Here is a 57,671-nt window from a genome sequence, read left to right as displayed (position 1 = left end):
CTCGAAACTCGCTGTTAATTCGCACCCGGTCATGCCACAACTGGCGCAACAGGCGCGCACTCATGCCCTTGAGGGCGGGGTTCTGTTGCTTGACCAAAAAACAGCGAAGCATGGCGGATGGGTTTTCACTGAATACCCGATCATGGCGAATATCCAGCAAGCCATCCGCTTCCTGAAACTCATCATCAATGGGGGTAACCTCAGGATTCGCCCCAAAAATCGCAATTTCAATGTTTTGCAGCAAAATGGTGTTCAGCAGGCTCACCGCCTTGGCAGCCAAGTAATAGCGCTGCATCAATTGTTCGCTGGACCGCTTCACCACAGTGGCCGCGTATCCGAGAGACTCCGCCACCTGGGTTTGTACGTCGTAAACCAAACGGTCTTCCCGGCGTTTGGTAACCACGTGAAGTTGATAGCGTATCCGCTTGAGAATACGCTCATTGTTTCGAAGCTTGGCAGCTTCAAAAGGTGTGATCAGGCCTTGAATGGCCATCTCGGCCCAAGTGTTACCCAGTCCAGCGGCTCGGGCCACCCACAAAATCACATGCAAGTCCCGCAAACCACCTGGGCTTTCCTTGCAATTGGGTTCAAGGCTGTATGGCGTTTCTTGATACTTGGCATGGCGCTGGCGCAGCTCCAGTGTCTTTTTTCGAAAGAATGTTTTTACATCAAGCTGCTTTTTAAGTTCAGCTTCTAATGCATTGAATAACTGTAGATTTCCAATTAGAAAGCGCGATTCTACCAACGCAGTCTGAACCGTGATGTCTTTGTGTGCTTCCTCAGCACATTGCGGCAAGGTTCTGACGCTATGCCCGATTTCCAGCCCAATGTCCCAACCTGACCCGCAGAATTCTTCCAGCTTTTCGATGTCTGCCGGTGTAGGCTCCGCATCTAGAAGTACCAGCACATCCACGTCGGAATAGGGAAACAACTCGCCTCGACCATATCCACCCACAGCAACCAAGGCATAGCTCGAGGGCATCTCCAACCCTAGCCACAGTGCTTTCAGCGCAGAATCAACGGCTTGGCTCCTTCTTTTAAGGGCCGCCTCAACATCAGTCAAGCGACTTTCAAAAGTCATGGGGGTCAGCCAGGCTGCGGATTGTACGTTGATGTCCTGCTTGATGCGCAGTCGCAGATCGTTCAGCGTGGCACTCACTGGTCTTCCCTGATTGGTTTTGAATTGTTGTTTAATAGCTCGATTCTAAAGAAAAAGCCCCGAATTCGGGGCTTGGTCAGTCACGCTGCGGCGGTCTTTAGCGCCGGTCGCGCCGGCGAGCCTTCTGACAAGGTCAGCACCTCAAAGCCGTCTTCGGTCACCAGCACAGTGTGCTCCCACTGGGCTGACAGGCTGTGGTCCTTGGTCACAATGGTCCAACCATCCGGCATTTCCTTGATTTCACGACGCCCCGCGTTCAACATGGGCTCAATGGTGAAAATCATGCCGGCCTCTAGGCGAACACCCGTCCCTGGTCGGCCGTAATGCAACACCTGGGGCTCTTCATGGAACTTGGTGCCAATGCCATGCCCGCAAAACTCGCGGACCACGGAATAACCAAAACCTTCGGCAAACTGCTGAATGGCGTGCCCAACATCGCCCAGTGTGGCGCCGGGGCGAACCTGTTCAATACCCAGCCACATGGCTTCATAAGTGATCTGGCACAAACGGCGCGCCGCCACCGAACCCTCGCCGACAATAAACATACGGCTGGTGTCCCCGTGGTAACCATCTTTGATGACTGTGATGTCGATGTTGATGATGTCGCCGTTTTTGAGCTTTTTGGGCCCCGGCACCCCATGGCAAATCTGGTGATTCACCGATGTACAAATGGACTTGGGGTAGGGCGTGTAGCCGGGCGGGCAATAATTCAAGGGGGCGGGTACGGTGCCCTGCACGTTGACCATGTAATCATGGCAAAGCCTGTCCAACTCCTCGGTGGTCACCCCAGCCTGCACATGGGGGCCAATAAAATCGAGTACTTCAGAGGCCAGTCGGCCCGCAACGCGCATCTTGGCGACGTCATCGGCGGTTTTGATCACAATAGTCATACAGCGCTTGCAATTCCTTCTTGAGCTTTCATCACTTTCCTGAGTATAATCTCGGGCTGTCCGCGTTGAAAGCCTTTTTTACCCCGCCAGCTTGGCATGCCGAGCACGAACAAAGGGGGCCAAGAAGGTTGCAGCCGGGCAAATCGGCGACCTGTGCGACAGGGTGCTTCATCCAATCCCGGGTGTGGCCCAGCGCAGGTTGTGAACAAACCCTGTCTACCGGAGATAACCATGGCAGTTTCTATGCGCGAAATGCTGGAAGCGGGTGTGCACTTTGGCCACCAAACACGCTTCTGGAACCCCAAGATGGCCCCCTTCATTTACGGCCATCGCAACAAGATTCACATTATCAACCTGGAAAAAACCGTCACCATGCTGGATGACGCGCTGAAATTCGTTCAGCGTCTGTCCGCCAACCGCGGCAACATCCTGTTTGTGTGCACCAAGCGCCAGGCCAAAGAAATCATCGCTGAAGAAGCGAAGCGTTGTGGCATGCCTTACGTTGACCAGCGCTGGTTGGGCGGCATGCTGACCAACTTCAAGACGGTCAAGACATCGATCAAGCGCCTGAAGGACATGGAAGCCGTGATCGCCGATGGCGGTCTGGAGCGCATGTCCAAAAAAGAAGCCCTGATGTTCGAACGTGAACTGGAAAAGCTGAACCAGTCCATCGGCGGCATCAAAGACATGCCCACATTGCCCGACGCAATTTTCGTGTGTGACGTTGGTTTCCACAAAATTGCCATCACCGAAGCCGACAAGCTGGGTATCCCAGTGGTAGGTATCGTTGACACCAACCACTCACCCGCTGGCGTAAGCTACGTGGTGCCTGGTAACGACGACTCCGCCCGCGCCATCCGCCTGTACGCCCGCTCCGTGGCTGATGCAGTGCTGGCCGGCCGCGACCAGGCTGTGTCTGAGGTGGTTGAATCCATCAAGGCCGGTGAAGAATTCGTTGAAGTGCCCGCGTCCAGCGAAGCCTAAACGACCGCCACACTTGGCCAGGGGCGAGCATTCGCCCCTTTTTTTTGTCAAAAATTGAACACCGAATCAGGAGAACGCAATGGCTGAAATCACAGCAGCAATGGTGAAAGTACTGCGCGAAAAGACCGACGCGCCCATGATGGAATGCAAGAAAGCCCTCACCGAAGCCGATGGGGACATGGAAAAAGCGGAAGAAATCCTGCGCGTCAAGCTGGGCACCAAAGCCAGCAAAGCCGCCGCACGTGTGACTGCCGAAGGCCTGGTGGCCGTGTACATCGAGGCGTCTGGCAAACTGGGCTCCATCGTTGAAGTGAACTGCGAAACCGACTTTGTGGGCAAAAACGAAGACTTCATCGCTTTGGTGAACAACGTGGCCCGTCTGGTTGCTGAACACAACCCTGCCGATGTTGAAGCCCTGAGCGCTTTGCCCCTGGGCGAAGGCACCGTAGACAGCGTGCGCGCTGCCCTGGTTGGCAAAATCGGTGAAAACATGGCCATTCGTCGCTTCAAGCGCGTTGCTGCCGAAGGCCGTCTGGCGTCCTACATCCACGGCGGCAAAATCGGCGTTCTGGTGGATGCCACCAGCAATGACGACACCGTTGGCAAAGACGTGGCCATGCACATCGCAGCCACCAAACCCAAGGCACTGCATGAAAGCGGTGTTCCCCAGGAAGACATCGACCGTGAACGCTCTGTCGCCAAGGCCAAAGCCATCGAATCCGGCAAGCCTGCAGAAATCGCCGAGAAAATGGTTGAAGGTTCTGTGAAGAAGTTCCTGAAGGAAGTGGCCTTGCTGTCACAGCCTTTCGTGAAAGACCCTGACCACACCGTTGAAGCCATGCTCAAAGCCAAGGCCAGCACCGTGCACAGCTTCCAGCTGTTCATCGTGGGTGAAGGCATTGAGAAGAAAGTCAACGACTTCGCAGCCGAAGTGGCCGCTCAAGCTGCCGCCGCCGCTGCCGCCGCATCGGGCAACTGATTCGCCGCACCAGAGCACAAGGGGTGTACTCGCTTGCGAGTACCCCCTTTTTCTTTGCCGGTTTTATTCGTGGTGCTTTTTACGTTATAGAATTCTGACAATGATCCGAAAAGGTGCATGAATGGCTGCATACAAGCGTGTTTTGTTGAAATTGTCAGGTGAAGCCCTGATGGGCGACGATGCCTACGGCATCAACCGGGAAACCATTGAACGAATGGTGGCCGAAGTGGCGGAAGTGTCCCGCATGGGCATTGAATTGGCGGTCGTCATCGGCGGCGGCAATATTTTCAGGGGCATCGCTCCAGGTGCCGCGGGCATGGACCGCGCCACCGCTGACTACATGGGCATGATGGCCACCGTAATGAACGCGCTGGCGCTGCAGGATGCCTTCCGTCGGGCCGGTGTTGTCGCCCGGGTTCAATCCGCACTGAACATCGAACAAGTGGTTGAACCTTACATCCGCCCCAAAGCCATTCGCTATCTGGAAGAGGGCAAAGTGGTGATCTTCGCCGCTGGAACCGGCAACCCATTCTTCACCACGGACACGGCAGCGGCCTTGCGCGGCTCTGAAATCGGTGCACAGGTGGTGCTCAAGGCCACCAAAGTGGACGGCATCTACACCGCAGACCCGAAAAAAGACCCCAGCGCCACTCGCTACGAACAAATCAGCTTCAATGAAGCCATTTCAAAGAACCTGGAAGTCATGGATGCCACAGCGTTCGCCCTGTGTCGCGACCAAAAACTGCCGATCCGGGTGTTTTCCATCAATAAGCCAGGGGCCCTCTATCGCGCTGTTACAGGCGAGAACGAAGGTACACTGGTCCACATGTGATTGATTGAACAGAGATAAATCATGAGTGTTGCAACAATTCGAAAAACCACCGAAGACAAGATGCGCAAGTCCATCGACACCCTGAAAACCGACCTCCAAAAGGTTCGGACAGGGCGGGCACACACTGGCATCCTCGACCATGTTCATGTGGATTATTACGGCTCTCCCGTGCCCATTTCCCAAGTGGCCAACATTCAGTTGGCGGACGCCCGCACCATCACCGTGCAGCCTTGGGAGAAAAACATGGTCAATCCGGTTGAGAAAGCCATCCGTGAATCAGACCTTGGCCTGAACCCCGCCACCATGGGTGAAATCATTCGAGTCCCCATGCCTGCATTGACTGAAGAACGCCGCAAGGAGCTCACCAAGTTCATCAAAGGCGAAGGCGAGCAGAGCAAAGTGGCCATCCGCAACCTGCGTCGTGATGCCAACGAAACCTTGAAACGCTTGGTGAAGGACAAAGAGATTTCTGAAGATGACGAGCGCCGCGCGCAAGACGACATTCAGAAACTGACCGACAAATTTGTGGCTGAAGTCGATCAAGTGTTGCAGGCCAAAGAAGCTGAAATCATGACGGTGTAAACCGAACTCCATGGCCCTTTTCAAAAGCTCAACACAGGAAGTGCCCACCACGGGCGCTATTCCCAAGCACATTGCCATTGTGATGGATGGCAATGGACGTTGGGCCAAAAGCCGGTTGCTGCCCAGGGTGGCTGGCCACAAAAAGGGCGTGGACGCGCTTCGACGCACCGTGCAAGCCTGCGCCGAGGTGGGGGTGGAGTACCTCACCGTGTTTGCATTTTCCTCGGAGAACTGGCGTCGCCCGGCCGAGGAAGTATCCCTGTTGATGAAACTGTTTATCCGGGTGTTGCGGAAAGACTTGGAATCGATGCACAGCGAGGGTATTCGCCTTCGTATCGTCGGTGACTTGTCCGCTTTCGAGCCGGAGTTGCGCGCCGCCATTGACTATGCCCAGGAATTGACGCGAAACAACACCCGGTTCAACTTGAATGTTGCGGCCAATTACGGTGGCCGTTGGGACATTCTGCAGGCAACCCGGCAAATGCTGATACAGAACCCTGAGTTGGCCCAACACCCCGAGCAGATTACCGAAGCCAACCTGCAACCCCACTTGTGCCTGAGTGACTGCCCGGAACCTGACCTGTTCGTTCGCACTGGAGGCGAGCAGCGGGTGTCCAATTTTCTGATTTGGCAACTGGCTTACACCGAGTTTTACTTTACTGACCGCTATTGGCCCGATTTCGGCAAACCCTTGCTGATGGAAGCGATTGCGTCCTATAACCAGAGAGAACGTCGGTTCGGCCGCACCTCCGAGCAGCTTGGCCTGTCAGCGCAAGCCGACCGGGCCTCGGCCAACTGAACGTACTCCACCTCTAGAGACATACCCATGTTGAAAACCCGTGTCATTACGGCAGTGGTTTTGCTGGCAGTACTTGTTGGAATCCTTCTGTCGGGCCATGATCTGGCTTGGGAATTGTTCGTTGCGGCAGTCATGGCGGCAGCCTTGTGGGAATGGGCGCGGCTTGGACGCTTGCAACAGGCGCCCAGCTTGGCGTATGCGCTGCTCACCACTGCGTTGATTGCTGGACTGATTGCCGCAGGGCAGGGTGGCTTGCTAAGTTTTCCCATCATGGCCTTGTCGGGCGTGTTCTGGGTGGTCATGGCACCTTTGTGCCTGCGACAAGTGTCGATCGACCTTATTCGCCCAACTGCGCTTTACCTGCCTTTGGGTTTGCTGTTGGTGGGTGCAGCCTGCCTGGCTCTGCTGCTGGCCAAGGCGCAGGGCGTGGTGTTCTTGCTGAGCGTGTTGGCCATCTGCTTTGCTGCTGATGTGTTTGCCTATTTTTTCGGCAAAACGCTGGGTCGTCGAAAACTGGCCCCACGGGTTTCACCCGGCAAAAGCTGGGAAGGCGCCATAGGCGGGGCCTTCAGTGTGGTGGTTCTTAGTTGGGCGCTGGTGCCCGCGTCACAGCATTGGCCGATTCTTCATGAAACCTGGCAGATGCGGACCATGGCCCATTGGCATCCTATAGTGTTCACACTCTGGCTTGTGGTGTTGAGCGCGTTCAGCGTGGTGGGCGATCTGTTCGAATCATTGCTTAAAAGGGCCTCTGGAATGAAGGACAGCAGCAATTTGCTGCCCGGCCATGGCGGCGTGTTGGACCGAATTGATGCGCAATTGCCGGTAATGCCGCTGGCGATGCTGCTGGCTGGTCAAAGTTTGGTGGTTTAAGGCCGTGACTGTTCAATCGCTGTTGATTTTGGGTTCGACGGGCACCATCGGCGTCAACACGCTGGATGTGGTGGCCAGGCATCCTGACCGCTTCAAGGTGTATGGCTTGGTCGCAGGCCGAAATATTGATCGGCTCTATGAGCAGGCCGAGGCCCACACACCTGAAGTATTGGTCATTGCCGATGATGATGCGTATACCCGCTGGTTGGCCGATGAACGCAGCGCCAAGCTTGCAAAGGCCTTGGGTTACACCCCAACAGTGTTGGGCCAAGCGGACCTCGAGCAACTGTGTGCCTCGCCTGAAGTGGACACTGTGGTGGCGGCCATTGTTGGCGCGGCGGGCCTTCGCCCCACGCTGAAGGCGGTTCAGGCAGGCAAGCGTGTGTTGCTGGCCAACAAGGAATCCTTGGTGCTTGCAGGCCGCTTCATGATTGAGGCGGGTCGGCTCTCTGGGGCTCAACTGCTGCCCGTGGATTCCGAACACAACGCGATCTACCAATGCTTGCCCAGCGACTACAGCGCCGCACGTGCCCAAACCTTTGGTATTGAACGCTTGGTGCTGACTGCCAGTGGTGGCCCATTTCGCACCAAACCATTGAGTGAATTGGGCGTGGTCACCCCGGCACAGGCCGTGGCACACCCGAATTGGGTGATGGGGCCCAAAATCTCCGTGGACAGCGCAACCATGGCCAACAAGGGCCTGGAACTGATTGAAGCACTCTGGTTGTTCGGCTTGGACCACACTCGGTTGTCGGTGCTGATTCACCCGCAATCAATTGTGCATTCGCTGGTTGAATACAAGGATGGCAGCATGCTGGCGCAGCTCAGTTGCCCAGACATGCGCACCCCCATCGCCCATGTGCTCGGGCTGCCCGACCGCATAGCCTCAGGCTCACCTCGCCTAAACCTGGCTCAAATCGCCCGGCTGGATTTCGAGGAACCCGACCTCAACCGATTCCCGATGCTGGGCTTGGCCATGGACAGCCTCCGAAAAGCCGATACATTGGGGCCTGTGTTCAACGCGGCCAATGAAGTGGCTGTGGACCTGTTCTTGAACCGTGGATTGAAGTACCCCGACATCGTGCGCATGGTGGGGCATTGTCTGGAACGATTTGCCGGGGAAACCCTCCAAACACTGGACGAGGCATTTGATCTGGACCAGCGGGTGAGGGCGCATGCCCAAGCCTGGGGTGCCAGTCATGCCTGATCGTCGTGTTTCGCGTGTGAAGGCCTTGCGATGTTGAATTCTGTGTTGTCTTTCTTGGTGGCCCTGGGCATCTTGGTGTTCATCCACGAGTACGGTCACTATGCCGTGGCCCGGTTCTTCGGCGTCCGGGTCATTCGGTTTTCCATCGGTTTTGGTCGGCCCATTCTGCGTTGGACCAGCGCAAAGACCGGTGTTGAATGGGTGGTCTCGTGGATTCCCCTCGGCGGCTACGTGCGTATGCTGGACGAAAACGACCCCGACAGCCTACAAGGCACAGAAGGTGATTTGTCCGGCGCTTTCAACCACAAGCCAGTACTTCACCGCATGGCCATCGTCGTGGCCGGGCCTTTGGCCAATCTCTTGCTGGCCGCGTTGCTTTACTCGGTGCTGTCACTGAATCAAACCTCCGTGGTCTCAACCCGGGTGGCGGCTCCAGAATCGTCCACCCCGGCTGCCATGGCTGGCTTGCAAGGCGGTGATGTCATTCGGCAAGTCAATGGAACACCGGTTCAAGGTTGGGGCGACATTGAATGGTCGGTAATGAAGGCCAAACTGTTTGGTCGCGACCTGAAACTTGACATTGAACGCTCTGGAACACCGGCACATGCGCTGGTCAGCCATCAAGCCTTGGACCCGATTGAATTCGGCCCACAACTCGGGCGCCAAGCGGGCTTTGCCCCCCATGAAACCCGGGTGCTTGTTCGGAATGTGTCGGAAAGCTCGGCCGCGCAGCGGGCCGGGTTGGCCAGCGGGGATGTGTTGCTGGCGCTGGACGGCATCGCAATCAACACCGCTGCACAGGTGACGCGCTACATCCAGTCCAAGCCCGGTCAGCCAGTTGTGCTGGACATTGAGCGGGCCGGTTTACCCTTGCAGATCAAGGCCATACCCGAGGAAGTCAACAACAAGGACGGCTTGGCAACAGGGCGCCTTGGCATGGCACTTGGGGCACAGACTGAAATCATCTCCAAGAGCGTCAGCGTGACCGGCGCGCTTCACGAAGGCGTTGGGCGCATGGTGGAAGTCTCCGTGTTTTCTTTGATGGCCTTGGTGAAAATGGTCACCGGGGGGCTGTCTTGGACCCACTTGAGCGGCCCCGTGAGCATCGCAGCAGCGGCGGGTGAGTCATCCAGTCTCGGTATTCTTCCGTTCATTGCTTTTCTGGCCATGGTTTCTGTTAGCCTTGGCGTGTTGAATCTTTTGCCCGTGCCGCTCTTGGATGGGGGGCACTTGATGTATCATTTTGCCGAGCTTGTGCGTGGGAAGCCGGTCAGCGAGCGAGTGCAACTGGTGGGCCAGAAAATTGGGCTTTCCCTGGTCGCCGGGCTGACCTTTTTGGCGCTATTTAACGATTTACAAAGACTGCTGTAAGGCGGTCAAGAACAGTTCCGACACGGCTGTGTCGGGAGGAACGATCTGAATGACCATTCGAAGTGCATTATTTCCGGCGCGTCTCGTGGTGCCCGTGGTGGCCCTGTGTGCGCTGTCTGCGCCGACTGCCTACGCCCAGGTGAACCAGTTTGTCGTCAAGGACATTCAGGTTGAAGGCTTGCGACGTACTGAAGCCGGGACAGTGTTCAGCTACCTCCCAATCAGGGTTGGCGATACCTTCTCGGATGAAAAGGCACTCGAATCCATTCGCGCCCTGTTCGCCACTGGCTTTTTTGACGACGTCAAGATTTCCTCCAAAGGGGATGTCTTGGTGGTGACCGTGGTTGAGCGGCCTGCGATTGCGTCCGTGGCGTTCAACGGCACCAAAGAATTCGACCAAAACACACTGAAAGACGCGCTGAAGTCAGTCGGTATCGGTGAATCCAAAATTTTTGACCGTGCGCTGCTCGACAAGGCCGAGCAGGAGCTGAAGCGGCAATACCTGTCGCGTAGCCGTTATGGCGCGCAGGTGCAGACCAAAGTTGAAGAGCTGCCGCGCAACCGGGTTGGAATCACGTTCAACGTGGATGAAGGTGATGTTGCGTCCATCAAGCAGATCAAAATCATCGGCGCTCGGGATTTCAAAGAACAGGAATTGCTGCAGGAATTTGAGCTGGGTACAAAAACCTGGTTGTCCTGGTACACAAAGAACGACCAGTACTCCCGCCAAAAGCTCAGCGGCGACCTGGAAAAACTGCGCAGCTTCTACCTGAACCGCGGTTACGCGGACTTCAACATTGAAAGCACCCAGGTTCAGATCGATCCCAACAAACAGGACATGTATGTCACTGTGGTGATCAAGGAAGGGCAGAAGTACACCTTCGGGGACATTGAGCTCAGTGGCGACCTGATTGGCCGAGACAAAGAACTGAAAGGGCTCTTGCAGGTCAAGAAGGGGCAGACCTTCAACGGCGAGCAGCTTAACGAAAGCACAAAGGCCATTCAAGACCGCTTGGGCAACTATGGCTATGCGTTCGCCAACGCCAACGTCATTCCAGAAATGGACCGTGAAACCCGGGTGGTGAACATCAATATCGCCGTGGATACGGGCAAACGGGTGTATGTACGCCGCATGAACGTGGGCGGCAACACCCGAACCAAGGACGAAGTGGTGCGGCGCGAGTTCCGCCAGTTTGAGTCCTCTTGGTACGACTCGCGCAAAATCCAGTTGTCCAAAGAACGTGTGGACCGCTTGGGTTATTTTTCCAACGTGAACATCGAAACCGTTCCCGTGGCCGGTACGTCCGACCAGGTGGACGTGAACATGCAGGTTGAGGAAAAACCCACCGGGAACATCTTGCTGGGTGCGGGCATTTCCAGCACCGACGCCTTGGTGCTGTCCGCCGCAATTCAGCAGCAAAACCTGTTTGGTACGGGCAAGACTGTCGGGCTTGAGCTGAACACATCGCGCATCAACCGCACGATTTCGTTCTCGCAAACCGACCCATACTTCACGATCGACGGCATTTCCCGCAGTTTCGAGTTGTACAACCGCCGCACTGACCCCAGTGTGCTGAACCTGGGTGATTACAAAATCGAAACCACCGGTGCCGGCATGCGTTTCGGTTACCCGATCAGTGAATTCGAACGCATCTCGTTCGGCGCGGGTTATGAAGCCACGGCACTGGACGTGGGCCCATTGAGCCCGGCCCGGTTCCGCCAATATGTAGCTGACTTTGGCGACAGCGCAGACGCTTATCTGCTGAATGCAGGCTATGTGTTTGACAGCCGTGACTCCGCCATTGCCCCCACACGTGGGCGTGTGCGCCGTCTGTCTGGCGAATACGCAACGCCCTTGGGCGACCAGCAGTTCCTGAAAGCCACCTACCAAGAGCAGCTGTACCTGCCCATTGCGAAGAAATACACCTTGGCTTTGAACGGTGAAGTCACCGCCGGTTTCGGCTTGGGCAGCTCCAAATACCCGATCTTCCGCAACGTATATGCGGGCGGTATTGGTACCGTGCGTGGTTTCCGGTCTTCTTCGCTGGGTCCCCGCGACACCGACCGTGTACCCACCGGCGGTTCCAAGCGTGTGGTCGGTAACGCCGAATTCTATTTCCCGGTCCCTGGCATGAACAAAGACCGCACCTTCCGCGCATTCAGCTTCCTGGATGCCGGTAACGTGTTCCAGGCCAGTGAAAAAGTGGATCTGGGCCAGTTGCGCTATTCAACAGGTCTGGGTGTGTCGTGGCTGTCTCCGGTCGGCCCCTTGAAGTTCAGCTTGGGCTTTGCGCTGAACAGAGAACCGACCGATGACCTGCAACGCGTGCAGTTCACGATTGGTACCGGTTTCTAATGACAAATAACAGAACTGAGTTGGAGAAAGTGTGTTGAATACGGCAAAACGTTTGATGGCCACAGCGCTGGTCGCCATGGCTGTGGTTGTTCCTACAATTTCTGAAGCCCAAGCGGGCAAGATTGGCTTTGTCAGTACAGAGCGTATCCTTCGTGATTCCAAGTTTGCTGTGGAATCCCAAAAACGCCTCGAACGCGACTTTTCCAAGCGCCAGAAAGAGCTTGAAGACCTGGCTGGCCGTGTGAAAGCGGAAGCCACCAAATTGGACAAAGACGCCATCACACTGTCTGAAAACGACAAGGTGAAACGTCAGCGTGACCTGGCCGAATTGGACCGAGATTTCCAGCGCAAGCGCCGCGAGTTTGAAGAAGATCTGGCCCAACGCAAGAATCAAGTGGTGGGCGAGTTGATTGAGCGCGCAAACCGCATCATCCGCCAAATTGCGGAGAAAGAAGGTTACGACATCATTTTCCAGGAAGCCGTGTACGCGAACAAGCGCATCGACATCACCGATCAGGTGCTGGGTCAGCTTGACGGCGGCAAGTAAGGCATACACTGGTTGATCAACGTGATTCAGGTGGGCTGACACTTGCAATTTATCCAGACATCACTGGGCAGTTTGATCAACGAGTTTGGTGGCGAGGTTCGGTCATTCGAGGAATCGCCACTGCCCACCCCGCCCGAGGCTTTGTTGCTCAATGGCATACAGACTCTCGAGCGCGGGGGCGCCAACCATCTTGGCTTTTTGGCCAACCCCAAATACCGCGAACAGTTGCTGAACACGCAGGTTGGCGTGGTGTTGGTGCGCGCCGATCAGTTCGATGCGCTGGCTGCCTTCCTGCAGGCCAATCGCCAAACCCCTAGCCCTTTGGCCTGGCTGGTTCCCGACCCTTATCTGGCCTACGCACGAATCCAGCAATGGTGGGTGAAAGTGAGCCAAGTGTTACCGGCACCTGGCATTCACCCCAGCGCAGTGATTGGGGCTGGCGCACAGTTGGCCCCCACTGCCTATGTCGGCCCCAACGTGGTGGTTGGCGCAGGGTGTGTGATCGGTGAACACGTGCGACTGGAGGCGGGTGTCGTGTTGGGTGCCCAGGTGCACATCGGTGAGGAAACACGCGTGTACCCGAATGTGAGCATTTACGACGAATGCCAGATTGGCGCGCGGTGCATCGTGCATTCAGGTGCGGTGATCGGTGCTGACGGATTTGGATTTGCTCCAGAGAAAGGTCACTGGGTGAAAATTCCCCAAGTGGGCCGCGTCATCATCGCCGATGAAGTGGAAATCGGCGCCAATACCACCATTGACCGTGGCGCGCTGGACGACACTGTGATTGGCCATGGCGTCAAGCTGGACAACCAGATCATGATTGCCCACAACGTGCAGGTGGGTGAACGCACGGCCATGGCGGGGTGTGTGGGCGTCGCTGGAAGCACACGGATTGGTGCACGCTGTACCATCGGCGGTGCCGCAATGATTCTTGGGCATCTGAACATTCCGGATGGCACGCACATTTCAGCGGCCACCACCATCATGAGCAGTATCAAAGAACCCGGGGCATACACCGGAATCTTCCCCATGGAAGAGCACAAAAACTGGGAACGCACTGCAGTATCCCTGAAGCAGTTGGTGAAGTTGCGTGGTGATGTGCGCGATCTTCAGAAGAAATAACCATTGACCCCTCAGAAGCTATGACAACCCCTGTACTGGACATCAAGGCCATCCTTGAGCAATTGCCACACCGTTACCCTTTTGTGTTGGTTGACCGTGTTGTAGAACTTGAACCGAAAAAGCGGATTCTGGCCCAGAAGAATGTGAGCTACAACGAGCCGTTCTTCCCCGGCCATTTTCCCATCCACCCGGTCATGCCCGGTGTGTTGATCATTGAAGCGCTGGCCCAGGCTGCTGGCCTGCTGTCCTTCAACTCGATGGACGACAAGCCTTCCGACAACTCGGTGTTCTACTTCGTGGGAATCGACAACTGCCGCTTCAAACGGCCTGTGGTGCCCGGTGACATCCTGATGCTGGATGTCGAAGTGCGCAAAGTGTCGCGCGGTATCTGGATGTATGTGGCCAAAGCCCTGGTCGATGGCAAGGTGGTGGCTGAGGCGGACTTGATGTGCACCGCCCGCGAAGTCTGAACGCGCAAAAACCAGATTGACAGCAAAGGGGCAACCCAAGGCCCCGATAACGAACAGGAGATTCGAGCATGGCCCGCATACACCCCTCTGCAATCATTGACCCTAAGGCTCAATTGCATGAAACCGTCGAGGTGGGTCCATTCTCGGTCATTGGCCCCAATGTCACCATCGGTGCGCGCACCCGAATTGGTCCGCACATGGTCATTGATGGTCACACCACCATTGGCGAAGACAATGTGTTTCACGGCAGCGCCACCATTGGTGGTGCTCCACAAGACAAAAAATACAAAGACGAGCCAACCCGCCTGATCATCGGCAACCGCAACACGGTTCGGGAGTACTGCACCTTCAACACGGGCACAGTACAGGACAGGGGATATACCCAGCTTGGCGACGACAACTGGATCATGGCGTACGTGCACATTGCCCACGATTGCGTGGTCGGCAACAACACCATCATCGCCAACAGTGTTCAGTTGGCAGGGCATGTGATCATCGGCAATTGGGTGATTTTGGGCGGCCTCAGTGGCATTCACCAGTTCATCCGGGTTGGCGACCATGCCATGACCGCCTTCCAAACCAAACTGACACAGGATGTGCCTCCCTTTGTGATGGCCGCTGGCTATCCCGCAGGCCCGGCTGGCATCAACAGCGAAGGCTTGAAGCGCAGGGGGTTTTCAGCGGATGCCATTCTGAACATCAAACGTGCGTACAAGGCCATTTATCGTCAGGGTTTAAGCATTGACGAAGCCAAGGTTGCATTGGATGCCCAATGCCACGAAGCCCCAGCCGATGCTCAACCCCACATTCAAGCCCTGCGCACCTTCCTGGACGAAGCAACCCGCGGCATTATTCGCTGATTGCGGTTGTACGCCCCCATGAGCGGACTATTACACACACCTTCGGCATTGCATTCAGCACACCCTGCCGACTTGGCCATCGCGGTTGGAGAGGCCTCGGGAGACTGGATTGGCGCGCTGGCCCTTGAAGGCTTGAAGGCCAGCCATCCTCATCTCAGTGTGGAAGGCATCGCTGGCCCCAAACTGCGTGCCCAAGGCGTGAAAGCCCTGCACCACAGTGAAGAGTTGTCGGTGCGTGGATATGTTGAGGTGCTGCGCCATCTGCCACGGCTGCTGCGCATGCGCAAAGGCCTGATGAACCGATGGGCAAACAGCGCCAAACCTGGGGTATTGATTGGTGTGGACGCACCCGATTTCAACCTGAAACTCGAGGCGGTTGTGCGTGCAGCAGGGGTTCCCACCGTGCACTTGGTGTGCCCCTCAATTTGGGCCTGGCGACGCGAACGTATTCACACCCTGAAAGCCGCCTGCAGCCATATTCTGTGCATTTTTCCATTTGAAGTGCCCTTGCTGCAGGAGGCAGGCATACCAGCCACGTACATGGGCCACCCCATGGCGCCGATCGTGCCGCTCAATGTCGATGTAAACGCGTTCAGGGCTTCCTTGGGCCTGTCGCCCAACGAGGAAATTCTCGCTGTGCTGCCCGGTAGCCGGGGGTCAGAAGTTCAGCACTTGGGGCCGGCATTCGTTCAAGCAGCGAGGCTTTTGAAACAATCCAAACCCGGTTTAAGGTTTTTGACCCCTTTGCCACCCGGGGGCCTGATGCAGCGTTTCAAGGCCATGCTGCCCCCTGACTTGGTCGACCACTGGACGGTTCTTGAGGGGCGCTCCCATGAATGTCTGGGGGCTTCCAATGCGGTGTTGCTGGCCAGTGGTACAGCCACACTGGAGGCCATGATGTTTAAAAAGCCCATGGTGATTGCTTACAAGATGCCTTGGCTGAGTTATCAGTGGATGAAAGGCAAAGGCTATTTGCCCTGGGTCGGTTTGCCCAATATTTTGATGCGTGAGTTCGCGGTGCCTGAGCTGATTCAGCAGGCAGCCACACCCCAAGCCCTGGCTGAAGCCACCTTGTTCCAGTTGGATGATGATGCCAATCGCCAGCGGCTTGAGTCTTCGTTTCTGGATCAGCATCAGGCCCTGTTGCGCCCATCAGGTGACATTGCAGCCGAAGTCATTCTGAATACCCTGAATCAGGGGCGAGTAGGCCATGGCCAAGCCTGAACGAAAAACGGCGCGATTGAAGACCGACTGGACTTGGGATGAGGTTCGAAGCTTGGCCCAAGAAAGAGGTTTAACCCTCATCGGTGTGGATGAAGCAGGGAGGGGCCCATTGTGCGGGCCCGTTGCAGCCGGTGCTGTGGCGCTGTTGGCTGAGCCTTGGCCAGAGGGCCTGGCCTGTTCGAAAACGCTGAAACCCCAGCAACGCGAGCGGCTGTACGAACAGATCACTCAAGACGAACACGCCTGGGCTGTCGCTGAAAGTTCTGTGGAAGAGATTGATCGCCTGAACATTTTGCAGGCCAGCCTCTTGGCCATGCACAAGGCTGTGGATACGCTGATGGCCAAACTTGGGCTACAGAAGGAATCCGTACTAGTTGCAGTGGATGGCAATCGCTTACCGGCCTGGCCCTATCCAAGTGTCGCCGTGGTTAAAGGAGATGCGAAGATCCCCGCTGTTTCAGCAGCCTCAATTGTGGCCAAAGTTCACCGTGACCGCTGGTGTAAGGCCCAAGCCACCCTTTACCCCCAGTATGGCATCGAGGTGCACATGGGCTACCCAACACCTCTGCATTTGGAAATGCTGGCCCGCCACGGCGCGAGCCCCATTCACCGGCGCAGTTTTGGCCCGGTGCGGCAGGCGCTGGCCACCCAACAAGGAGACCTTTGGTGACACACGGGTTGAATTACCGGCGGATTGAATCGCTGCAGAACGAGTTCCTGAAAAATCTGGGCAAAGTGCTGGGTTCAGTGTCCAGCATGAAGTCTCAAGGTGTTGCAGCCGCAGAAGGCCTACACCTGGCTGAGGCGGTTCTCATGCACCGGCCCAGCTCGGTGGATTTGGTGATTTTGCCCGATGACATTCCCAAGCACCCCGAGTGGCCAAGATTGCTGGCCTTGCTGAACCAAGAGGGTTTGGCACGAGGCAAGCAAGGGCAACACGAATTGAATGTCATCACCGTGCCCGATCATGTCTACCGAAAATTCAGTCGGCTTGAACAGTCGCCCGGCCCCTTGCTGGTGGTGAAGTGGCGCGACTCCCAGGCAGCTTTGGACCTCACCCAAGATGTCGTTGTGCTGGACGGCATTCAGGACCCGGGCAACCTGGGCACCATACTTCGCACTTGTGCAGCGGCTGGTGTGCAACAGGTGGCCTGCACTGACGATTGTGCCTGGGCCTGGGGTGACAAAGCACTGCGTGCTGGCATGGGGGCCCAATGGGCATTGAACCTGCTGGATGCACAGGCCGTTGAGCAGGCATTGGATGACACACCCAAGGGCAGCCGCCCCGAGGTGCGAGTCACCAGCCTTCAAGCACCCAGCGTTGACCTGTACACCAGTGCACTGAAAAGACCGGGCATTTGGGTGTTTGGTCATGAAGGGCAGGGCGTACGGCCCGCGTGGCTGAACAGGGCGAACCTGAGGGTGAATATTCCCCAAAACAGCCACATCGAAAGCTTGAATGTGGCAGGCAGCGTTGCAATCTGTCTGTTTGAACAAATGCGACAGCGCCGATACACTTGAACGACGAGGGGAATGCGCAGAACGCTCCCCCATGTGCTTCAATGCAGTGACGATGATTCGCAGTTCCGCCAAACACACCACTCGAACCGAATTGCATTTGGTCTGGCTCAAGAAGGACTTGAGGCTGAGCGACCACTTGCCGCTGACCCACGCCTTGGCGCGGCAAGCTCAGGAGGGTGGTGCCCTGGCATTGGTGTATGCCTATGAGCCCACCTTGCTGGCATCGCCAGACTGTGCGGCACAGCACACCGGGTTTGCCACCGAGTGCCTTCAAGCACTCAGGCAACAACTGCCGGGTAGGGTGCCGCTTGTTCTCGTGAACGAAGACATTCCACCGTGCCTGCATGCGCTGGCCGAGCAGTTTCACCGGGTGCGCCTCTACAGCCATGAAGAAACCGGCAACTGGGCCAGTTACCAGCGCGACATCGCCGTGGCCCAGGTGTGCAAAGACCGGGGATGGGAATGGCTTGAAGTCCCAAGCAACGGGGTGGTCAGGCGACTCAACAACCGTGACAATTGGTCAGCCCTGTGGGACCAGACCATGCAGAGCCAACCCCTGCCGGTGCCTTCATGGACTGTTCGTTCAGCACTGACTCAAGCCCAAGCCGTCAACCAAATCGAAAGTGCACTGGCGTCCTTGCGCCATCGCGTCCTTTGGGGTTGCGATGGTGAGCCGCCCTCTCAAGACGATTGGCCCGCAGACTGGCTTGCGAAACCGCTGACACAACAAGACTGGCAAGACAAACCGGCTCGGCAGCGAGGGGGCAGAGCAGCGGCCGAGGGGCTGCTTCACGAGTTTTTGACTCAGCGCGGTGAGCATTACCGAAGGGAAATGTCCAGCCCGTTGACTGCAGAATCTGCATGCTCACGTTTGTCCCCTTATCTGGCCTACGGAGTGATGTCCATTCGTGAAGTGGTCCATGCACTGTGGCAGGCCAGGCAGCATTGGTTGGGCTTGTCGGATGTTCGACATCCCTCGGCCAGACATTGGCTGCAATCCATAAAATCGTTCGAAAGCCGCTTGCACTGGCACTGCCATTTCATTCAGAAACTCGAGTCGGAACCCGAGCTGGAGTTTCACGCAGCCCACCGGGGCTTGGACCATTTGCGCAACAGCGGGCCATTAAGCGCTGACGAAAAAGCCAGGCTGGATGCTTGGATCAACGGCTGCACAGGTTTTCCGATGATTGACGCGTGTATGCGCATGCTCAAAGCCACAGGGTGGGTGAACTTTCGCATGCGGGCGATGCTGGTGGCCTTTGCCAGCTATCAGCTTTGGCTGGACTGGCGACACACCGCGCCGCTGCTGGCACGCGAATTTCTGGATTACGAACCCGGCATTCACTACCCGCAGTTTCAGATGCAAAGCGGGGTAACTGGCATCAACACCCTGAGAATTTACAACCCCGTGAAACAGGCCATGGACCATGACCCTCAAGGTGTCTTCATCGCGCGCTGGATTCCTGCGTTGGCCAAACTTCCTGCTGAGTACCGAAGCGCCCCGTGGGCCACGCCTGCATTGATTGCCATGGACTGTGGGTATCAAGCTGGGGTTGATTATCCTCAACCCATTGTCAACCCGGACACTGCAATCGCCGAGGCCAGGGCCCGGCTGACCCAATCACGCCATCAATCAGGGTATGAGGCAGAAGCCAAGCGGGTTTATCAAAAGCATGGGTCCAGAAACCCCAACCGCAACGGCCTTGCGCGCACTCGGCGAAAAACCGGTGATACCCCCGAAGATGGCTTACCAAAAGAAGACCCTCAGGCCAGCCTGTTTTAAGGCCGTTCGCGTTCAGTAGATCGGCGAACCGAGGTTCAACTGCTGAAGGATGGTGGTCGAGATTTCTTCAATGGATTTGCTGGTGGAGCTGAGCCAATGAATGCCTTCACGGCGCATCATGAATTCAGCCGCCTTCACCTCTTTTTTGCAGTTCTCCAGAGAGGCGTAATGGCTGCCGGGGCGGCGTTCATTGCGGATTTCGCTCAAACGCTCCGGGGAAATGGACAGGCCAAAAATCTTGTTTTTGTATTGGGGCAACGCCACGGGCAACTCTCCCCGTTCGAAGTCTTCGGGAATCAAGGGGTAGTTGGCTGCTTTTACGCCATATTGCATCGCCAAGTAAAGGCTGGTGGGCGTTTTTCCGGAACGGGAAACCCCAACCAAAATGACATCAGCCGCCGCCAAGTCCTTGTCGGTCTGACCGTCATCGTGAGCCAGGGTGTAGTTGATGGCCTCAATCCGGTTTTTATACTGCTCGTTGTCAGCAATGGTGTGTGAACGCCCAATTCGGTGGGTGCTCTTTACGCCCAATTCATTTTCCAGCGGCTCAACGAATTTCAGGAACAAGTCCATGAACACGCCGTTGGCCTTGTGAACCACCTCGTTGATCATGGGGTTCACCAAGGTGCTGAACACGATGGGTTTCATGCCGTCGTACACCGCAATGTCGTCAATTCGCTGCTTGGCCGAAATGGCTTTCACTTCAGAATCGATGAAGGGAATACGCACCTGCTTGAACCGTATGCCCTCAAACTGGGACAACACGGAATGGCCTAAAGTTTCGGCTGTAATGCCCGTGCCATCAGACACAAAAACCACTGTTCGTTCCTGAGGAATATTTTCTGACATCAGGCCTCTCCGGGGCAGCACTGCGACAAATGCGGGTTAGAGTTACAATCATAGAGAAAAATAACAGGTGAAATAAGGGATGCGGCGCAGCCCGGGGTCACATGCCTTATTTCATTTGAAGCTCGGGGTATAAAACATGTCAATTGCACAGACCAATCCAGCAGAGGCCTTGGTAATTCCATTCGAACAACTGCGAATGGATGATGTAGAAATTGTCGGCGGTAAAAACTCCTCCTTGGGAGAGATGATTTCCCAACTGGCCGAGACCGGCGTGCGGGTTCCAGGCGGTTTTGCCACCACAGCCCACGCCTTTCGCGAATTCCTGAAATCCAACAACCTGGTCGAGCGCATCAACGCCAAACTAGATGCCCTGAACGTCGATGACGTGCGGGCATTGACCCAGGCTGGCGCAGAAATTCGCCAGTGGGTTGTGCAGGCACCGTTGCCGGCCGACCTTGAACAAGCCATCCGTGACCACTATGCCCAGATGATGGCGCAAAGCGGTGGCGACATTTCCGTGGCTGTTCGCTCATCCGCCACGGCTGAAGACTTGCCTGATGCCTCGTTCGCAGGCCAACAGGAAACCTTCCTCAACGTGAACGGTATTGAGGACGTGCTGGACAAAATCAAGGAGGTGTTTGCCTCCCTGTACAACGACCGCGCCATTTCTTACCGCGTACACAAAGGGTTCGCCCATGCTGACGTGGCCCTGAGCGCCGGTATTCAACGCATGGTACGCAGCGACTTGGGTTCAGCCGGGGTGATGTTCACTTTGGACACCGAAAGCGGCTTTGAGGACGTGGTGTTTATCACCTCCAGCTATGGCCTGGGCGAAACAGTGGTTCAGGGCGCAGTTAACCCAGACGAGTTCTACGTGTTCAAGCCCACCTTGCGCTCGGGCAAATACCCCATTATTCGCCGTCAAATTGGCTCCAAACTCATCAAGATGGAGTTTGACCTGAACAAGGAAACCGGCAAAAGCGTGCGCACTGTGGACGTACCCGCAGAATTGCGCAACCGCTATTCGCTGACCGACCAAGACGTGATTGAACTGGCCAAGTACGCCCTGATTATCGAGAAGCACTATGGCCGCCCCATGGACATCGAGTGGGGTAAAGACGGCGGCGACGGCAAAATCTACATTCTCCAGGCCCGCCCTGAAACCGTGAACAGCCAGAAGAGCAGCGATGTTCAGTTGCGCTACAAGCTCAAAGGCAACTCGTCGGTGCTTAGTTCTGGCCGCGCCATCGGGCAGAAGATTGGTTCAGGCCCAGTGCGCGTGATCAACGACGCAGCGGAAATGGACCGTGTACAAGCTGGCGATGTGCTGGTCACCGACATGACCGACCCCAACTGGGAACCGGTGATGAAACGCGCCGCTGCCATTGTCACCAACCGGGGCGGGCGCACCTGTCACGCCGCCATCATTGCGCGGGAATTGGGTATTCCCGCTGTGGTGGGTTGCGGCGATGCCACCGACAAGCTCAAGGAAGGCATGCTGGTGACGGTGAGTTGTGCTGAGGGCGACACGGGCAACATCTACGAAGGCTTGCTGGAAACGGAGGTGACCGAAGTCAGGCGTGGCGAGCTTCCCGAGATTCCCGTCAAAATCATGATGAACGTGGGCAACCCTCAGTTGGCCTTTGAATTCAGCCAGTTGCCCAACAAAGGCGTTGGTTTGGCCCGCCTTGAATTCATCATCAACAACGCCATCGGTATCCACCCCAAGGCGATTCTCGATTACCCCAATGTGGACGCCGACCTGAAAAAGGCCGTGGAAAGTGTGGCCCGTGGCCATGCCAGCCCAGTGGCATTCTTTGTGGACAAACTGGCCGAAGGCGTGGCCACCATTGCAGCGGCGTTCTACCCCAAGCCGGTGATCGTGCGCATGTCCGATTTCAAGTCCAATGAGTACCGCAAGCTGATTGGTGGCAGCCGTTACGAACCTGAAGAAGAAAACCCGATGTTGGGTTTCAGGGGTGCTGCACGCTACATTTCCGAAGAATTCTCGGAGTGTTTCGAGATGGAATGCCTGGCCTTGAAACGGGTCCGTGAGCAGATGGGCCTGGACAACGTCCAGATCATGATTCCATTCGTGCGGACGCTGAACCAAGCTGCCCGCGTTGTGGACCTGCTCAGCCGCAAAGGGCTTAAGCGTGGCGAAAACGGCCTGAAGCTGATCATGATGTGCGAAGTGCCGTCCAACGCAGTGTTGGCGGACCAGTTCCTGGAATATTTCGACGGCTTCTCCGTTGGGTCCAACGACCTGACCCAGCTCACCCTGGGCTTGGACCGCGATTCTGGTCTGGACCTGTTGGCTGCCGATTTTGATGAACGCGACCCGGCTGTTCGCGCCCTGCTGAGCAAGGCGATTACTGCCTGCAAGAACCAAGGCAAGTACGTGGGCATTTGCGGCCAGGGCCCTTCGGACCACCCTGACTTCGCGTTGTGGCTGGCCGCCGAAGGCATAGAGTCCATTTCGCTGAACCCGGACACCGTGGTGGACACTTGGCAAAAACTGGCTGACCGCCAAAAGCGGGCAGCCCAATCCTGAACCGTCGTACCCGCAATGAAGGAGAACCATGACTGATTATTCACTGTGGCTGGTTCTGGCCGGTGTGTTGCTCATCGCCGAGCTAACCACCGGCACCTTCTATCTGATGTTGGTGGCGGTGGGCGCCTTGCTCGGTTCCGCTGCCGCTTATTTGGGCTACAGCTTTCCCATTCAACTGACTGTATCGGCCGTGTTTGCCTTGTTGGCCACCTGGGCCTTGAAATCGAGCCGGGCAGGGCAGCCTGCCGCCGCCGACCATTCACAGCTCGACCTTGGCAACACGGTGGTGGTTGAGGCGTGGAACGAACAAGGCCACACCAAAGTGAACTATCGCGGGGCACAATGGTCTGCACAAAGCCTGGATGCACAAGCCCAACCCGGCGTTCATGTCATCGAGTCGATCGATCTGAATGTGCTCAAGCTCAAGCGTCAGGCCCAAGCCTGAACCCTCTGCAAACAACCCACACTGAAGGACACTTCGCATGGAAGTCTCACTGGTTATACTCGTTCTGGCCTTGGTGGTCATTGCCCAAGCGGTTCGTATCGTGCCCCAGCAAAGCGCGTGGGTGGTTGAGCGTCTGGGTAAGTATGACCGGACCATGCAGGCCGGTCTGAATTTTCTGGTTCCTTTTGTGGAGCGTGTGTCCTATCGCCACAGCCTGAAGGAAATTCCCCTGGATGTGCCCAGCCAAGTCTGTATCACCAAAGACAACACCCAACTGCAAGTGGACGGCATTCTGTACTTTCAGGTGACTGACCCCATGCGAGCCAGTTACGGCTCCAGCGACTACATCAGCGCAGTAACCCAACTGGCGCAGACCACACTGCGGTCGGTCATCGGCAAACTGGAACTGGACAAAACATTCGAAGAGCGCGACATGATCAACGCGGCCATCGTGAATGCCCTGGATGAAGCGGCCTTGAACTGGGGTGTGAAAGTGCTGCGCTATGAAATCAAAGACCTCACCCCACCGCGTGAAATTCTTCAGGCCATGCAAGCCCAGATTACTGCAGAACGGGAAAAGAGGGCACTGATTGCGGCCTCCGAGGGCCGCAAACAGGAGCAGATCAACATCGCCACCGGTGAGCGGGAATCGTCCATTGCACGCTCCGAAGGTGACCGCATCGCCTCCATCAACAAAGCCCAAGGTGAAGCTGCTGCGATTCTTGAAATCGCCAACGCAACCGCAGACGCCCTGCGCAAGGTGGGCGCAGCCGTCAACGAACCGGGCGGCAACCAGGCCGTGAACCTGAAAGTGGCGGAGCAGTACATTCAAGCCTTTGCCAATGTGGCCAAGCAAGGCAACACCTTGATTTTGCCGGGTGACCTGTCCAACATGGGCACCATGGTTGCCACGGCCATGCAGATTGTTCAACAGGGCAAACCGGGCCAATAAGCCTATTGAATCGGCCTCACCTGCACTGGTGGGGCTGGCCTTTCAGGGAACCTGTTGCAAACAATTGCCACCCACTAACTGCTAGGTTCAGAAGCTTGGGTTATTAGGCAATGTCAGGTCCACAAACACAGTTCAGGTTAAGCATTGACAGCGAATTGCTGGCCCAACTCAAGACGTTGGCCGCCCAGCAAGGCTGTTCAACCAGCGCGTTGATGTGCCGCCAGCTTCAATTGCTGGTAACCCCCCCAGCAGCGGCCGAGGGTGCCCCGCCGGTTAACCCAACCATGGCCAAGCTGTTGGACTGTGCGGTTGGGCGCGCCAGCATTAGCAGCACTGTGCAATCATTGGGTTTGAATGGGGCGGACGACCTTCGCCGGCTCATGCTTGCTGCCCGGCTGCCTTGGCCTGGCTTAACCAGCGAGCGCATCGCGGAAATGACCGATGATTTGCTGGCGCTGTGCCACACACCGGGCCATGCCCTTGACCCCAGCCAAATTCTGACCCTGCTGGAACCGCAGGCTTTGTACGACTTGCTCAATCAGCCTTCGGGGCTGAACGGCCTGAACCAGTTGCCGTGGACACTGGCCATCAGCGACGCCGCGTTCAATGCCATCGCAAAGTCATCGGATGGCCGGGCTGCCCTGATCATGGACTGGATGCGCCAGCACCAACTCACAGTGATTGCAAGCAAAGCCTTTTCGCAAGCGAACGGCTTGCCAGTGCTTGAGCTGAGCGCCCGGGAAATCACCGGGCAGTGGTGTGGGCAGGGCTTGGGTTTCCATTGCCTGCATGTGGTGGACGAGGGCAGCGTGCTAGAAAGCACACCCATTGAATCCATCGGCCAGGTGAAAACCGTGGTGGTTCAGGCCTTGCAGCCCTGGTTGGGGCTTGGCCAAGGCACAGCGGATGTTCAAGAGAAACCAATAACAAAAGCAGTCAAAGCTGACATAAAGCCAGCACGCCAGGCCGTTGGTCAGTTCATCAAGCAACACCCGCGTGGCGCCGCTGCATTGGCCCGGGGGCAAATGGCCGCACAAAAGCTCGAAGGGTGGTTCATTAACGAGGTGCTGCCCGAGGCCATTCGCGCGTGGCGCATGGCTAGCCGCGAGTTAACCGCCCTGGCAAAAAAAGCCTCACAGTGGCGGCCCGGCCGTTCGGGCACCCTAAGGGCTAAACCGGAAACCGAGTTGGCCAACGACTTTTCAACCCGGCTGAACCAAAAGCGCCCGTAAGCGCGCTCTCAGGTTCGGTGAACCTTCATCAACCGTTCCTGCTCACGTTTCCAGTCCTTGTCGCGAAGCGTGTCACGTTTGTCATGCTGCTTCTTGCCCTTGGCCAGTGCCATGCTGCACTTGATACGGCCATTCTTGTAATGGAAATCAAGCGGCACCAAGGCAAAGCCGCGCTGTTCAACCTTGCCAATCAAGCGGTTGATGTCTTGCTTCTTCAGCAGTAGCTTGCGAGTCCGAATGGTGTCGGGGCGAACATGTGTTGACGCGCTATTCAGCGGTGTGATGTGGCTGTTAAGCAGCCACAATTCGCCATTGCGCACAATGATGTGGGCTTCCTTGATTTGCGCCCGACCAGCGCGAATCGCTTTCACCTCCCAGCCCTCCAGCACCACGCCGGCTTCATAAGTTTCTTCGATGAAATAATCGAATCCAGCCTTTTTGTTTTGAACGATACTCATGAGTGTGGGACCGATGCCAAGGCATCGTCTGAAGTGGGTGTACAACGGCCATCGCGCTTCACAGCGGAAAACCGGTTAAAATTGAGAGTTTACCTTGTTCGCAGGCGCCTTAAGCCTTGCAAGAGCCCATGGCCACTGTTGAAAAGTCCGTTTTGGTTACCTATCCCGCCCACTTGATGTACGACTTGGTGCGCAAAGTCGGGGACTACCCTCAGTTTCTGCCTTGGTGCAGTGCAGGCCATGCGGAAGAAACCGAGCCATTGACGGAAAAAGCAGCGGTTGAAATCAACTTCAAGGGGGTCAAGCAGAGTTTTTGCACCCTGAACCGCCTGGAACCCCACCACGCCATTCACATGAGCTTGGTGGACGGCCCTTTTCGGGAATTGCGGGGCGAGTGGCGCTTCCTGGCACTGACAGAAGACGCCTGCAAGGTCGAATTCCGGCTGGACTACGAATTCTCCAGCAAGGTGTTGGAACAACTGGTTGGCCCGGTGTTTCACCTGATCGCCAACAGCTTCGTGGACAGCTTCATCAAGCGCGCCGAGAGCCTTCACGGATGAGCCACCCAGCGAGCATCACCATCCAGTGGGTTGAACTGACCGCCAGTGACGGTGGCCTTTTGCTGTCCAACCCAACCGCGCTGGACGTGCCAGCAGGCAGCACTGTGCTGCACGCTCTACTGGCGCTGGGTTTGAACACTGAACAGGTACAGGCACGGCTGGCCAAGCGGTCGGTTTCGGTGTTTGGTGTGCACGCGCGGGCCGATCAATTGTTGCACCCCGGCGACCGTCTTGAACTGCTGGACACCCTGCAGGTGGACCCCATGGTCAGCCGCCGCCGCAGAGCGGCCCACAAAGCCCGGCTGGAAGCCGCACCGGCAGAATCGAAACGCGCCAGGCGCAGCCAAAAGCAGGGGTAAATTCCGGTATAATCTGCTTTTGCGCCAGGAGAAAATACATGCGTGTCACGCAGAAAGCGCTCACGTTTGATGATGTTCTACTCGTACCGGCATTTTCAGACGTACTACCCAAAGACACCTCGCTGTCCACCCAGCTCACCCGCAACATCCGCCTGAACATTCCTCTGGTGTCCGCCGCCATGGACACAGTGACCGAAGCCCGCCTGGCCATCGCCATTGCGCAGGAAGGGGGCATTGGCATTGTTCACAAGAACATGCCCGCAGCCATGCAGGCCGCCGAGGTGGCCAAGGTCAAGCGCCATGAATCGGGCGTGCTTCGCGACCCAATCACCATCGAGCCCAACCTGACGGTTCGCCAGGTCATTGCGCTGACCCAACATCACAAAATTTCCGGTCTGCCCGTGGTGCAGAACGGCAAAGTCGTGGGTATTGTCACCAACCGCGACCTGCGTTTTGAGACCAACCTTGACCAACCGGTGTCCAATGTCATGACCCCGCGCGAACGTTTGGTCACCGTGTCCGACGATGACAGCCTCGACACCGCCAAGCAATTGATGCACAAGCACCGCCTGGAGCGCGTGTTGGTGATTGATGCCAACCACCAGCTCAAAGGCCTGATTACCGTCAAAGACATCCAGAAAGCCACTGAACACCCCAATGCCTGCAAAGACACGCTGGGCAAACTGCGTGTGGGTGCAGCCGTGGGTGTGGGTGATGGCACCGAAGACCGTGTTGAAAAACTGGTGGTCGCTGGAGTGGACGTGATTGTGGTGGACACCGCACACGGCCACAGCAAAGGCGTGTTGGACCGGGTAAGCTGGGTGAAGAAGAACTTCCCCCACGTGGACGTGATTGGCGGCAACATCGCCACAGGTGCAGCCGCCAAAGCCTTGGTGGATGCCGGTGCAGACGGCGTGAAAGTGGGCATTGGCCCAGGCTCCATTTGCACCACACGGATTGTAGCTGGCGTGGGTGTACCCCAAATCAGCGCCATTGCCAATGTGTCAAAGGCCTTGGAAGGTACAGGCATTCCGGCGATTGCCGACGGCGGTATCCGCTACTCAGGCGACATTTCCAAAGCCCTGGCTGCTGGCGCCAGCAGCGTCATGATGGGCGGCATGTTTGCGGGCACCGAAGAAGCGCCGGGCGAGGTCATCCTGTTCCAGGGGCGCAGCTACAAAGCTTACCGTGGCATGGGCTCTTTGGGCGCCATGACTCAAGGCTCTGCGGACCGTTACTTCCAGGACCCAGCCAACAACGCCGACAAACTGGTGCCCGAGGGCATTGAAGGCCGAGTGCCCTACAAAGGCTCGGTGTTGGCGATTATTTTCCAGTTGGTGGGTGGTGTGCGTTCATCCATGGGTTACGTGGGCTGCAGAAGCATTGCGGAAATGCACGACAAGGCTGAGTTTGTTGAGATTTCGTCAGCGGGCATGCGCGAAAGCCATGTGCATGACGTGCAGATCACCAAAGAAGCCCCGAACTACCACGTAGACTGACACAGGCCTGGGCCATGCTGATACCCGAGACACCCGCCAACGAAGGGGCACGACTTGCTGCCCTCAAGGGCCTCGGGTTGATGTATAGCCCTGCCGAGGCGCGCTTTGACCGGGTCACCCGGCTGGCGCGTCGACATTTCAATGTCGCTGTGTCGCTTGTGTCCTTGGTGCACGAATCCTGCCAATGGTTCAAGTCCAACCAAGGGTTAAGCGCATGTGCAACACCGCGGGAACTCTCATTTTGTGGGCATGCGGTGGCGATGGACAACACGCTGGTGGTGCCCAACGCACTGGAAGATTCGCGTTTTGCAGACAACCCCTTGGTGGTGCTTGACCCCAAAATCCGCTTTTATGCAGGCCATCCCATCCGCGATGACCAAGGGCATGCCCTTGGAACCCTGTGTTTGCTGGACTACGCGCCACGCGGCTTTAGCATGCAGGACAGGCAAGACCTGTCCGACTATGCAGCCTGGGTCAGCCTGCTGATCGCCCAAGCCCCCCCAAACAGCGCCGCCAGGCGCTTGGTGTTCAGCCTGAGTGAAAACGAACGGGCTGCTTTGCTTGAACCCATGTTGGGTGTGTGGAACAAGGGCGGCCTTCGGGCAGTGCTTGACGTGGAAACCGTGGACACAGCCCTTAAAGGCGTGCCCTTGGGGTTGATGACCTTTGAGCTGGCCGACCTTTCCGGCTTGTGTATGCGGTTTGGGTCGGAGCGTGTGGTGGAGTTTCGCCGCTTTACCCATGCGCTGGTGCGTGAACATCTGCCTGACTCCAGCAGCTTGGGCGAGGTGCGCGACGGCCTTGGCTTGGCCGTGTGCCCGGGGCTCAGTGTCAGCGATTTGCGTGAACGGCTGCCCGCCTTGTCGGCCGCGTTCAGGCAGTTCACCGCCGAAAGCAAGGGCATCCAGGTGAACCTGGAATGCAGGATCAATGTGTTGGACAGGGCGATTTTCAATGCAGAAGGCATTGATGCGCTGCTGGACTCTCTGTCCTCAATTTACTGAAATCAACGTGTCATTCTGATCATGAATCATCAAAAAATTCTGGTGCTGGACTTCGGTTCACAGGTCACTCAATTGATCGCCCGCCGTGTCCGCGAGGCCGGTGTATTCTGTGAAATTCTGCCCTGCGACGCTGACCCAGCCCGTATTCAGGCCTATGGGGCCAACGGCATCATTTTGTCCGGCAGCCATCAGTCGGCCTACGAAGAATCCACCGACAAAGCGCCGGAACTGGTGTTCACCTTGGGTGTACCGGTGCTGGGCATTTGCTACGGCATGCAAACCATGGCTCAGCAACTGGGCGGGAAAGTTGAACCGGGCAAGGTGCGTGAGTTCGGCCATGCCCAGGTTCGGGCGCATGGCCACACCCGTTTGCTGGACGGCATTGACGACCACCGCAACGCGGACGGCCATGGCCTGCTTGACGTGTGGATGAGCCACGGTGACAAAGTCACTGAAATGCCCCCGGGCTTTAAGTTGATGGCCTCAACCCCCTCATGCCCAATCGCGGGTATGGCCGATGAAGATCGCCGTTTCTACGCCGTCCAATTCCACCCGGAAGTGACACACACGAAGCAGGGCACCGCCTTGCTGACCCGCTTTGTGCGCGACATCTGCGGCTGCAACGGCGATTGGTCCATGCCCAGCTTCATTGATGAAGCCATTGAACGCATTCGTGCACAGGTGGGCAGCGATGAGGTCATTCTCGGCCTGTCCGGCGGTGTTGACTCTTCCGTGGCTGCGGCCCTGATTCACCGGGCCATCGGTGACCAACTCACCTGCGTGTTTGTTGACCATGGCCTGCTGCGCTACAAAGAAGGCGAGCAGGTGATGGAGACATTCGCCAAACATTTGGGCGTTCGTGTGGTGCACGTGAACGCGACCGAGGAATTCATGGGCCAGTTGACCGGTGTCAGCGACCCTGAAGCCAAACGCAAAATTATCGGCAAAGCCTTCGTGGATGTATTCCAGCGCGAGGCGGGCCTGCGCAAAAACGCCAAATGGCTGGCGCAAGGCACCATTTACCCGGATGTGATTGAATCGGCTGGCGCAAAAACCGGCAAGGCCACCAACATCAAAAGCCACCACAACGTGGGCGGCCTGCCTGATACCTTGAACCTCAAACTGCTGGAGCCATTGCGCGACCTGTTCAAGGACGAGGTGCGCAAGCTGGGCGTGGAACTGGGCCTCGACCCTGAAATGGTTTACCGCCACCCGTTCCCAGGCCCTGGTTTGGGCGTTCGTATTCTGGGCGAAGTGAAAGCAGAGTACGCAGAAATCCTCCAGTTGGCCGATGCGGTGTTCATCGAAGAATTGCGCAACACCAAGGCCACCGAGGCCGATGCTGCAGCGGGCCTGTGCAAAGCCGCTGAAGTGGGTAAAAGCTGGTACGACCTGACCAGCCAAGCCTTCGCAGTCTTCCTGCCAGTGAAATCGGTGGGGGTGATGGGTGATGGCCGCACTTATGAATACGTGGTTGCCATCCGCGCGGTGCAAACGCAGGATTTCATGACCGCCCATTGGGCGCACCTGCCTTACGCCTTGCTGGGCCGGGTGTCTAACCGCATCATCAACGAGGTGAAAGGCGTGAACCGCGTGGTCTACGACGTATCGGGCAAACCGCCAGCAACCATTGAGTGGGAGTGATCCGGCGTCTAGTCGTGGCTGGCACTTAGTAGCACGAGAACACAACTACTCAGGCAGCCGCGGGATTTTTGTAATCGTGTAAGGTATTGGCCGGCAATCTTTGGCACCGCCAATCACTGTTTTGTCATGGCATGATGACAGGCATTGAATGTTTTGGTGCCATGAGATGTTATCGATATCAGGTAGCCATTTTTTGGAAATCGCGGTATTTATAAACCTCAAAAAATTGATTTCATTATGTTTTTATCTCAGGGTAGATTACTCCCAGATCATGGTATTCGGAGCCAATCAGGGGGAATACCATACTGCCCGATACCAAGCTGTGTTACCTGAAGCTGAGAGACAAGCTCTACAAGGAAAAGGACCGTGAAGGTCTCTATATCGCCGACTAGGCTTTCCATTGTGGTGTATCGCGGAAGATCCACAAGCACTGTGGTGTAGTGCCACCGAACATAATAAGCAGGCCATGAGCATCGAAGATAACTACAGCATCAGATTCATCGCAGCGCTTGCGCTGCGCGAGAAGCAGATTCAACAGAATTACCGGCCGATCATCGCTGTACATAAGTGGTTTGCCCGTAGGCCGGGCACGCTTTTTCGCGGCTTGATCCTGTCGGAGTTTGGAAACGAGTACGTCGAGCACACTTACTACAACAATAACCATTTCGAGGGGCGAATCGTCGCGGACCCGTTCATGGGTGGTGGGACGCCGCTGTTGGAGGCGAACCGGCTGGGTTGCAACGTCGTCGGATTGGACATCAATCCGATGTCAGCTTGGGTAGTGCGCGAGGAAATCGACGCGCTCGATCTCGGAGCCTACGCGAAGGCAACCACCCTCTTAGCCCAGCACCTTGAGCAGGCGATTGGCGAGCTCTACAAGACGCGCTGCCCGGTGACTGGCCGTCCAGATGCCGATGTCAAATATTTTCTGTGGGTCAAAACAGGTATCTGTAGCGCCTGCGGCAGTGGCTTCGACCTGTTCCCTGGCTACACAGTGGCCGAGAATTCCCGGCACCCAGCCTATGTTCTTGTGTGCCACTCCTGCGGCGACCTCAACGAGGTTGCTGACCCCAAAAACCCTGGAAAGTGTGGCTGCGGCGTGCAGCTCAAGACAGAAGGCCCGGTGAAGCGCAACAAATGTGTCTGCCCGCACTGTGGGCATGTGAACGCCACACCGTTCCAAGGTGAAGGTCCGCCGACACATCGGCTCTTCGCGATGGAGTACTATAACCCCGACCTTCGAGACCGGCCAGGGCGATTGTTCAAGAAACCCGATGCTGATGACCTGGCGCGCGCTGAAGCAGCAGCGGGGGCATGGAAGCGGATGCACCCATCCTTCGTGCCTGATGACCTTATCCCCGAGGGCGACGAAAGCTCACGCCTGCACCGTTGGGGCTATGAGCGCTTCCGCGAATTGTTCAACTCTCGGCAGCTTCTTGCGCTGGAGACCAGCGCTCGCTTCATCGCAGGCGTGAAAGATCAGCGTGTACGCCGCGCGCTGGCTACCAATTTTTCCGATCTATTGCGCTACCAGAACATGCTGTGCCGATACGACACGATGGCGCTTAAGTCGCTGGACGTGTTCTCGATTCATGGGTTCCCTGTGGGCTATGTACAAGTGGAGTCCAACTTTCTCGGCATTCGCAACGGGGGAGGCAAGCCTGTCGGCTCCGGTGGATGGGTTAATATTACGGAGAAGTACACCAAAGCTAAGGAGTACTGCACCGAGCCGTTTGAGGTAATGTTCAACGGCAAGAAAAAAACCATACACTACATCTCGGGCGAGTGGATTGGGGAAAAGCACCCACACCGGCACGATGCGCCAATGCGATCCATCGACATCCGCTGCTCCTCATCGACAGAGGCCGAACTTGCCCCGCTTAGCCTTGATGCTGTGTTCACTGACCCGCCTTACTTTGGCATGGTTCAGTACGGAGAGCTGATGCAGTTCTGCTATGTGTGGCTGCGCAAGCTGATGGGCGAGGAGTTTCCTGGCTTGGAGCTAGAGACCACGCGGCACCATGACGAGCTAACCGGCAACGAGACGGCGGAGCGCGACATTGAGCACTTTGCTGAAGGCTTGGCTGCTGTTTACAGCCGGATGGCTGCAGCCCTCAAGCCGGGTGCACCGCTAGTATTCACCTACCACCACAACAAGCAGGAGGCTTATCTTGCAGCGGCCATGGGCATCCTAGATGCGGGCCTGACCTGCTCGGCTTCTCTGCCTTGCCCAGCCGAGATGGGCGGTTCGATTCACATTCACGGCACCGGCTCATCCATCGTCGATACGGTATTTGTCTGCCGCGACACCATCGCTGCGCCGCTTCACACTCTGGTCGAAAACGCTGCGCAGCTCGCGGCGCTGATGACGAATGAACTGGCCGAATTGACCGCTGCGGGCATGAAACCGACGGCTGGTGACATCCGATGCATTGCCTTCGGGCATATCTCCCGCATGGCGATTTGGAAGCTGCGGCCGAGCTGGAATTCATCGAGGCCAACAGCCGAGAAGTTGGAGACCATTCGCCTAACCATGGACAGCATCGCTACAGTCGAAGACGTTAGCGTAGTTTTGGATGCAGCGCAGGCGACTGAAACAATCGACATGCAGCGCAATAACAAAATGAACGGGGAGCAAGCCAATGCCATTACGTTTTGAGGCCGACTACGCAGACCCGTCGCTGTCTTTTGATGCGCTGGTCGATGAAGTGTTCGGGGAGCTGCAGTCCAGTTTTCTCGAAATGCCGAGAGGGGAGGGCTTCACCGATTACGCCACCTTCGAGAAGGGTTATCAGACCCTGAAAAAGGCAACAAACGACTTCACCACCGTGAACACGGCTAGCGTTGAAGCTGCAATAGTCGCTGCTCCGATTGCCTTCATCGTCTTCAGGGCCATCCTCGGTTTCACCCCGCCTGAGTGGGCCTACGTAACGACCGAGCGCACCGGTGTGCGAGTTGATCAAGGCGCAGCGCGCACCATGGACCGAAACATCCGACTAAAGCCCCTGACCCCTCGTGTTCTGGGGGCAACGCTGACCGACCAGCGCTTGCGGGCCATGATTAGGGCTGGCGTTGAAACGCTCATGGTAGGTGCTGGCCCTGAGAATCTCGCCGTTTTACATCGACTCGACAAGGTGGACACGAAGGAAGGTATCAAAAGCCTGCAGCCGATTGCAGACCTCGGGGTGCCTTACGCAGTCCTGCTATACGAGCGTTTCCTCGGGCGCCCATTTGCATCGCACCGTGATGCCGTGAGCGAGCGCGTGGGCGAAGTCGTTGAGGGAGCCATCAAGGACGTACTGACCGCGGCGAAAGTGAGCTTCCGTGAGACCAAGCGCGCAGAGCGCATCAACGGCTTTGACCAGGCTCCAGACTTCATCATACCCGACGAGTTCAATCCGGTTGCCTTAATCGAGGCCAAGCTGACCGAGGACGACGGCACTGCCCGCGACAAGGTGGCGCGAGTACAGCGTCTGCGCTCGTTGCGCGACGAGAGTCGGAAAGACTACGACGTTATCGCTTGCATCGCAGGGCGCGGCTTCAAAGTCCGACGCGAGGACATGCGCCGGCTCTTGCAGGCTACCGATGGCAAGGTCTTCACGCTTGCCACGATGCCCCTTCTCACCGAACACACACGTATCCGCGAGTACAAGACACGTTAAAGCATAACTTTCCTGCGTTTCGCATTTGTTCGGTGGCACCGCTCTTTGCCATCCCAATCGATACCTGGGGGCGGGGCTAGGTAGATGAGCGTCAAGAGGAAAGAACATGACTCAGTCGCACCAAGACAACAAAACTGAACCTTTTTTCATCACTACGGAAGGGGAAGCCGGATTAGCAGCCACAGGGTACGATTTCGCTCCACCTGCTCATGTCAGAACAAAGAGCATTAGTGAGCACTATAGATGGCAGCCAGGGGAGATACTATCCGATGCTTTGAGCCGCTATCTAGAGAAGCATGGTACAGATGGTGGACACAGATTGAGAGGCTTGGGTGTATGACGACAGAGGCGGAGGCGCTGGCCAACATCCTTACGTGGTCTTTTGATGGTCCGGGTTGGCAACGCGATGCACTACGCCGACTTGCAACGCAAGCGGCGCTGGGGCCAGCTGAGATCGACGAACTGGCGTCCATCTGCAAGGGTGACAATCCGGCAGTTCCGCTGGAAGCGGAGCACCTTCGCGGCCCGAACCGCGATCAAGGAGAAGTCTATCTGCGACAAGTGCATGGAGTCCGGCATGTCAACGCCTTGGCCCCCGACCAAAAGCTCACGCTCCACCGTGTCGGTTTAACAATCATCTATGGCGACAACGGATCGGGAAAATCTGGTTACGCGCGGATTCTTAAAAAGGTATGCCGCGCCCGAATGAATGGCCGAGGCGAGGAGATCGGCCCCGATATCTATGACGCCGCACCAGGCACGCCCAGCGCCACGATTGAATACGCGGTCGGCGGGCAGAATCGTACATGCGCTTGGCGGCTTGGACAGGCTGCCGACACTGCACTTTCCGGCATCAGTGTCTTCGATTCCCGTACCGCGAACGTCCACGTGGACGATACGAACGACGTGGCTTACACGCCGTTTCCGCTCAAACTGCTAGGTGCGTTGGCGCAGCTTTGTAAGTCCATCAAGGACAAGCTAGCAGCCGAGATTGAGCAGATAAAGGCGCAAACGCCCGAAGCGATCAGAACACCTGCATGCGGGAAGGACACAACGGTCGGTAAGCTCATGGCCAGGCTCACAGCCAACACTGCCCCGGCGACAGTCGAAGCATTGGCCACGCTGACGCAAGCAGAGCAAGACAGATTGGCTCAACTCGCGGCGGACCTGGCGGGTGATCCGGCTCGCGCGGCGCGCCAACTTACGGCGTTGAAGGCCAAGGTTGACGGGTACATTGCGCGCCTGGACCGGCTGTTTGCTTCGATCGGCGACGAGACCGCCGATAACCTGCGCCGCCATGCCATTGATAGCGATGCCGCGCGCCGGGCAGCAGAAGCTGCTTCCAGTGCGCTTTTCCGTGACGAACCGCTGCCGCAAATTGGGTCGGAGGTTTGGCAGACGCTATGGGCCAGTGCCCGGGCATTCTCGGACATGGAAGCCTATCCTGAACGGCGCTTCCCCGTCATAGAACCTGGCTGCGTATGTGTGCTTTGCCAGCAGGAGTTGACGCCCGTCGCTGCCGATCGACTCAATCGCTTCGAGACTTTTGTGCGCGACGATAGCCAGCAACGTGCTGTGGCTGCGCGCCTGGTGTACGACCAGGCACTGGCAACGTTCAAGGGGGAGACTATTTCGTTGGCCGAGCTTGCGGACATTGTGGCGACCGTCCGCGACGATCTGCGTCAGGACGCCTTAGCGCTGGCGATCAAGGGCGCGACCATACGCGCCCTGTGGCGTCATCGCCAGATCAGGCGACGCCACGCGAATCCAAGCGCCGCTATTGACGTGCACGTCACGGAATATTCGCGTCAGGCGCTGATCGATCAAGCAGCGGGCGTTGAGGTTCGGGTGAACGCCCTTACTGCTGAGGCGGGTTCTCCAGCTCGTGCTGCCTTGCTTGTCGAAAAAGGCGAGCTTGCGGATCGGAAATGGCTTGATGGTATCAAAGCCGATGTTCTCGCTGAAATTGAACGTCAGAAGCAAATCGCGCGGCTTGAGGCGGCCCAACGCGACACAACCACTAATCGTACTACCACGAAGAGCACGGAGATCGCACAGGCGCTAGTGACTGATGCACTTCGCGCACAGTTCGCTCGTGAGGTGGCGAGTTTTGAGATCGCTGGCCTTGCCGTGGAGTTTCGCCAGCAAAACAGCGTTCAGGGCATTCCCCGCTTCAAGGTCGCATTTACGAGGAAACCCACTGCCGCAGTGGGGCAGGTCCTGAGCGAAGGTGAATATCGCTGCGTTGCTCTGGCTGCGTTCATGGCTGAACTCGCCACCACGGAAAATAAGTCGAGCATCGTCTTTGATGATCCAGTTTCTTCGCTCGACCACATGCACCGGGAGGCGGTAGCTAAACGCTTGGTTGCTGAAGCCGCTCATCGCCAGGTCATCGTTTTCACTCATGACCTTGCGTTCCTGTTCGAGTTGAATCGCGCGGCTGACGATGCGCAGCCTAAGCCGCCAGTTGCCATTAGCTCCATTAGCCGGGGTGCTGACAAGGCAGGCTTTTGCCGCAGCGAACCGCCATTCAAAGCGCGTCGAGTTAGTGACATCACCACTAGTCTGAGAAATCAGCTTGCGGGTGAACGCTACCATTTCGAGCAAGGCAATCACGACGAATGGCGAAGGTCCGTCAAATCAATTGCCGCGACGTTGCGCGATACGTGGGAGATCGCGGTTGAAGAAGTTGTCGGGCATGTCCTCAGACGATTGCCCAATGAGGTGAAAACGCCTGGCTTGGTCAAGCTGACCGCGATCACGGTTCCCGATTGCGAAGCTATGCGAGACGGATATGGTCGCTGTTCTGAACTGCTGCATAGCGCCGCTGCTGCGTTGAACCGTCCTCTACCGAGGCCAGAAGCATTGACGGCAGAGATTGATTCATTGGCGGCCTGGGCGGACAGCCTTCGGCAGCGTCAGGGAGCAGCAAAGTTGGCCTGAAGCCTTGGGATCAGCCAAGTGTTGAGGAGCTGAATATGGTATTGTTCAAGGCGCTTATTGAGATGCCTTTAGTAAGGCTTTGATTTATATGGTTTGTTTGACTATTTATGATCGAGTGGAATAATCAAGCTCATTTCATGAGCCTGGTCACAAGGCGAGGCAACCGTGAGCAAATTCAGTCTCAGTGAATTTCAGGCTGATGGGCCGAGGTCTTCCGTTGACTTGGCTTGGATGGCGGTAGCACTGGGACAAGCCAAGGAAGCCGCCAAAAGTGGAGAAGTGCCGATAGGCGCGGTGCTGGTCCAAGGCACTGACCGCGTTCTGGCCCATGGAAAAAACACCACCGTGGGCAGCAACAACCCGTGTGGGCATGCGGAAATCAATGCCATCGTGGCGGCCTGTGCCAAGGTGGGCAACAGCCGCCTTGGCGCTGATGTGACCTTGTATGTGACCCTGCAACCCTGTTTGATGTGCCTGGGCGCCATTTTGCATGCTCGAATTGGCAGGGTGGTGATTGGCGCTGAGCAATCGCGCTTCAACACCAATCTGCACGACGCATTGAACCTGCTGGAGCAGTCGGAGGCTTGGCACCCTTGCACCTTTGAATGCGGTTGTATGGCCGATGAAAGCCAGCAACTGCTGCAGGCCTTTTTCAAAGCCCGCCGCAGCGACCGAGAACAAGCCGTCAGCGACATGGCCCGCTTGGCTGACCTGCCGAATGTGAACAAGGGCACACTGGCATTGCTGGAAGGGCTGGGGTTTCACACGCCAGCAGACCTGCTTGAGCTTGGGCTTGAACAGGCGGCGCAACGGATTGAAGCCCTGTTGGAATCGGGCGCTGTGAACACGTGGGAAGATTCCACCCGTCAGGTGGCTGTATTGACGAGTGTGGTGAACTATTGTCGAGGGCAAGCCGTGCGCCCATGGAAGGACTACTTATGAACCAGATTCTGGTGTGCTCGCCCAGCGGTGCGCTGACCGATGCCAGTGCGCTGGACCGTGGCATTGCCGCCTTGCAACAGGCTGGCTTCGAAGTCAGCGAAACACCCCAGACCCGCCTGCGGGTACATCGTTTTGCCGGCAATGACGAGGAACGCCTTGCAGCGCTGGACACCGCCTTTCATCACCCGGGGCCAGCCACCATCATGGCCTCGCGCGGTGGGTACGGCCTAAGCCGACTGTTGGGCCAAATGCCTTTGCAGCGCTGGTGTGAGGCCATGGTTGCGCAGGGGTTGACCTTGTGTGGCCACAGCGATGTGACCGCCTTGCAACTGGCGCTGTTGAATGCCAGCCGAAACCTGCAAGCCAAGCACACTACGGCAGACCCTTTGTTGGCGAGGCTGGGCTTGGCCCAAACATCGGGTGACAGCGCAGCTTTAAGCAGCCTGCGCCTTTTGCATGGCCCCATGGTGTGTTTCGACTTTGGCGATGAGGCAGGTGTGTCGCCCACCACCTACCGTCACTTTGAAGAAGCGGTGTTTGAAGGCCGTGTCGAAGTGCCTTGGACCAGTGGCTTTCACCAAGGCAGGGCGGGCTCGGTACGTCTGGAAGGGCCAGCGTGGGGCGGCAATTTGGTGATGTTGACCAGCCTGTTGGGCACCCCGCATTGGCCAAATATGGAAGGCGGCATTCTGATTCTGGAAGACGTGAATGAGCCGGTGTACAAGATTGAACGAATGCTGATGCAGTTGCTGCATGCCGGTGTATTGCAGCAACAAAAGGCCATCATTCTCGGCCAGTTCAGTGAGCCCAAACCCCATGAGCACGATGGTGGTTATGCCCTGAACGACGCCATTGCATGTGTACACGAGAAGTTAAGCCTCGGCAACAAACCTGCCCCTGCCATACTGAGCAACTTTCCGTTTGGGCACGTGCGGCCAAAGGCCTGTTTTTACCAGGGCGTTAACGCGGTGCTGTCCATTGAACACGATGTGGACGACAACCTGAACCACAGCCTGCGCTGCGTGCTGACCCAAACACTTTGAATTTTCACTTTTGAACCGCTGATTCCCCATGTTAACTGCTGCCAACATCACCATTCAATTTGGTGCCAAACCCCTGTTTGAAAACATCAATGCCAAATTTGGCGATGGTAACCGCTATGGCCTGATTGGGGCCAACGGGTGCGGTAAATCAACATTGATGAAAATTCTCGGGGGCGATTTGGAACCCACTCACGGCACCGTGGTGGTAGACCCAAACGTCCGATTGGGCAAACTGAGCCAAGACCAGTTTGCCTATGAAGACTTTCGCGTGCTGGATGTGGTGATGATGGGCCACAAGGAAATGTGGGGCGCCATGACCGAGCGCGACGCCCTGTATGCCAACCCCGAAGCCACCGACGAAGACTATATGCGCGCCGCCGAGCTTGAGACGGTGTATGCCGAGTACGGTGGCTATGAAGCCGAGGCCAGGGCAGGGCAGTTGTTGTTGGGCGCGGGCATTCCCACTGAACAGCACAACGGCTTGATGAGCGAAATTGCACCGGGCTGGAAGCTGCGTGTTCTGCTGGCGCAGGCCCTGTTTTCGAAACCCGATGTGTTGCTGCTGGACGAACCCACCAACAACCTGGACATCAACACCATTGCCTGGCTGGAAGATGTGCTCAACGATTACGAGAGCACCATGATCATCATTTCCCACGACCGCCACTTTCTGAATGCCGTGTGCACTCACATGGCCGACCTGGACTATGGCACGCTGCAGGTTGTTCCCGGCAACTATGACGACTACATGTTAGCCGCGGCCCAAGCCCGCGAACGCGCCCAGGCCGCCAATGCGCGTGCCAAGGAACGGATTTCAGACCTGCAGGATTTCGTTCGCCGATTTGCAGCCAACAAGTCAAAGGCCCGCCAAGCCACCTCGCGCCAAAAGCAAATTGAAAAGATCAAGGCGGACACGGTGGTGCTTAAGCCATCTTCGCGCCAAAACCCGTTTATCCGGTTTGAGCAAGCCAAGAAAATGCACAGGCTGGCTGTGGAGCTTGAAAACGTGTCCCACGCCTATGGCGACAACTCAGTTATTCGCAAACTCAACCTGATGATTGAAGCGGGCGACAAAGTGGGCATTGTGGGTGGCAACGGTACGGGTAAAACAACCTTGCTCAAGCTGTTGGCTGGTGTGATGGAGCCCACAGGCGGTGAAGTGAAATGGTCCGAAAACGCCAACCGCGGCTACATGGCGCAGGACGTGAGCGATGAATTCCAAGGCAACCACAACCTGACGCAATGGGTTGAGCGTTACGCGCAGGAAGGCGATGACGACCAAGCCATTCGAAGCATTCTGGGCCGCCTGCTGTTTTCTCAGGACGACATCACCAAGCAGGCAAAAGTGTGTTCAGGCGGTGAGAAAAACCGATTGGTGTTTGGCCGCTTGATGCTGGGCCGTCACAACGTGCTGTTGATGGACGAACCCACCAACCACTTGGACATGGAAAGCATTGAAAGCCTGCAGTACGCCCTGGAAAAGTTTGAAGGCACGGTGTTCATCGTGTCCCATGACCGTCAGTTTATTGAGGGTGTGGCCACCCGCATCATTGAAATGCGGGAAGATGGCCTTGTCGATTACCGCGGCACCTACGACGAATACCGACAAAGCCAAGGCCTTCACTAAGCGCTTACGGGCGAACCGGCTTCACGCGGGCTACGGCCCGCTTGGCTTTGGCACGGGCCTCGTTGACATCGGGGTCACGGGCCAAAGCCACACCCATGCGTCGTTTCGCAAACGATTCGGGTTTGCCAAACAACCGCAAATCAGTGCCCGGCTCCTCAAGCGCCTGGGCCACGCCTTCAAAGGCAATGCCTTGGGCTTCCATGCCGCCGTAAATCACCGCGCTGGCACCGGGTGTTTTCAAAGTGACATCCACCGGCAGTCCTAAAATTGCGCGGGCATGCAGTTCAAACTCGTTTTGCCACTGGGTAATCATGGTGACCATGCCAGTGTCGTGAGGGCGAGGGCTGACTTCCGAAAACCACACCTCATCGCCTTTCACAAACATTTCCACGCCGAACAAACCCGTACCACCCAAGGCCGTGGTCACTTTGTCGGCCATGGCTTTTGCAATGCCCAGTGCTGCGGTGGACATGGCCTGCGGCTGCCAGCTTTCCACATAGTCGCCACTGACCTGTACATGGCCCACGGGTTCGCAATAACTGGTGACAATCGCTTGACCACCCGCCTCACGGCTGCGCACCGTGAGCAGCGTGATCTCGTAATCGAAGTGAACCACTGACTCCACAATGACTCTTCCGGCATTCACTCGGCCCGCGCTGCCTGCGTAATCCCAAGCGGCCTGCAGCTCGTCGGCGCTGTCTACTTTGGATTGCCCCTTACCCGACGACGACATCACTGGCTTGATGATGCAGGGGTATCCAATCGCGGGCTTCCCATCCAGCCCCACTTCAACCGCCTTCTTCAAGGTGGCAAAGTCATCGGCAAAGGCATACCGCGAACACGCCAAGCCCAACTCCTCTGCTGCCAAACGGCGAATTCCCTCCCGGTTCATGGTTAGCCAAGCGGCGTTGGCTGTGGGCACTACACGGACGGTGCCTTGGGCTTCGAGTTCTTTCAAGGCGGGGGTGGCAATGGCTTCAATTTCCGGCACCACAATGTGGGGGCGCTCTTGCGCAATCAACTGTTTCAATTGGTGAGCGTCAGTCATGTCGATCACATGGGCCCGATGGGCCACTTGGTGGCCTGGCGCATCCGCATAACGGTCGACAGCAATCACTTCGACACCCAAACGCTGAAACGCGATGATGACTTCTTTGCCCAGCTCGCCGCTGCCCAGCAACATCACCTTGACGGCAGTGGGTGACAAGGGTGTACCGATTCGGTCCGGAAAACGGGGGGTGTTGGCTGCATTCATAGTGCGCTCTCGATGGAATGGATTAAAGCTGGGCAGGAATGTGTCTCAGGCACTCTTGCGGTTCATTTGTCGGCAAGGGTATCACGTGGGGCTGGGTGCGAGGCTTCATCAAAAAACACCACCAGCAACACCAACAGGACCGGGCCGATGATCAGGCCAACCATGCCCATGGTAATCACACCACCAAACACCCCAAATAACACGGCCAGGAAGGGAAGGTGGGTACCGCCTTGAATCAGCAAAGGCCGAATGAGGTAGTCGGCCACCATCACGACCAACATGCCGGTGGTCATCAGCACAATGGCTTCACCACCATTGCCCGACAGAATCAGCACCATACCCAGAATGCCCAACAAAGCCGGGGCAGCCATGGGAATGAACGCGATCAAGGCTGTGGCCGTGCCAAAAATAACCGGGGCAAACACCCCACACACATAAAACAGTGCCGACAAAATAACGGCCTCGGCAAAGCTGACAATCACCAAACCGTTCACCGCGGCCCGCAGGGCAGGGGGCATGTGCGAGACATAGGGCCGCCACCGAGCGCCCAACCATTCCGTACCAATTCGGTTGAGCCGAATGGTGATGGACGAGCCATCGCGAAAACAGAAGAACAAGACCCACAAGGCAAAAAACAGGGTGGCGACACGGCTGAAGAAATCCACAAACAGCAAGGACACTGTGCTTTGCAGCAGGGTGAGTGGCTGCGACAGGCTTTCACGCAACAAGCCGGTGATTTGCCGTGGAACACTCAAATACTTTCTCCACAGCCCAACCAGCACATCACCAAACAGTGGCACTTGGGCCAGCCATTTCGGACGCGTTACCCCCTCGGTGTCGGCGGTTCGCAAGAAATCGAGAATTTCCAGCACATCGAACACCATGAAAGCGAAGAGGGCGATCATCGGGCCGACCAACAGCAGGGCCACCACCAGTGTGCTGGTAAACGCTGGCAGATTTTTACGCCCGGGGAAACGGCCACGGATGTGTTGATGCAAAGGCCAGAACGCGGTGGCAATAATGGCCGCCCACAAAATGGCCAGCAAAAACGGTTTGAGCACCACTGCTGCGCCCAGTACGATGAGTACGGTGAACAGGATACTGACTAGGGTTTTGTATTGTTTTGACGACTCCGCCATGTCAGCACGCCAGTCCGTTTTTGCGTTAAGTTTGAAGTGCGGCCGGTTTAAAACAGCCAAAACTTATTGTAACAACGGGACCAGTGCACCGGGCATGAATGTCCGACAGCACACCCGCACAGGGCATTCGATTGTCTGATTCCCACCACCTTACAGGACCACTTGATGAAACTGAACCCACTCTCCTTGACTGTGCTGCTCGCTTTGGGCGTAAGCACCAACGCCTTGGCCGATCAGTGCGACAAACTGCCGGCAGCCCAACTGACCGCGAGCAGCCAGGAAGAAATCAGCAACGACATGGTTCGCCTGAACTGGCAGATACAAGTTCAGACGCCGCAGGCGGCCGAAGCCATGGGCGCAGTGAACAAGGCCTTGGAGACATCCATCACCAACCTGAGCAAGAACCCAGAGGTCAGCAAGATCCGCAACAACATTCAGACCTTCCCCCAATACACCAACAAGGACAGGACCATCAGCACTTGGCAAGCCATCGGCACATTGTCCTTTGAAATGAAAGTGCAGGCCCTGAAAACCCAGGGCGCACTGAAAGTGGCGGATGGTTTGACCCTGAGCAACCTGGAATACTTTCCCAGCCAGGCAACGCTGGAGGCCAGCAGGGCCAAACTGTTGCAAGAAGCCATGAAGGAATTCCAGACCAAAGCCCAACTGGTGGCGCAGGGCTTTTCGCGCAGCGGTTACACCTTGGCGGAATTGAGCATCAATGATGAACAAGGCGGGCGCCCTGTACCCATGGTGGGGCGCATGTACGCCGCCTCAGCCGACATGATGGCCAAGTCGGGCATGGAAGTGTCGGCGGCTGCAGGCAGCAGCCAGAACAGCGTGTCCGTCAGTGGACGGGTTTGTTTGAAGCCCTGAAAGCCAGGACTTTAGCGCTTGGAACAGCCGGCTGCTGGGTTTCAACCACGGACGATACAGCCGCGCCAGCCATGGTGGTGGTTGAATCGGCCAACTCCGGGGAGTCCGGGTTGATCAAACGCAGCCGGTTGCTGCCGCGTTTCAGCACAGGGGCTTGATGGGCCGTGCTTTCAGCGGTGGCCTCGGTCAATTGCTCCAACTGCTGACGCAACACACCAAACGATTCCCACATCAGTTTGTTGGCCTGCATGGCAGATTGGAGTGGGCTTTTGGCACGTTCCTGATTCATGCGTATGCGGAACAAGGCCTGTTCCATGCCGAGACGGTTTTCAGGCGCAGTGCGTTCAACCAATTGGGCCAACACGGCGTCTTTGCGGGCGTCGAAGGCCTCAGGGTCTACAGCATGCAGATTGGCCCATTCGTTGAAATCAAAATCTGCCATTCAAACCTCCCGGCTCAACTGCATGAGCAAAGCGGTGGACCCCTCGTCGTCGGACTGCATCAAAAAGGCGTGTACGGCTTTTTGAAGTGTCCTTAATCGTTGCGTTTTTATTGTAAGCTCATGCCTGAGCGCCTGATTCTCCTCAATTAGTCTATCAACCACGGCCAAAGTTTCAAACTTCTGGCCGAGATTTTCAACAGGGTTGAGCGGTGAGGTAGGGCTGGACATGATTAACGATCGTGCATTCACATGTCATTTGTACTGCCCATGGCGTCAAATGGTTTTAGTCGCGGCGCTCAAATACAACAACGAGATCTGATCACTGGACGAGTCTGAATGCCCCAATCCTTCATCACGCAGGCCAACACGGCTGCGCGTTTTTCGACCCTGACAGCGCGTGTGCTTTGGCCCGCAGCCTTGGCAGGTGCCATGGTGTTGGCCCACCCATCGGCCATGGCCCAAAGTGGGACATCCACCACGGTCAGCCGTTGTGAGTCGAGTTTTTCAGAACAAAGCCTGAGCGCTACGGTTGACACCTGTCGCAACGAGCTGACTGTCCCCATCACTCGTCAAAGGCGTCTGTCGGTGCTTGAAACGCTGGGCAAGGCCTATCTGGCCCAGAACGAACCCCGACTGGCGCTGAACACCTGGAATGAAGCGGCCCAGTACATTACCCCCGGAAAAGCTGACCCAGTGGGCAGCGAGCAGTGGGCGAGGCTGCAAGTGTTGATGGCACAAACCTTGGTTCAGCTTGAGCAACCGAAAGAAGCGCAAAATTTGCTGGACAGCACCATACGCCGCATTGAACGCGACAATGGCCGATTCAGCATGCCTGCGGGGGTGTTGCAGGATGCCCTTGGGACGTTCTACGCGCTTCAGAACCAACCCGAGAAGGCGCTTGCAGCCTTTCAGCGCTCCAGAATCATTCATGAGATCCGTTTGGGCAGGGTGCATCCGCGCACCATCGAAACCCGGATGAATCAAGCGGTCGGTTTGCTGGACATGAACAAGGAAGCGGACGCCAAAGCGGGCTTTTTGGCCCTGGCCGAGATTGTAGGCACCACAGATAACCTGAAGCGGGAATCGGTGTCGGCCGAAGTGCTGACTTTTCTCGGCACACTGCAAATGCGTGACGATGAATTGAAGAACGCGGCTGTGAATTACCAAACGGCGTTCGAAATCAGGCAGGCCGTGTTCGGCCCGAATGACATTCGCACCAGCCAGTCGTTGAACAACCTGGGTGTTGTTCTTTACAGGGCAGGGGACCTTCAGCGGGCCGAGAAAGCACTAAGCCGTGCTTACGTGATCCGCAAAGACGCGCTCGGGGACAAAGATTCCCTCACGCTGAGCACCCAGAAGAACTTGCAGGCCGTGATTGCAGCCCAACAGTCCTCAAAAATTCCGGACAACCCTGCATCAACTTTGCCGAAAACCATTCAGAAAAGCACACCAAACCGCTGAATAAAGCCAAACAGGCCGTGCAAACGGCCTGCTTGAACCCTCTACAGCCCCAAGTTATGACTTGGAGGAAGGCAGGCTTTTGTGGCGGTCGCGGTAGTTACGAAACTCGTAAACGCCCACCAAAACCATGGCAGAAATCAGGCAACTGAACGCGCCCAATACGCTGGCGCTGGCCATTTCGTAGTTAATGTAATCAACCAGTCCGTTGATAAACAGACCTGCAGCCACCAGCAACAGGGTAAGTACGCCGGGGTACGAAGTGAGTGATTTCATGATCAACCTCATCAGTTACAACAAAATTACTAACCTGTAGGTCAGCAATTAAACTTTACCATTGACTGATGTAATGAATTGGTGGATCACTTCTACTGTTGTTTTAATTCAAAAACAAGCAGTTAGCCATATTGTTGACTTAAACAACACGCCTGCGCTTCAACATTGCAAGCCCCAAGGCCAAGCCCAACAAGCCCAAGACACCCAAATGGCCACCCCCGCCACCTGAACCCCCACCACCGGCCGGTGAAGAACCGGAATCCGTGACTGGACCCGAAGCACCGCCGCCGCCCACAATATTGGGATCGAACACGGTAGACGCATTCAAGAGCGGGGAGAGCAGGGCGGTCAGCAGGGTGGTTGAGGTGTTTCCAGGGTTTTCAACCACAATGGACACGATACTGGTTCGGCCACCTTCGACTTTGGCCACCAAATCAAACGCTTGAACACCCGACGGGGCTGTGACGTCCACCGATGTGCCTGAGATTGCCAAACCAGGTTGCGCTGAGGAACCAGCGGCCACTTGCACGTTGCTCACGCTGAAAGAGACTGCAGTTTGTTCCACACCCGCAGCGTTGATGCTGCCCGCGGCGGAAAAGGTGCGTGTTTGACCGGGAGGAATGACCGAACCCGTGTTGGAGAAGAGGTTGGTTAAACCGCCAGAGCGCTGGGTGTTGATGAGATTGGCCACGTCCAGCATGCCAGCGCCGCAAAACGACGCATTGCACACGCAACTACCCGTCACCAACGCGGAGGTGCATTGAGCGCGCCCGGACACGCTGATGAATGGACGGGCAGTGGACTTCAACAAGGATTCAACCGCCGAGACGCTCAACCCACCGTTCAAGGACAGCAACATGCCCGCAGCGCCAGACACCATGGGCGCTGCAAAGCTGGTGCCAATTTTGGTGGCGTAGGTGTTTGTCAACGCCGTGGTTGGGCCTGTGTTTGACGCACTCCAGATGGGGAAAGCGGCGTCACCCCCGGGGGCAACCAATTGAACAAACGAATCTGCATTGCTGTAACCGGCCTTCAAACCTTCTTGGTCCACCGCTGCCACGGCAAAAGCACCGGGGCAGTTGGCGGGGGAATCAGACGTACCGCTTTGATTGCCTGTGGCCACCACAACCAGGGAGCCCGCCGCCCTGGCTGCGCTCACCGCGGCACCTTCAATGCCAGCATTGCACACACCATCAGTGCCCAGGCTTAAGTTAATCACCTTGGCTGGGAAGGGGTTGGCTGGCACACCCGCCACGGGCAAACCTGCGGCCCAACGTATACCGTCGGCCAAGTCGGTGGAAAACCCACCGCATTTGCCCAACACACGAATAGGCAACACGACTGCATTCCAATTCACCGAAAAAATACCTTCGGATACAGCGGGGTTGCCGGCCAATAAGGCGGACACAAACGTGCCATGCCAGGTGGATGAACTAACCGGCCCGCAGGCCGTGTCGGTGGATACATCCGTCAAAGAACGGGCATCACCCGGGTCTGTCGGGTCTGCATCCCGGCTATTGGTGCCAGCCGTGCCGTCATTGGCAATGAAGGGGTCGGTTACGAAGTCATAACCGGGCAGCAAATGGCCTTTCAAGGCAGGGTGTGAAGGCAACACGCCTGTGTCCACAACCGCAATCACGGTTGGGCTGGTGCCATGGAAGTTGGCCCAAATGGCGCCTGTATTGATGGAAGCACGCTGAGAAGCCAAGTCCTGATGAAACCACGAGCGAGAACGCAGCGAAGGATCGAGGCTGTTCAACACACCAACCAAGGGCGACTGTGCATGCAGGCGAATACGCCTGTCGACCTGTACATCAAGCACATTGGGGTCTGAACGGAGACGTTGAAGCACCTGTTGAACATTTTCGGTGCCGGGTACGACGGCCACAGCGCTGTTGTTCTCAAACGGGCGAAGAAACCGCACATCCATGCGATTACCGCGAGCCAGGCTTTCAACGCGGCTTTTGGCGCGCGCCTGAATATAGTCGTACGACTGACTGGCCGACAGCCGACCGGTATCCGCGTCTTTAAAACGTACAACCAAACGATGGTCAGCCGACCAAGCAGAGGATGCAAAAACGCTGAGCAACGCAGCAATCGTACTCAGTAGCGATACACGATTCATAGGGATTAACGACACGCGGTATATGACACACCGCTATGGTACTTGTGAAGCAGGCAAGGTGGATTAAAAACTGGCACCGTGAGAACAAAAGGGGCCGGGCAGGCGCAGGGCTATGCAAAGGTGCTTTAGGCCTATACCCAATATAAGTTTACATAATACAAATTATGCGAATTATTGAGGGCAGATGAAAACAGGGTACCCACACCCATTCATGTCATCCCGCAGACACGTCAAGGTGCCGTTAAACCTGTTCAAGGCTGATGGTCTGCGCGAGGTTTCAAGTGCACAAACTCATGTTCTATCTTCTTTGCATGTCCGCCGTTTACCCTGAGTGGGCACAAGCTGCAGTGCATGCATTCTTTGATTTCAGGGACGCAGTCGAGCTGTTGGTGGTTCTGTTGGCCTGACGCTTATTCAGAGCCTTTGTTGGTTTGCAGGCGTTGGCGACGCAGCTCCCGGTCACGCCTCATAATCTCAAAGGCCAACTCCTTTTTTTGGGCTTTCAAGGCATAGCCAGCCGCGTTGTAACCCGCGTCGTTGACGACACTGGTGTCCGCACCACGTTTGATCAGCAGCCTAACCATGTCTTCCTGCCCACTGCGGGCCGCCATCATGATGGGCGTGGTGCTGTTTGGCGAGCGAATATCAATCGCCGCACCGCCTATCAACAAAGCCTCGACCACACTCAGGTAGCCTTTGCTGGCCGCGTAATGCAAGGCGGTCCACTGGCCGTCTTCTCCAAGGTTGGCACCCCGTTTAAGCAGCGCCTGAACCCAATCCAGCCGATTGGCATTGGCAGCCAACATCAGTGGCGTTTCGCCTTTGAGGTCAGCCAAGTTGGGGTCGAGTTTTCCCACAGTCAACAACAGGTTGACTACCTCGACTGACTCGTTCTGCATGGCCAGCATCAGAATTGGAGTGCCATCGTCGGCGAGGGTGTTGGGGTCGACGCCCCTCAATAACAAGGGTTTCAGACGGTTGGCCTGGTCCATCTTGGTGTAGGTAATGACATCGTCCCAAGTGCCTGCCCATGCCGGCGCAGCCAGAACACACAGGGCTGAACAAAGCACATAGGTTGGAATGAAAGGCCGTGTCATCAGGGCAATCACGCTTGCGGCGCCAAACGGAACAGTGTGTTGAAGTTTTGGGTGGTTTGAACACCGACTTCTTCCACACTCAAGCCCTTTTCCCGGGCCAGCGACTCGGCCACATGAGGGACAAAGCTGGGCTCATTGGTTTTCCCGCGATGAGGCACCGGGGCCAAGTAAGGCGAATCGGTTTCAATCAGAATTCGATCCATGGGCGTGTAACGCGCCACTTCGCGCAGGTCAGCCGCGTTCTTGAAGGTCACGATGCCAGAGAAGGACAGGTAAAAGCCCAGGTCGAGCGCCGCCTTGGCAAAATCCAGCGTTTCGGTGAAGCAGTGAATGATGCCGCCACACGCTTGAGCGCCCTCTTCTTTCAAAATCGCCAAGGTGTCTTCACCGGCATTGCGGGTGTGAACAATCAATGGCTTATTGCAACGTTTTGCGGCGCGAATGTGGGTGCGAAAACGGTTACGCTGCCAGGTCAAATCACCTTTGAGTCGGTAATAGTCCAAGCCGGTTTCACCAATACCGATGACTTTGGGTTTGCTGGCCAAGTCCAGAAGAATCTCTTCGGTGGGCTCGGCGATGTCCTCGTAATCGGGGTGCACGCCCGCTGTGGCCCACAACGATTCATGGGCCAAGGCAAGTTCATGCACTTTGGGAAAGTCTTCCAGTTGGACCGAGATGCACAGGGCGCGGGTGACCTTGGCCTGGCGCATGCGCTCAAGCAAGTCAGGGAGTTGTTCGATCAGTCCGGGAAAGTCGAGATGGCAATGGGAGTCGGTAAACACTACAGGGTGGCCGTTTTCTTCAGCGAAGCCTGCATTTTACCAATCATTTGTTCAATCGCCAGTTTTGCGCCTTCACCGCTGTCATCTTTGGGAAACTGCACACCAATCCCCTGGGGTTTGTCGCCCCGCGCGTTGGGGCCGCACACCCAGACGACGCGTCCATTGACTGGGAACTTCCGCCCCTCATCGCCGATGGTCAGCAACACGAACACCGGGTCACCCAGTTCATAGGCTTTGTCGGTTTCAACAAAAACCCCTCCTCCTTTGACATGCGGCATGTAGAGCTGAGCCGCGGTGACTTTGTCCGTCAAGCTCAGAGACAACATCCACGGGCGCGCAGATTCTTTGGGGGTGCTGGTTGAGTTCATGTGTGGGTACGCTCAAAGCGGTTTACTTGACCAGAGTGTGCCATTGCTGGGCAATGAATTCCAGCGCCAATCGGGGGTTGATGGGGTGATGGGCAAGCCTGAACTCGCCCTGAATCGCGGTGTAAACACGCGACAGTTGAAGCAAGTTACTTTGCTTGGCCCACAACAGCTTGGGGGCAAGCCAAGGGAAATGCATCGCCTTCCCGCCTTGGTTGACCGAAGCGCAATCGTGATTCAACAACATGGCCAGTTCCATCGCCACCCACAAGGGCAGTTTGTCCAGGCCTGCCGGCAGGGAGCCCAAGGATTGTGGTTGGGCCAACCACTCCAGCCACTGCTTGCGCAAGGCCAGAGCGTCGGGCTCGTCGCGGCTAAGCTTCAAGGCTGAAAAAGGGTCACCCGCAGCCAGGCTTAGGGCCACATCGGCTTGGCTGACACCCTGCCCCTCCAGCCATTTCACACGCTCTGTCTCTGATGGCAACGCCGCATCCAGCAACTGGCAACGTGAACGGATGGTGGGCAACAGGTTTTCGATCCGTTGCCCAACCAGTACAAAACGCAGGCCATGCGGCGGTTCTTCAAGCACTTTGAGCAAGGCGTTGGCGGTGTTCAGGTTCAGTGCATCGAATGGGTAGACCAAGAGGTAACGCTCCTGGCCACGCGTTGAGCTGGTAGAAAAAAACCCCTGCAGTTCGCGCACGTCATCAATCCGCAATTCCTGGCTGGGTTTGGTTCCGCTTTTGATGTCCCGTTCAAGCCCCATACCCAGCGCCACTGCGTCGGGCAGCAACACCCGGCAATCGGGGTGATGATGGGCCAAACGCATGGCACAGGCGTGGCAAGTGCCGCAGGCCTGCTGTCCAACTCGGGCCTCGCACAGCAGGGCTGCAATGCGCTCTTGGGCCAGTTCAAACAAACCAAAGGCCTGTTGCCCATGCAGCACCACGGGCGCAGTGGTACTGGCCAACAGCGTGTCCAGTTGCTTGCCCGCCCTTTCAAGCCATGGCGCACTCATGCCTTGGCCTTAACTTGATGGGTGGTCATGAAATGATCCAATTCGGCCAGCACCCGCTCCCCTACCCGCTCTTCCGGCTCTTGGGCGTTGATCACGCGGATACGACGTGGGTTCAACTGCGCCCGCTTCAGGAAACCGGCGCGCACATCTTCGAAATAGGCGTCTGGCTTGGCTTCAAACTTGTCTGAATCGGCACCTCGGGCCTGAACCCGCGCTTTGGATACCTCAACGGGTAAGTCAAACAGGAAAGTCAGGTCAGGCTCAAAGCCCTGAAGGGCCCATTTGCTCAGCGCCACGCATTGCTCCCACACTGCGCCGCCCGCGCTGGATTGATAGGCAAAACTGCTGTCCTCAAAACGGTCAGTAATGACCCAGGCACCTCGGCTCAAAGCAGGTTCGATCAGTTCGGCCACGTGTTGACGACGGGCCGCATACATCAACAACAATTCAGTGTTGATGTCCATGTCGTGATGAAGCACGAGGGCACGAATGGCCTCTCCCACGGGGGTGCCACCCGGTTCGCGGGTTTGCACACAAGTCAGGCCCAAGCTTTCCAGATGAGCCTTGACCCGGGCCATGTGGCTGGATTTGCCCGCCCCATCAACCCCCTCAAAACTGATCAAACGCCCACGGTTCTGGTTGTTCAACACGTCATCGCCCCAATTGGTATTTACGCACTGCGTTGTTGTGTTCGTTCAAATCTTTGCTGAAATGGCTGGACCCATCGCCCTTCGCCACGAAGTACAAGTATCGGGTTTCCTCGGGCCGAACGGTTGCAAACAAGGCGGCCTTGCCTGGATTGGCTATCGGCGTGGGCGGCAAACCAGTGCGTGTGTAGCTGTTGTAGGGCGTGTCGGTTTGCAAGTGCTTGCGGGTGAGGTTGCCATCGAACTCGGGACCTACACCATAAATGACTGTTGGGTCTGTCTGAAGCATCATGCCCAGCCTTAAGCGGTTGACAAAAACACTGGCCACTTTGGGCCTGTCCTGCGCACGTCCGGTTTCTTTTTCAACAATGGACGCCAACACAAGCGCTTCGTAAGGGCTGTTCAGCGGAAGCCCCTGCACGCGTTGTGACCAGGCCTGCGTCAAAACCTGCTGCTGCAACCGTGTGGCTCTGGCCAAAAAGGACGACAGCTTTGAACCCGGTGAAAACCGATAGGTGTCAGGGTATATCCAGCCCTCCAGGCTGCCCCCCTCCAGGTTCAAGCGCTGGGCAATGGCGCGCTCGTCCAATCCTTCATAGTCATCCACCAAATCGGGATGGGCGCGCAGTTTCGCCAACAGCTCACGGGCATTGAACCCCTCAACCAATGCAATGCTGCTTAACTTGGCACTGCCTTTGCTCAGCAGGTTGGCCAAATCAAGCGTGGACAACCCCGGCGGAATTTCATAGCGCCCGGCCTTCAGTTGCGAGGCCACGCCACTGAAGCGGGCCACCAGCACGAACAAGTTTGGATTCACCATCAAACCCTGGGCCCGCAACTCCTCGGCGATCGCGCGCGCGCCTTGGCCGGTGCTGACATGGACATCCAAGTCGCCGGGGCTGCGGTCCAGTGGCAATGTCAACCAGCCCCAGACCGCCAAGCCCGTGAACAGCACAGCCAGGGCGGCGTAGCGCAGCATCCGTCTGGACAGGGTTTGAATGGCACGGTTGTTTTGGCGCACTTTGGAACGTTTTTTGGCCACCGGTGTGGTCTCTCTGCAAATGAATGGGCCGGTGATGCATGTCAAATTTCAGGCCAGCGGCCTGTTGTCCGTGTCACCGATTGCCGGAAGGACCTATGATAACGGGATTGACCAGACCTGCCTTGACGCGAACCCTGAATCAAGGCCTTGGTTTGGCGCAGCACCCCTGTTTATTTGAAGGATCAAGACATGGATCAAATCGGTCTATTGCACCGTTGGGGCACCATCGCAGTGGAGGGCCCAGACGCCGCCCAGTTCCTGCACGCCCAACTGACCAATGACATTGTGAATCTTCAGGCCAATCAAGTTCGCTTGGCTGGGTTATGCACGGCCAAGGGCCGCCTGTTAGGCACCTTCTTCGCAGTGCGTCAGGGCGAGACTGTGCTGCTGTTCACCCGCGCCGACGTGTTGCCCGCTTTGGTCAAGCGGTTGTCCATGTTTGTGTTGCGCAGCAAGTGCAAGGTTCGAGACGCCAGTACGGAATTCAGCCTTGAGTTTTGCCGAGAATCAGCAGCCGAATCGGGCCTTCAACCGATGGGTGCGACTTGGTCGGAAGACGGCTCTGTAGTCATGCACCTGCGGCCACAAAGCACTGGATCGGTGCCAGTGATTCGCGCCCGAAAATCGGCAGCAAATGCCGCTGTACAAGGGCCTTACGCGGATGACGCCTTTGAGCAAGCCTTGAATGAATTGGGTTTGGCCTACGTCAGCCAGGCCACCGTGGAACTGTTTGTACCCCAAGCAGTGAACTGGGATTTGGTGGGTGGCGTGTCGTTCAGCAAAGGGTGCTACCCAGGCCAAGAGGTGGTTGCCCGAAGCCATTACCTGGGCAAGGTGAAACGCCGCAGCCTTCGCGCACAGGCGCCAAGCGCCGTGCCTGCGGGTGCTGATGTGTGGTTGGTGGGCAAAGACAACGAACCCGTCGGGCAAGTCGTCACAGCCGTGTTTGCAGGCGCCCAGTCTGAACTGTTGGTGGAATTGCCCTTGGATGAGGCCACCGCCCGCGAGGCGCGGTTTGAAGTTCGAGGCGAGCAAGAGTCGGTACCGCTGACGGTGTTAGGCATGCATTACGATGTACAGGCCAAGGGCAATCTGTTCGAAGGCCAATAAGGGGTAAACCAGTGGGTATTCAGGTGTACGTGTACTTCAAGGTGCATGGGGCAGAAAGCCAAATGGCAAAAAACGCCAGCAAGGCCCTGTTCGATGCCCTGCGCCTGAGTTCTGCGAATGCCCCTGACTGCCAACTCTGCGAAAGGCTGGACAACACACCGGGTATGCTGACCTTGATGGAAACCTACAGCCTGCCCGATGGCACCGAGGTGAAGCCTTTTTTGGATGAACTCAGCAACCTGACCGCGGAAGTCTTCCTGCAGCACTGGCCCGCACCGGAAAGTCGACCCGCCCGCCACGTCGAGGTGTTTCAGGCATGTGCATAGCCGCATGGGCCATTCGCCCCGAGGAAGAATACCCGGTGGTTTGCGTGGCCAACCGAGATGAATTCCACCACCGCCCCACCCTGCCCCTGCAACGCTGGGCCGGCAGCCATGGCCTTCAAATTTACGCGGGCTTGGACGAACAATCGGGCGGCACCTGGATGGGTGTGAATTCAAGGGGCCTGCTGGCCTTGCTGACCAATGTGCGCAACCCCTCGCTGAACAAGCCAGACAGCGCACCCACCCGAGGAAAACTGGTGTGGGATGCTCTGAACAATGAGCCCGTACCCGCATCGCGATACAAGGAATTCTCGGGGTTTAACTTACTCACCTTGAACCTGCATTCACTACACGGTTTGGTGAGCAGCAACCAAGATGACACCCCGCCACAGCCTGTGAAAGCGGGCATTCAGGTGCTGTCCAATGGGTCGCTGAACAGCACGTGGCCAAAAATGCTGCGCTTGAATCAGGCGCTGGACGCCGCACTGGGCCACAGCGGTAACGCATCCACGATCGATCACCTGTTCGCAGTGCTTGAAGACACCACCTTGGCCGATGACGACGCTTTACCATCCACCGGCATTCCGCTGGAATGGGAGCGGCGCCTGTCCAGCATCAAGATTGTGTCGCCGAGCTACGGCACACGGTCAAGCACGGTGGTTCGTTTCAGACGCGACGGTCAACTCGAACTGCAAGAACGTTCTTACGCCGCGGATGGCACGGTGCAAAGCACCGCACGTTTTGAGTTGACGCTTCAGACTTCGTAATCCATACACTGGCGGGCGCTGCGAACTTCGCCAATGAATGCTTTGATGGCCTCGTGTGTTGGATGCACGGCATAAGCGTCCAACGCTGCTTTATCGGCAAACACGGAATACAACACCACGTCATAGGTGCATTCCAAATCGCCACCGCCCAAACCCACTTCAAACTCAAGAATACCGGGCACGATGGATGCACAGGTCATGAGCTTTTCTTTCACCAACTGCTTGTTCACTTCACGGCTGTTGCCAGCGGCTTCATCCTTCAACTGCCAAAAAACAATGTGCTTGATCACGAGACTAATCCGTCATGGTTTCTAATTAATCGGATTCAAACGCCCCGGCTGCATCAGGCAGCCGAGGCCGAATTGGGTGAACTGCGTGTTGAATGCATTAAGCAGGCAACACATGGTCCTTGAACTGCTCACGCAGTTTCAACTTCTGAATTTTACCGGTGGCGGTGTGCGGCAATTCATCCACAAACGCCACATCATCCGGAATACTCCACTTGGCCACCTTGCCTTGGTAGAAGGCCAGCAAATCCTCCCGGCTTACCTGTGCATCAGGCTTTTTCACAACCACCAGCAACGGGCGCTCATCCCATTTGGGGTGGCGCGCGGAAATCACAGCCGCCTCATGCACAGCAGGGTGGGACATCGCCACGTTTTCCAGGTCGATGGAGCTGATCCACTCGCCTCCGGACTTGATCACATCCTTGCTGCGGTCTGTGATCTGCATGAAACCGTCGGCGTCAATCTTGGACACATCGCCAGTCCGGAACCACAAACGCCCCTGCTTGTCGCGGCTGAAGGCGTTTTGACCATCGCCACCGTAATACCCGGAAACCACCCAGTGCCCACGCACCAGCAAGTCACCGAAGGCCTCGCCATTCCAAGGCAGTTCTTCCTCTTCGTCATTGACAATCTTGATGTCCACGCCGTAGATAGCCACACCCTGCTTTTCGAGAACCTTTTGCTGCGCCTCACGGGGCAAATCGGCATGCTTGGCTTTCAAGCGGCACACCGTACCCAATGGGGACAACTCGGTCATACCCCACGCATGAATCACCTCAACACCCAAGTCGTTGAGGGTTCGAATCATCGCGGGGGGTGCAGCTGACCCACCAATCACCGTGCGGTTGAAAGTAGAGAACTTCAGCTTGTTTTGCTGCACATAGTTAAGCAGGCCCAGCCACACCGTGGGCACACCTGCAGAAATGTTCACCTTCTCTTCTTCCATCAGGGTGTAGATGGACGCACCATCCAGCGCGCCGCCTGGCATCACCATTTTTGCACCCACCATGGCGCCAATGTAGGGCAAGCCCCAGGCGTTCACATGGAACATCGGCACGACCGGCAGCACGGTGTCCCGGCTGCTGATGCCCAAGGCGTCAGGCGTACAGGCTGCCATCGCGTGCAGCACTGTGGAGCGGTGAGAATACAAAGCGCCCTTGGGGTTACCTGTCGTGCCCGAGGTGTAACACAGGCCACAGGCACTGTTCTCATCCAGCACAGGCCATGCGTAGTCGGCTGAACCGCCCGCCAGAAACTGTTCGTAATTCAGGCAGCCAGCCACGGCTGGCTCTGCAGGCATGGCTTGCTCATCACACATCTGGATCCA

Annotated in this window: 54 protein-coding genes and 1 pseudogene (2 of these 55 only partly in view); 37 read left to right on the top strand and 18 right to left on the bottom strand. The window is 56.8% G+C overall.

The features are described from left to right. Together ACK4FF_RS04745 and map are read right to left on the bottom strand one after the other, a co-directional pair. Nucleotides 1–1,081 carry the beginning of a [protein-PII] uridylyltransferase gene (locus ACK4FF_RS04745; protein WP_409706563.1) on the bottom strand. It extends 1,415 nt beyond the left edge of the window, so only the first 1,081 of its 2,496 coding nucleotides appear in the window; the start codon lies at nt 1,079–1,081; the stop codon falls past the left edge of the window. A gap of 158 nt (nt 1,082–1,239) precedes the next feature. Then, nucleotides 1,240–2,082, bottom strand: a pseudogene (gene map, locus ACK4FF_RS04740) (type I methionyl aminopeptidase); the annotation flags it as partial. Nucleotides 2,083–2,280: 198 nt separating this feature from the next. Here map and rpsB point away from each other — a divergent pair. The 17 genes from rpsB to ACK4FF_RS04655 all read left to right on the top strand — a co-directional run bounded on the left by rpsB (nt 2,281) and on the right by ACK4FF_RS04655 (nt 19,562). Then, nucleotides 2,281–3,033 (top strand): 30S ribosomal protein S2, encoded by a 753-nt coding sequence (gene rpsB, locus ACK4FF_RS04735; RefSeq protein ID WP_409705212.1) that lies wholly within the window; start codon nt 2,281–2,283, stop codon nt 3,031–3,033. Between the two features lie 79 nt (nt 3,034–3,112). Continuing rightward, entirely contained in the window at nt 3,113–4,012 is a 900-nt protein-coding gene (tsf, locus tag ACK4FF_RS04730) for a translation elongation factor Ts (RefSeq protein ID WP_409705209.1), read from the top strand. Nucleotides 4,013–4,133: 121 nt separating this feature from the next. Then, nucleotides 4,134–4,844 carry a UMP kinase gene (pyrH, locus tag ACK4FF_RS04725; protein WP_409705206.1) on the top strand — a complete coding sequence of 237 codons (711 nt, stop codon included), beginning with the start codon at nt 4,134–4,136 and terminating at the stop codon, nt 4,842–4,844. Nucleotides 4,845–4,865: 21 nt separating this feature from the next. Beyond that, the gene (gene frr / locus ACK4FF_RS04720) at nt 4,866–5,426 is read left to right on the top strand and encodes a ribosome recycling factor (RefSeq protein ID WP_409705203.1); all 561 of its coding nucleotides are present in this window, start codon (nt 4,866–4,868) and stop codon (nt 5,424–5,426) included. Between the two features lie 10 nt (nt 5,427–5,436). Continuing rightward, the gene (gene uppS / locus ACK4FF_RS04715) at nt 5,437–6,225 is read left to right on the top strand and encodes a polyprenyl diphosphate synthase (protein WP_409705200.1); all 789 of its coding nucleotides are present in this window, start codon (nt 5,437–5,439) and stop codon (nt 6,223–6,225) included. A gap of 27 nt (nt 6,226–6,252) precedes the next feature. After that, a complete protein-coding gene (locus ACK4FF_RS04710) occupies nt 6,253–7,098 on the top strand; it encodes a phosphatidate cytidylyltransferase (protein ID WP_409705197.1) in 846 nt (281 codons plus the stop codon). A gap of 4 nt (nt 7,099–7,102) precedes the next feature. After that, nucleotides 7,103–8,305: a 1-deoxy-D-xylulose-5-phosphate reductoisomerase gene (dxr, locus tag ACK4FF_RS04705; protein ID WP_409705194.1), complete on the top strand. Its 1,203-nt coding sequence runs from the start codon at nt 7,103–7,105 to the stop codon at nt 8,303–8,305. A gap of 30 nt (nt 8,306–8,335) precedes the next feature. Then, a complete protein-coding gene (rseP, locus tag ACK4FF_RS04700) occupies nt 8,336–9,676 on the top strand; it encodes an RIP metalloprotease RseP (RefSeq protein WP_409705191.1) in 1,341 nt (446 codons plus the stop codon). Between the two features lie 49 nt (nt 9,677–9,725). Then, entirely contained in the window at nt 9,726–12,032 is a 2,307-nt protein-coding gene (gene bamA, locus ACK4FF_RS04695) for an outer membrane protein assembly factor BamA (protein ID WP_409705187.1), read from the top strand. Nucleotides 12,033–12,087: 55 nt separating this feature from the next. Beyond that, nucleotides 12,088–12,579 (top strand): OmpH family outer membrane protein, encoded by a 492-nt coding sequence (locus ACK4FF_RS04690; protein WP_409706560.1) that lies wholly within the window; start codon nt 12,088–12,090, stop codon nt 12,577–12,579. A gap of 42 nt (nt 12,580–12,621) precedes the next feature. Beyond that, entirely contained in the window at nt 12,622–13,704 is a 1,083-nt protein-coding gene (gene lpxD / locus ACK4FF_RS04685) for a UDP-3-O-(3-hydroxymyristoyl)glucosamine N-acyltransferase (RefSeq protein WP_409705184.1), read from the top strand. 20 nt (nt 13,705–13,724) lie between these two features. Continuing rightward, a complete protein-coding gene (gene fabZ, locus ACK4FF_RS04680; protein WP_409705181.1) occupies nt 13,725–14,174 on the top strand; it encodes a 3-hydroxyacyl-ACP dehydratase FabZ in 450 nt (149 codons plus the stop codon). A gap of 68 nt (nt 14,175–14,242) precedes the next feature. Further along, a complete protein-coding gene (gene lpxA, locus ACK4FF_RS04675) occupies nt 14,243–15,034 on the top strand; it encodes an acyl-ACP--UDP-N-acetylglucosamine O-acyltransferase (protein WP_409705178.1) in 792 nt (263 codons plus the stop codon). 18 nt (nt 15,035–15,052) lie between these two features. Next, complete coding sequence (gene lpxB / locus ACK4FF_RS04670) at nt 15,053–16,258, top strand: lipid-A-disaccharide synthase (protein WP_409705175.1); 1,206 nt, start codon at nt 15,053–15,055, stop codon at nt 16,256–16,258. Next, the gene (locus tag ACK4FF_RS04665; protein ID WP_409705172.1) at nt 16,245–16,928 is read left to right on the top strand and encodes a ribonuclease HII; all 684 of its coding nucleotides are present in this window, start codon (nt 16,245–16,247) and stop codon (nt 16,926–16,928) included. Before lpxB ends, ACK4FF_RS04665 begins: the two co-directional genes overlap by 14 nt. After that, complete coding sequence (locus tag ACK4FF_RS04660; RefSeq protein WP_409705169.1) at nt 16,925–17,779, top strand: TrmH family RNA methyltransferase; 855 nt, start codon at nt 16,925–16,927, stop codon at nt 17,777–17,779. Before ACK4FF_RS04665 ends, ACK4FF_RS04660 begins: the two co-directional genes overlap by 4 nt. 52 nt (nt 17,780–17,831) lie before the next feature. After that, the gene (locus ACK4FF_RS04655) at nt 17,832–19,562 is read left to right on the top strand and encodes a deoxyribodipyrimidine photo-lyase/cryptochrome family protein (RefSeq protein WP_409705166.1); all 1,731 of its coding nucleotides are present in this window, start codon (nt 17,832–17,834) and stop codon (nt 19,560–19,562) included. Between the two features lie 12 nt (nt 19,563–19,574). Here ACK4FF_RS04655 and ACK4FF_RS04650 read toward each other — a convergent pair whose 3' ends face one another. After that, nucleotides 19,575–20,411, bottom strand: a complete 837-nt coding sequence (locus tag ACK4FF_RS04650; RefSeq protein WP_409705163.1) for a pyruvate, water dikinase regulatory protein — start codon at nt 20,409–20,411, stop codon at nt 19,575–19,577. A 136-nt stretch (nt 20,412–20,547) separates the two neighbouring features. On the opposite strand from ACK4FF_RS04650, the gene ppsA reads away from it, so the two are divergent. The 4 genes from ppsA (at nt 20,548) to ACK4FF_RS04630 (ending at nt 25,594) form a co-directional block, all read left to right on the top strand. Beyond that, a complete protein-coding gene (ppsA, locus tag ACK4FF_RS04645; protein ID WP_409705159.1) occupies nt 20,548–22,965 on the top strand; it encodes a phosphoenolpyruvate synthase in 2,418 nt (805 codons plus the stop codon). A 28-nt stretch (nt 22,966–22,993) separates the two neighbouring features. After that, entirely contained in the window at nt 22,994–23,410 is a 417-nt protein-coding gene (locus tag ACK4FF_RS04640; RefSeq protein WP_409705156.1) for an NfeD family protein, read from the top strand. Between the two features lie 37 nt (nt 23,411–23,447). Beyond that, entirely contained in the window at nt 23,448–24,362 is a 915-nt protein-coding gene (locus ACK4FF_RS04635) for an SPFH domain-containing protein (protein WP_409705153.1), read from the top strand. A gap of 110 nt (nt 24,363–24,472) precedes the next feature. After that, nucleotides 24,473–25,594, top strand: a complete 1,122-nt coding sequence (locus ACK4FF_RS04630) for a hypothetical protein (RefSeq protein WP_409705150.1) — start codon at nt 24,473–24,475, stop codon at nt 25,592–25,594. 8 nt (nt 25,595–25,602) lie between these two features. Here the strand turns inward: ACK4FF_RS04630 and smpB are convergent, their stop codons facing one another. Beyond that, complete coding sequence (gene smpB / locus ACK4FF_RS04625) at nt 25,603–26,052, bottom strand: SsrA-binding protein SmpB (RefSeq protein WP_409705147.1); 450 nt, start codon at nt 26,050–26,052, stop codon at nt 25,603–25,605. Between the two features lie 128 nt (nt 26,053–26,180). Here smpB and ACK4FF_RS04620 point away from each other — a divergent pair, with 128 nt between their 5' ends. From ACK4FF_RS04620 to ACK4FF_RS04570, 11 genes are all read left to right on the top strand, one after another. Beyond that, complete coding sequence (locus ACK4FF_RS04620; protein ID WP_409705144.1) at nt 26,181–26,612, top strand: type II toxin-antitoxin system RatA family toxin; 432 nt, start codon at nt 26,181–26,183, stop codon at nt 26,610–26,612. Further along, on the top strand, nt 26,609–26,971 hold the full coding sequence (locus ACK4FF_RS04615; RefSeq protein ID WP_409705141.1) for an RnfH family protein: 363 nt from the start codon (nt 26,609–26,611) through the stop codon (nt 26,969–26,971). Before ACK4FF_RS04620 ends, ACK4FF_RS04615 begins: the two co-directional genes overlap by 4 nt. A 38-nt stretch (nt 26,972–27,009) precedes the next feature. Then, on the top strand, nt 27,010–28,470 hold the full coding sequence (gene guaB, locus ACK4FF_RS04610) for an IMP dehydrogenase (protein ID WP_409705138.1): 1,461 nt from the start codon (nt 27,010–27,012) through the stop codon (nt 28,468–28,470). A gap of 14 nt (nt 28,471–28,484) precedes the next feature. Continuing rightward, entirely contained in the window at nt 28,485–29,474 is a 990-nt protein-coding gene (locus tag ACK4FF_RS04605) for a GAF domain-containing protein (RefSeq protein WP_409705133.1), read from the top strand. A gap of 21 nt (nt 29,475–29,495) precedes the next feature. Beyond that, a complete protein-coding gene (gene guaA / locus ACK4FF_RS04600) occupies nt 29,496–31,118 on the top strand; it encodes a glutamine-hydrolyzing GMP synthase (protein WP_409705130.1) in 1,623 nt (540 codons plus the stop codon). A gap of 466 nt (nt 31,119–31,584) precedes the next feature. Next, nucleotides 31,585–33,777: a DUF1156 domain-containing protein gene (locus ACK4FF_RS04595; protein WP_409705127.1), complete on the top strand. Its 2,193-nt coding sequence runs from the start codon at nt 31,585–31,587 to the stop codon at nt 33,775–33,777. After that, nucleotides 33,761–34,780: a hypothetical protein gene (locus ACK4FF_RS04590; protein ID WP_409705125.1), complete on the top strand. Its 1,020-nt coding sequence runs from the start codon at nt 33,761–33,763 to the stop codon at nt 34,778–34,780. The genes ACK4FF_RS04595 and ACK4FF_RS04590 overlap by 17 nt, the downstream gene beginning before the upstream one ends. 336 nt (nt 34,781–35,116) lie before the next feature. After that, nucleotides 35,117–37,723, top strand: coding sequence for an AAA family ATPase (locus ACK4FF_RS04585; RefSeq protein WP_409705122.1), 2,607 nt, complete (start codon nt 35,117–35,119; stop codon nt 37,721–37,723). A gap of 165 nt (nt 37,724–37,888) precedes the next feature. Further along, nucleotides 37,889–38,665 (top strand): deaminase, encoded by a 777-nt coding sequence (locus tag ACK4FF_RS04580; protein ID WP_409705119.1) that lies wholly within the window; start codon nt 37,889–37,891, stop codon nt 38,663–38,665. Next, nucleotides 38,647–39,708: an LD-carboxypeptidase gene (locus ACK4FF_RS04575; protein WP_409705116.1), complete on the top strand. Its 1,062-nt coding sequence runs from the start codon at nt 38,647–38,649 to the stop codon at nt 39,706–39,708. Before ACK4FF_RS04580 ends, ACK4FF_RS04575 begins: the two co-directional genes overlap by 19 nt. A gap of 28 nt (nt 39,709–39,736) precedes the next feature. Then, nucleotides 39,737–41,335, top strand: coding sequence for an ABC-F family ATPase (locus ACK4FF_RS04570; protein WP_409705113.1), 1,599 nt, complete (start codon nt 39,737–39,739; stop codon nt 41,333–41,335). A gap of 4 nt (nt 41,336–41,339) precedes the next feature. On the opposite strand, the gene purT is transcribed toward ACK4FF_RS04570, so the two are convergent. Further along, a complete protein-coding gene (purT, locus tag ACK4FF_RS04565; protein ID WP_409705110.1) occupies nt 41,340–42,590 on the bottom strand; it encodes a formate-dependent phosphoribosylglycinamide formyltransferase in 1,251 nt (416 codons plus the stop codon). Nucleotides 42,591–42,652: 62 nt separating this feature from the next. Next, nucleotides 42,653–43,729: an AI-2E family transporter gene (locus ACK4FF_RS04560; protein ID WP_409705107.1), complete on the bottom strand. Its 1,077-nt coding sequence runs from the start codon at nt 43,727–43,729 to the stop codon at nt 42,653–42,655. A gap of 165 nt (nt 43,730–43,894) precedes the next feature. Here ACK4FF_RS04560 and ACK4FF_RS04555 point away from each other — a divergent pair, with 165 nt between their 5' ends. Continuing rightward, complete coding sequence (locus ACK4FF_RS04555; RefSeq protein WP_409705104.1) at nt 43,895–44,605, top strand: SIMPL domain-containing protein; 711 nt, start codon at nt 43,895–43,897, stop codon at nt 44,603–44,605. Here ACK4FF_RS04555 and ACK4FF_RS04550 read toward each other — a convergent pair. Together ACK4FF_RS04550 and ACK4FF_RS04545 are read right to left on the bottom strand one after the other, a co-directional pair. Beyond that, complete coding sequence (locus ACK4FF_RS04550) at nt 44,577–45,047, bottom strand: DUF3135 domain-containing protein (RefSeq protein WP_409705101.1); 471 nt, start codon at nt 45,045–45,047, stop codon at nt 44,577–44,579. The two genes, ACK4FF_RS04555 and ACK4FF_RS04550, sit on opposite strands and share 29 nt — an antisense overlap. Beyond that, complete coding sequence (locus ACK4FF_RS04545; RefSeq protein ID WP_409705098.1) at nt 45,048–45,275, bottom strand: hypothetical protein; 228 nt, start codon at nt 45,273–45,275, stop codon at nt 45,048–45,050. It abuts the gene before it with no gap. Between the two features lie 108 nt (nt 45,276–45,383). On the opposite strand from ACK4FF_RS04545, the gene ACK4FF_RS04540 reads away from it, so the two are divergent. After that, complete coding sequence (locus ACK4FF_RS04540; RefSeq protein WP_409705095.1) at nt 45,384–46,508, top strand: tetratricopeptide repeat protein; 1,125 nt, start codon at nt 45,384–45,386, stop codon at nt 46,506–46,508. Between the two features lie 54 nt (nt 46,509–46,562). On the opposite strand, the gene ACK4FF_RS04535 is transcribed toward ACK4FF_RS04540, so the two are convergent. The 8 genes from ACK4FF_RS04535 to mltG all read right to left on the bottom strand — a co-directional run bounded on the left by ACK4FF_RS04535 (nt 46,563) and on the right by mltG (nt 53,857). Next, nucleotides 46,563–46,781 carry a hypothetical protein gene (locus ACK4FF_RS04535; protein ID WP_409705092.1) on the bottom strand — a complete coding sequence of 73 codons (219 nt, stop codon included), beginning with the start codon at nt 46,779–46,781 and terminating at the stop codon, nt 46,563–46,565. 139 nt (nt 46,782–46,920) lie between these two features. Beyond that, entirely contained in the window at nt 46,921–48,825 is a 1,905-nt protein-coding gene (locus tag ACK4FF_RS04530; protein WP_409705089.1) for a S8 family peptidase, read from the bottom strand. A 491-nt stretch (nt 48,826–49,316) separates the two neighbouring features. Then, on the bottom strand, nt 49,317–50,015 hold the full coding sequence (locus ACK4FF_RS04525) for an ankyrin repeat domain-containing protein (RefSeq protein ID WP_409705086.1): 699 nt from the start codon (nt 50,013–50,015) through the stop codon (nt 49,317–49,319). Then, on the bottom strand, nt 50,012–50,785 hold the full coding sequence (locus ACK4FF_RS04520) for a TatD family hydrolase (protein WP_409705083.1): 774 nt from the start codon (nt 50,783–50,785) through the stop codon (nt 50,012–50,014). Before ACK4FF_RS04520 ends, ACK4FF_RS04525 begins: the two co-directional genes overlap by 4 nt. Continuing rightward, complete coding sequence (locus ACK4FF_RS04515; RefSeq protein WP_409705080.1) at nt 50,785–51,153, bottom strand: PilZ domain-containing protein; 369 nt, start codon at nt 51,151–51,153, stop codon at nt 50,785–50,787. The genes ACK4FF_RS04520 and ACK4FF_RS04515 overlap by 1 nt, the downstream gene beginning before the upstream one ends. 22 nt (nt 51,154–51,175) lie before the next feature. Further along, on the bottom strand, nt 51,176–52,168 hold the full coding sequence (locus ACK4FF_RS04510; RefSeq protein ID WP_409705077.1) for a hypothetical protein: 993 nt from the start codon (nt 52,166–52,168) through the stop codon (nt 51,176–51,178). Further along, the gene (gene tmk, locus ACK4FF_RS04505; RefSeq protein ID WP_409705074.1) at nt 52,165–52,818 is read right to left on the bottom strand and encodes a dTMP kinase; all 654 of its coding nucleotides are present in this window, start codon (nt 52,816–52,818) and stop codon (nt 52,165–52,167) included. Before tmk ends, ACK4FF_RS04510 begins: the two co-directional genes overlap by 4 nt. Nucleotide 52,819: 1 nt before the next feature. Next, nucleotides 52,820–53,857: an endolytic transglycosylase MltG gene (gene mltG / locus ACK4FF_RS04500; protein ID WP_409705071.1), complete on the bottom strand. Its 1,038-nt coding sequence runs from the start codon at nt 53,855–53,857 to the stop codon at nt 52,820–52,822. 189 nt (nt 53,858–54,046) lie between these two features. Here mltG and ACK4FF_RS04495 point away from each other — a divergent pair, with 189 nt between their 5' ends. The 3 genes from ACK4FF_RS04495 to ACK4FF_RS04485 are packed head-to-tail and all read left to right on the top strand — an operon-like array spanning nt 54,047 to nt 56,057. After that, nucleotides 54,047–54,967, top strand: coding sequence for a YgfZ/GcvT domain-containing protein (locus tag ACK4FF_RS04495; protein ID WP_409705066.1), 921 nt, complete (start codon nt 54,047–54,049; stop codon nt 54,965–54,967). A gap of 11 nt (nt 54,968–54,978) precedes the next feature. Next, complete coding sequence (locus ACK4FF_RS04490) at nt 54,979–55,293, top strand: DUF4936 family protein (RefSeq protein WP_409705063.1); 315 nt, start codon at nt 54,979–54,981, stop codon at nt 55,291–55,293. Then, the gene (locus ACK4FF_RS04485; RefSeq protein WP_409705060.1) at nt 55,284–56,057 is read left to right on the top strand and encodes an NRDE family protein; all 774 of its coding nucleotides are present in this window, start codon (nt 55,284–55,286) and stop codon (nt 56,055–56,057) included. The genes ACK4FF_RS04490 and ACK4FF_RS04485 overlap by 10 nt, the downstream gene beginning before the upstream one ends. On the opposite strand, the gene ACK4FF_RS04480 is transcribed toward ACK4FF_RS04485, so the two are convergent. After that, on the bottom strand, nt 56,045–56,347 hold the full coding sequence (locus ACK4FF_RS04480; RefSeq protein WP_409705057.1) for a Dabb family protein: 303 nt from the start codon (nt 56,345–56,347) through the stop codon (nt 56,045–56,047). The genes ACK4FF_RS04485 and ACK4FF_RS04480 overlap by 13 nt on opposite strands. 97 nt (nt 56,348–56,444) lie before the next feature. Next, nucleotides 56,445–57,671, bottom strand: the 3' portion of a protein-coding gene (locus ACK4FF_RS04475; RefSeq protein WP_409705054.1) for a 3-(methylthio)propionyl-CoA ligase. It continues 411 nt past the right edge of the window; the window shows 1,227 of its 1,638 coding nt (coding positions 412–1,638); its start codon lies beyond the right edge, outside the window; it ends in the stop codon at nt 56,445–56,447.

This window comes from Limnobacter sp. (assembly GCF_046297615.1).
In the GTDB taxonomy this organism is placed as follows: Bacteria; Pseudomonadota; Gammaproteobacteria; order Burkholderiales; family Burkholderiaceae_B; genus Limnobacter.
This window is presented reverse-complemented; position numbering and strand designations above follow the sequence as displayed.

Excerpts from the sequence above, each read along its gene's own strand:
- rpsB (WP_409705212.1), top strand. The coding sequence starts at position 2,281 with ATGGCAGTTTCTATGCGCGAAATGCTGGAAGCGGGTGTGCACTTTGGC.
- tsf (WP_409705209.1), top strand. The coding sequence starts at position 3,113 with ATGGCTGAAATCACAGCAGCAATGGTGAAAGTACTGCGCGAAAAGACC.
- pyrH (WP_409705206.1), top strand. The coding sequence starts at position 4,134 with ATGGCTGCATACAAGCGTGTTTTGTTGAAATTGTCAGGTGAAGCCCTG.
- frr (WP_409705203.1), top strand. The coding sequence starts at position 4,866 with ATGAGTGTTGCAACAATTCGAAAAACCACCGAAGACAAGATGCGCAAG.
- uppS (WP_409705200.1), top strand. The coding sequence starts at position 5,437 with ATGGCCCTTTTCAAAAGCTCAACACAGGAAGTGCCCACCACGGGCGCT.
- ACK4FF_RS04710 (WP_409705197.1), top strand. The coding sequence starts at position 6,253 with ATGTTGAAAACCCGTGTCATTACGGCAGTGGTTTTGCTGGCAGTACTT.
- rseP (WP_409705191.1), top strand. The coding sequence starts at position 8,336 with ATGTTGAATTCTGTGTTGTCTTTCTTGGTGGCCCTGGGCATCTTGGTG.
- bamA (WP_409705187.1), top strand. The coding sequence starts at position 9,726 with ATGACCATTCGAAGTGCATTATTTCCGGCGCGTCTCGTGGTGCCCGTG.
- ACK4FF_RS04690 (WP_409706560.1), top strand. The coding sequence starts at position 12,088 with ATGGCCACAGCGCTGGTCGCCATGGCTGTGGTTGTTCCTACAATTTCT.
- fabZ (WP_409705181.1), top strand. The coding sequence starts at position 13,725 with ATGACAACCCCTGTACTGGACATCAAGGCCATCCTTGAGCAATTGCCA.
- lpxA (WP_409705178.1), top strand. The coding sequence starts at position 14,243 with ATGGCCCGCATACACCCCTCTGCAATCATTGACCCTAAGGCTCAATTG.
- lpxB (WP_409705175.1), top strand. The coding sequence starts at position 15,053 with ATGAGCGGACTATTACACACACCTTCGGCATTGCATTCAGCACACCCT.
- ACK4FF_RS04665 (WP_409705172.1), top strand. The coding sequence starts at position 16,245 with ATGGCCAAGCCTGAACGAAAAACGGCGCGATTGAAGACCGACTGGACT.
- ACK4FF_RS04655 (WP_409705166.1), top strand. The coding sequence starts at position 17,832 with ATGATTCGCAGTTCCGCCAAACACACCACTCGAACCGAATTGCATTTG.
- ACK4FF_RS04650 (WP_409705163.1), bottom strand. The coding sequence starts at position 20,411 with ATGTCAGAAAATATTCCTCAGGAACGAACAGTGGTTTTTGTGTCTGAT.
- ppsA (WP_409705159.1), top strand. The coding sequence starts at position 20,548 with ATGTCAATTGCACAGACCAATCCAGCAGAGGCCTTGGTAATTCCATTC.
- ACK4FF_RS04640 (WP_409705156.1), top strand. The coding sequence starts at position 22,994 with ATGACTGATTATTCACTGTGGCTGGTTCTGGCCGGTGTGTTGCTCATC.
- ACK4FF_RS04635 (WP_409705153.1), top strand. The coding sequence starts at position 23,448 with ATGGAAGTCTCACTGGTTATACTCGTTCTGGCCTTGGTGGTCATTGCC.
- ACK4FF_RS04630 (WP_409705150.1), top strand. The coding sequence starts at position 24,473 with ATGTCAGGTCCACAAACACAGTTCAGGTTAAGCATTGACAGCGAATTG.
- smpB (WP_409705147.1), bottom strand. The coding sequence starts at position 26,052 with ATGAGTATCGTTCAAAACAAAAAGGCTGGATTCGATTATTTCATCGAA.
- ACK4FF_RS04620 (WP_409705144.1), top strand. The coding sequence starts at position 26,181 with ATGGCCACTGTTGAAAAGTCCGTTTTGGTTACCTATCCCGCCCACTTG.
- ACK4FF_RS04615 (WP_409705141.1), top strand. The coding sequence starts at position 26,609 with ATGAGCCACCCAGCGAGCATCACCATCCAGTGGGTTGAACTGACCGCC.
- guaB (WP_409705138.1), top strand. The coding sequence starts at position 27,010 with ATGCGTGTCACGCAGAAAGCGCTCACGTTTGATGATGTTCTACTCGTA.
- ACK4FF_RS04605 (WP_409705133.1), top strand. The coding sequence starts at position 28,485 with ATGCTGATACCCGAGACACCCGCCAACGAAGGGGCACGACTTGCTGCC.
- guaA (WP_409705130.1), top strand. The coding sequence starts at position 29,496 with ATGAATCATCAAAAAATTCTGGTGCTGGACTTCGGTTCACAGGTCACT.
- ACK4FF_RS04595 (WP_409705127.1), top strand. The coding sequence starts at position 31,585 with ATGAGCATCGAAGATAACTACAGCATCAGATTCATCGCAGCGCTTGCG.
- ACK4FF_RS04590 (WP_409705125.1), top strand. The coding sequence starts at position 33,761 with ATGCCATTACGTTTTGAGGCCGACTACGCAGACCCGTCGCTGTCTTTT.
- ACK4FF_RS04585 (WP_409705122.1), top strand. The coding sequence starts at position 35,117 with ATGACGACAGAGGCGGAGGCGCTGGCCAACATCCTTACGTGGTCTTTT.
- ACK4FF_RS04575 (WP_409705116.1), top strand. The coding sequence starts at position 38,647 with ATGGAAGGACTACTTATGAACCAGATTCTGGTGTGCTCGCCCAGCGGT.
- ACK4FF_RS04570 (WP_409705113.1), top strand. The coding sequence starts at position 39,737 with ATGTTAACTGCTGCCAACATCACCATTCAATTTGGTGCCAAACCCCTG.
- purT (WP_409705110.1), bottom strand. The coding sequence starts at position 42,590 with ATGAATGCAGCCAACACCCCCCGTTTTCCGGACCGAATCGGTACACCC.
- ACK4FF_RS04560 (WP_409705107.1), bottom strand. The coding sequence starts at position 43,729 with ATGGCGGAGTCGTCAAAACAATACAAAACCCTAGTCAGTATCCTGTTC.
- ACK4FF_RS04555 (WP_409705104.1), top strand. The coding sequence starts at position 43,895 with ATGAAACTGAACCCACTCTCCTTGACTGTGCTGCTCGCTTTGGGCGTA.
- ACK4FF_RS04550 (WP_409705101.1), bottom strand. The coding sequence starts at position 45,047 with ATGGCAGATTTTGATTTCAACGAATGGGCCAATCTGCATGCTGTAGAC.
- ACK4FF_RS04545 (WP_409705098.1), bottom strand. The coding sequence starts at position 45,275 with ATGTCCAGCCCTACCTCACCGCTCAACCCTGTTGAAAATCTCGGCCAG.
- ACK4FF_RS04540 (WP_409705095.1), top strand. The coding sequence starts at position 45,384 with ATGCCCCAATCCTTCATCACGCAGGCCAACACGGCTGCGCGTTTTTCG.
- ACK4FF_RS04535 (WP_409705092.1), bottom strand. The coding sequence starts at position 46,781 with ATGAAATCACTCACTTCGTACCCCGGCGTACTTACCCTGTTGCTGGTG.
- ACK4FF_RS04515 (WP_409705080.1), bottom strand. The coding sequence starts at position 51,153 with ATGAACTCAACCAGCACCCCCAAAGAATCTGCGCGCCCGTGGATGTTG.
- ACK4FF_RS04510 (WP_409705077.1), bottom strand. The coding sequence starts at position 52,168 with ATGAGTGCGCCATGGCTTGAAAGGGCGGGCAAGCAACTGGACACGCTG.
- ACK4FF_RS04495 (WP_409705066.1), top strand. The coding sequence starts at position 54,047 with ATGGATCAAATCGGTCTATTGCACCGTTGGGGCACCATCGCAGTGGAG.
- ACK4FF_RS04485 (WP_409705060.1), top strand. The coding sequence starts at position 55,284 with ATGTGCATAGCCGCATGGGCCATTCGCCCCGAGGAAGAATACCCGGTG.